Origin of the sequence: Kluyvera sichuanensis, assembly GCF_014218705.1 — a bacterium.
GTDB classification, from domain to species: domain Bacteria; phylum Pseudomonadota; class Gammaproteobacteria; order Enterobacterales; family Enterobacteriaceae; genus Kluyvera; species Kluyvera sichuanensis.
Window position 1 is genome coordinate 1 of record NZ_JABBJF010000010.1, and the last position, 57671, is coordinate 57671.

Here is a 57671-nt window from a genome sequence, read left to right on the forward strand (position 1 = left end):
GGCTGGGTGTGTAAGCGTAGCGATACGTTGAGCTAACCAGTACTAATGAACCGTGAGGCTTAACCTTACAACGCCGAAGATGTTTTGGCGAAAGAAAGACATCGATATTCAGCTTGATTACAGATTACATCAGAACGCAAAAGCGGTCTGATAACAGAATTTGCCTGGCGGCTGTAGCGCGGTGGTCCCACCTGACCCCATGCCGAACTCAGAAGTGAAACGCCGTAGCGCCGATGGTAGTGTGGGGTCTCCCCATGCGAGAGTAGGGAACTGCCAGGCATCAATTTAGTGAAAAAGCCCATCCTGACGGATGGGCTTTTTTGCGTCTGCGGAAAGTGAAAGAACGGTGAACATCCCGGGGTCACTGCGTTCGCCCAGGCTACAAATCTTACGCCATCTCCCCAATCGTCTTACGAAAACGCACCAGTGCAATACCAAAGAACGCTCCGCCAATGGCCAGCAGCGTCAGAAACTGCGGCCAGACGATAGCAAAATCGGCACCGCGATAAAGAATAGCCTGCGCCAGGCTCACGAAATGCGTGGTGGGCATGGTAAGCATGATGTCTTGCACCAGCTGCGGCATGCTCTCTCTCGGCGTTGAACCGCCGGACAGCATCTGCAACGGCAGCAGCACAAGGATCATCAATAGACCCAGCTGTGGCATAGATCGGGCGATGGTGCCCATAAAAATGCCGATCGACGTGGTCGCAAACAGGCTCAGCGCGACCCCCAACATAAATAGCGGGATTGACCCCTCTATCGGCACCTGCAGGATCCCCTGCACCATCAACATCAGCGACAGCCCCGACACCACCAGAACCACCAGTCCCATCGACCAGATCTTAGCGAGCATAATCTCAAACGGCGTTACCGGCATCACCAGCAGGTGCTCAACCGTACCGTGCTCACGCTCGCGGATCAACGCCGATCCGGTAAGCACGATCGCCAGCATCGTAATGTTGTTGATGATCGCCATCACCGCGCCAAAACGCGCCTGCTCGAGGTTCGGGTTAAAGCGCATCCTCACTGCCAGCTCCACCGGCAACGCACTGTTATCCCGATACCGCGCGACAAAACTGTTCACCTCGCCGGTTACGATATTCTGGATATAGCTGTTGCCGGTAAATGCCTGGCTCATACGGGTGGCATCGACGTTAACCTGCAAATCCGGCTGCCTTCCTGCCAGCACATCCCGTTGAAAATTAGGTGGAATATTGATGGCGAAGGTATAGCGCCCGGCATCCAGCCCTGCGTCCATCTCGTCGGCGGTAATCAGCTCGGGTTCAAGGAACCACGGCCGATAGAAGCCGTTGATAATCCGCGATGAGAGCTGTGATTTATCCATATCGGCAATAGCAATCGGCGCCAGGTGCAGAGAGCCTGGCATCACCGTTGCCGAAGAGTAGACCGACACGGTGAAGGCAAACACAATCAGCGTCAGCATCGCCTTATCGCCCAGCAGGCTGCGCAGTTCCTTCACGCCAAGGTTATAAATATTGCGTAATCCGCGCATCATCCCTCCTGTTTTTTCAGCAGCCACACGCTTAATCCCAGCACCAGCGGTACGGCAATCAGCAGCGGAATAAACGACGCCCACAGATCACCTAGCCCCAGCGCTTTTGAGAAAGTGCCGCGGGCGATGGTCAGGAAGTGGCTGGTTGGGTAGATCTGGCCAATCCAGCGGCCTGGCCCTTCAAGCGACGCGACCGGATCGATCATCCCGGAGAACTGGGTGGCGGGAATCAGCGTAATGATCGCCGTCCCGAAGATCGCCGCGATCTGGCTCTTCATAAAGGTGGAGATCAACAGCCCCAGCCCGGTGGCGATGGTGACATACAGCAGTGCCGCCAGCGTCAGCGTCAGGAAACTCCCCTTATGCTGCACGCCAAAAACGAATACCGACAGCGCGCAGAGCAGCAGAAAGTTGAACATCCCGAGCACGATGTAAGGCATCTGCTTACCGAGTAAAAACTCGGTGCGGGTGGTGGGCGTTACGTACAGGTTGATGATCGAACCCAGCTCTTTCTCCCGCACCACGCTCAGCGCGCTGAGCATCGCCGGGATCATCATCAGCAGCAGGGGGATCACCGCCGGAACGATTGCCGGCAGGCTTTTCACATCCGGGTTATAGCGATAACGTGTTTCAATAGAAATCAACGAGGTATCCCGGTTGGCGGAAGGCTGCCGCCCAGCCATCTCCTGTAACCACGAAAGGTGCATCGCCTGCACGTAGCCGCGCACCGTTTCCGCGCGGTTTGGCATCGCGCCATCGACCCACACGCCTATCTGCACCGGCGTGCCGCGGGCAATATCACGGCCAAAGTTTGGCGGAATTTCGATGGCGACCGCCAATTCGCCATCGCGCATTCGGCGGTCCAGTTCGTCGTAGCTATGTAACGGCGGCTGCTCGATAAAATAGCGCGAACCGGCAATGTTCTGCGACCAGCCCTGACTGCTGACGGTTTGATCGCGGTCGAGCACCGCAAAGCGCAGATCCTCCACGTCCATGCTGATCCCATAGCCCATGATAAACATCAGGATCACCGTTCCCAGCAGCGCCAGTGTCGATCGCACCGGATCGCGGCGCAGCTCCAGCGCTTCACGGCGGCTATAGCTGAACAGACGGCGCAGGCTAAAGGCCTGACGCGGTGGTTCGCTCTCGGTTTTCACGGGCGCTTCCGCCATCTCTGCAACAGGAATGGGATCGGAGGCCTCCTTCAGGTAAGCAATAAACGCCTCTTCCAGCGTGGCTGCGCCGCGCTTTTCGACCAGCGCCTGTGGGGTATCGCTGGCCAGCACCTTGCCCGCGTGCATCAGCGAAATACGGTCGCAGCGCTCCGCCTCGTTCATAAAGTGGGTGGAGATAAAAATGGTGACCTTATCCTGGCGTGCCAGGTCGACCATCAACTGCCAGAACATATCGCGGGCCACCGGGTCTACGCCGGAGGTCGGTTCGTCGAGGATCAGCATCTCCGGGCGATGGATAACCGCCACCGCCAGCGACAGACGCTGGCGAATACCGAGCGGCAGCGCGGTAGGCAGGGCATTCTCTACCTCGGTGAGCATAAAGCGCCGGCTCATCTCGGCAACCCGTGCAGGAATTTCGTCATCCGGGATATGGAACAGCTTGGCGTGTAGCTCCAGGTTCTGCCGTACGCTCAGCTCGCTGTAGAGCGAGAAAGCCTGCGACATGTAGCCTACCCGGCGGCGGGTCTCGATATCTTTTGGATCGACCGGCTGACCAAACAGCCAGGCTTCCCCTTCGCTGGCAGGCAGCAGCCCGGTCAGCATCTTCATGGTGGTGGACTTACCGCAGCCGTTAGAGCCGAGGAAGCCGAAAATCTCGCCGCGGGCGATACGAAAGTTCACGTGATCCACCGCGACAAAGTTGCCAAAGCGCATAGTCAGCCCGCGCGCTTCAATGGCGATCTCCTCTTCAGAGGTATCGCGCGGCGGGATGATAACCTGCTGGTGCGCGTTGCGCTGCGACTCTGGCAGTAGGGCGATAAACGCCTGCTCCAGCGTCTGGCTATGGGTGTGGTGACGCAGTTCTTCCGCGCTGCCGGTGGCCAGCACCTCCCCGGCGTTCATGGCCACCAGCCAGTCGAAGCGCTCGGCCTCTTCCATATAGGCGGTGGCGACCAGCACGCTCATCTCCGGTTGGCGCTCGCGGATGCTGTCGATAAGCTCCCAGAACTGCGCGCGTGAGAGCGGGTCCACACCGGTGGTGGGTTCATCAAGGATCAGTAACTCTGGATCGTGGATCAGCGCACAGCACAGGCCGAGCTTCTGCTTCATCCCACCGGAGAGTTTCCCCGCCGGGCGGTCGCGGAACGGCGCCAGCCCGGTGCTTTGCAGCAGCTCGTCAATACGGGCTTCACGCTCGCTTTTATCGTGACCAAACAGCCGCGCGAAGAAGTCGACGTTCTCGTAGACCGACAGGGTGTGATAGAGGTTTTTGCCCAGCCCCTGCGGCATCCAGGCGATTTTCGGGCAGACATCGCGGCGGTGCCGGGCATCGCGCATATCGCCGCCGAGCACCATCACGTTACCTTGCTCAATTACCCGCGCGCCGGCAATCAGCGACAGCAGGCTCGATTTCCCCACGCCGTCCGGGCCAATCAGCCCCACCATCCGTCGTGAGGGGAGGGTCAGCGTGATATCGCGCAGCGCGACGGTGGCACCGAAATGCTGGCCGACGTGCTCCAGCCGGGCGACGGCGGGGTGGATATCCTGTTTCATTGCGGAAACCTCACCATCAGCGTGGCAGGCCACGGCTGCTGGTTATCCAGGCGTACATAGGCCATTCCCGGCAGGCCGGTTTTCACATACTCAAGGTGTTCAGCCAACAGTTCCGGCGGAATGCGCGCTTTAACGCGGAACATCAGCTTAAGCCGTTCATCGCTGGTTTCGACAGTTTTCGGCGTGAACTGGGCGACGCTTGCCACAAAGCTGATATTGGCAGGGATCACCAGATCCGGCGCGGCATCCAGAATGATGCGCACCTCGCTGCCGATGGCTAACAGCCCGGCCTGCTCGGTGGGCAGGAAGAAGGTCATGTAGACGTCGGCGAGGTCGACCATATTCAGCACTCGCCCACCGGCAGCCAGCACTTCACCCGGCTCGGCCACGCGGTACTGAATGCGTCCATCGCGCGGGGCTTTCAGTTCGCTATCGTCGATATCGGCCATGATACGGCGTTCGGTTGCCTGAGCAGCTTCGACGCGGGTTTGTGCCTGAATGATGCTGGTGCGGGCGGCTTCTATCGCGGCACGGGCAGCAGAGACCTGCGCACGCGCGGACTCGAGTGCAGCCCTGCCGCTTTCGGCGGCGGCACGGTCATCGTCAAGCTGCTGGGCAGAAACGGCACCGCGCTGCGACAGCGTGCTGGAACGGGCGTGACGTTTGGAAGTGGAGTCCAGCTCTGCCTGGCGCTGTTTAACGATGGCTTCGCTGGCGCGCATTTCACTCTGACGCTGATCCAGCAAGGCTTTAGCGGCGGCAACGGCGCTTTGCGCCTCTTTGATTTGTGCGGCAGCTTCCAGGCGCTGCTCGTTCAGCACCCGGGTGTCCATGCGGGCCAGCACTTCACCCTGGCGGACAAACTGCCCCTCTTTGACGACAATCGATTCGATACGTCCGGCGGTTTTGGTGGCGATATCCACTTCCGTGGCTTCAATTCTGCCGTTACTGCTGGCGAACCCTGCCGGTAGCCCCGGCGGACGAAGCATCCACCACGCCACGGCGGCAATCACCACCGCGATACCGACGATATACCAGGCCCAATGTTGCTTGAATTTGTCCATACGCTACCCGCTCTGTTCCCTGTTGCTGAGTGCGCGCGTTTCGTCTTGAACGAAAGGAAAGGATGCTGTGAAGAGTGCTACTCATGTGGTCATCGTCAGCAATCCTGGCCGTAAATGAAACACGCATAAATATAGCTACTGTCAATGTCATACTAACACCGACATTTGTGATGTCCATGCTGTTAACATGGGTTTGAGAAAGCATTAACACAATTAATCAAAGTGGATGAGGACTCGGCAACGCCTGAGCCCTCATGGCGTTCAGAACAGCACCGGCAGCCCAAGCCCGCGTTTGACCGCATGTAGCGTCTTCTGAGTCACCTCATGCGCCCGTTCGCTGCCCTGACGCAGCAGTTCCAGCAGCATACCTTTATCCTGAATCACGGTTGCACGGCGTTCACGGATAGGGGCCAGCAGTTCCTGTAGGCACGCTTCCAGCACGTTTTTACACTGCCGGTCGCCCAGTCCGCCCTGCTGGTAGTGCGCCTTCATCTCTGCAACCAGCGCTTTATCGGGATGGAATGCATCGAGGTAGGTGAAGACCACGTTGCCGTCGACTTGCCCCGGGTCGGCTACGCGCAGGTGGTTAGGGTCGGTGTACATGGCACTGACAGCCTGGTGAATTTCTGTCTCGCTGGCACTAAGGGTCAGCGTATTGCCCAGCGATTTCGACATCTTCGCACCGCCATCAATGCCTGGCAGACGGCTCACGTCGCTCAGCAACGCTTTGCAGTGGCGCAGCACCGGTTCGGTGGTCAGGCTATTCATCTTGTGCACGATCTCGTTGGTTTGTTCGATCATTGGCAGCTGATCGTCGCCCACCGGTACGAGATCGGCGTGAAAGGCGGTAATGTCGGCGGCCTGGCTAATCGGATAGGCCATAAAGCCGACCGGCAGTGAACGGGAGAAGCCTTTCTGCGCAATCTCGTTTTTCACCGTCGGATTACGCTCCACGCGGGCTACGGTAACGATATTCATATACAGCGCGGTTAACTCCGCCAGCGCGGGCAGGGCGGATTGCAGACAGAGGGTGGTGCGGCTCGGGTCAATGCCCACCGCCAGGTAGTCGGCCATCACTTCCAGAATATTGTGGCTGATTTTTTGCGGGTTGCTGCCGTTGTCGGTCAGACCCTGCAGGTCGGCAATCAGAATAAACTGCTGATGTTCATGCTGTAATTGCACGCGCTGGCGCAGCGAACCGACGTAGTGGCCAAGATGCAGTTGGCCGGTAGGACGGTCGCCGGTCAGGATAGTATGGGTGGTGTTCATCAGTCGTTCCTTATGAGATATAAAGCCGAAAGACGAGACTGAGAAACAACAAAGCCGCCTTTCGGCGGCTTTGAAAAAAGATAACGTAACCCGAGCCGCCTGTTATGAAGGCAGCCACCAACGGTTGGAGCGAGTAACGGTCACGTTTGTGTTCATCTTTTTATCCTGCCACCAAACTGCCTGCGCTGTCTACCCTTTCACCATAAAACGATTTTATTTCTGGAAATGGGTCTCCAGAAATATATAAAAATAGGCGTTTTGTATTATTAGACTTAGTTATTTTGATGGTGTAAAAATAAATAGGAAGAGTAATTAAGGTAACGGTGTAAAACAATTAAAGGAGATTAACAACAATCAGTATGCATATATTATGGTAACTCATCTTTTTTACTGAGTTATTTATTCGATATTTACGCAACAATACCAACGGGTGGGTTTACATACCCCCTGATGTTTCTAGAATACCCCGATGTGATAATACGTTAACTCAACCTAACCTACCTTCAGCATGAAAAAGACATTATTAGTGACTGCACTATTTTGTGGCCTGCTGACTGCAGGCGTTTCGACGATTTGCGTTGTTCATGAAACCTTCCACGATACGACATCGGCCTGTCGTCCGGATTTCTCCCGTAAAGCGCTGCTGCGGGTGAAAGAGGACTATTTACGCGGCCGCTTCCCGCACTGGTATCAGGAAAAAAGTCAGCTCGGTACGATGACCCCCGAACTTCGTTTCGGCGAGGTGACCATTGAAGATGAAGAGTACCATGTCCCTTTCACCGCGCGGGGGCCCATCACCTCGCTGGCGCGCATCGGCCTTGTTAACTGCGTGTCCATGGACGTGGAGTACATCGCCGCCAGGTAGGCCCGTTTTACAATCCATGCGGTATAGCCTCTCCGTTCCTTGATACTTATCATGGTAAGTATTATCGTAGTGGTACGAAACGATCGGAGAGTGTGATGACCGAAGAAGAGCTGTTTGCCCGCCGCCCAATGGGCATGCGCATGGCGATGGTGGTACGTCAATGGCGTTCAATCATCGATCACGCGATTACCGATACCGGCCTGACGCAGTCTAGTTGGACGGTGCTGATGCAGCTTCATCAGCTGGGTGACAACGTTTCGGTCAGTGAGCTTGCGGAGACGCAGGGCATTGAACTGCCGCCGCTGATGCGCACGCTCACGTTACTGGAACAGCAGGGCTACCTGCAGCGCACCGTCTCACCGTACGACAAACGCATCCGCCTGCTGACGCTCACCGACGAAGGTCGGGCCGTGCTCCAGACGCTCAACCAGGTGATTGAAGCCTTCCAGACTCGCGTCGCTAACGGCATTCCCGCCGCCGACATCGCGAAGTTTAGCGACACCCTGAATCAAATAGCCTGCAATCTGCGGAATATCCGCGAAGAAAATAATAAAACCGACTAAACACCATGATGACGCCAGAACAGAAGTTTGCCCGCTGGGTAAGGGTCAGTATTGCCTCTTTCCTGCTGATGTTTCTCTACTTTATCGTTGCCGATATTTGGATCCCGCTGACGCCGGACTCCACGGTGATGCGCGTCGTGACGCCTATCTCTTCGCGCGTCTCCGGCTACGTTTCACAGGTCTACGTGCACAACAACAGCACGGTGAAAAAGGGCGACCTGCTGTATGAACTGGACCCAACCCCGTTTCAGAATAAGGTCGATTCCGCCGCGTTAGCGCTGGCGCAGGCCAGGCTGAGCAATCAACAGCTTGATGCCCAGATTACTGCCGCCGAAGCGAACCTCAAGACCGCGCAGCTCACGGCCCGCAACGACCGCGTGACCTACGATCGCTACCAGAGCCTGAGCCGGATGCAGAACGTCTCGCAGTCAGATCTCGACAAAGTTCGCACCACCTGGCAGACCAGCGAGCAGTCGGTCAGCGCGCTGCACGCCTCCATCCACAACCTGCAAATTCAGCGCGGCGAGCGTGACGACAGCCACAACGTCACGCTCCAGCAGTATCAGACGGCGCTGCGGGAAGCGCAGCTCAATCTCGATTGGACCAAAATCCGCGCCGAAGCGGACGGCACCGTCAGTAACCTCCAGCTTAGCCCCGGCCTGTATGCCTCGGCGGGCAGCGCGGTGATGGCGGTGGTGAATCAGAAAACCGATATCGTGGCCGACTTCCGCGAAAAGAGCCTGCGTCATACCAAACAGGGGACCGATGCCGCGGTGGTGTTTGATGCGCTACCGGGTCAGGTGTTTGCCGCGAAGGTGACCAGCAGCGATGCGGGGATCCTCGCCGGTCAGGAAGCGGTAAACGGCGAGCTGTCGCAGCCGGAGCAGTCCACCCGCTGGGTGCGTGACGCGCAGCGTATGCGCATTCACGTGGCGCTGAACGAACCACTGGATAAAACCCTGCCAACCGGCGCGCGCGCCACGGTGCAGTTGTATAACAGCGAAGGCGGCTTTGCCCGCTTCTTCTCAGGGCTGCAAATTCACCTGATTAGCTGGTTGCACTATGTCTATTAAAACCCTCGCGCAGGTCTTTACCCCTCACGGCAACATCGTCTACACGGCGAATGATTTCCGTCAGACCTTGCGCATTGCCTTTGCCGGTATGGTGGCGCTGAGTATCTCGACGTTTTACGATACTCACTACGGCGTGTTCTTCGTCGTTTACCCGCTGCTGTTAATGTCTTTAGTACCGGTATTTAACCGCCACGTCGCCAAGCAGTTTATCTTCAGTGCGTCGTTGAACTGCCTCGAAATGGTACTGATCATCGGCTATCTCAGCCAATGGCCGGTTATCATGACGGCGGTAGTGTTTGCGCTGTACGTGGTGCGTTTTCGTTTTATGAGCCAGGGGCCGCTGTTCCTGTTTGGCTCGATGGGCGTGGTCTGCCAGAGCGTGATGCTCAACTTTATGAGCTACCCTTCCGCCAACTGGCACACGCTGCTGTTTTCCAATATTGAGGCCAGCGTGATGGCGGTAGCATTGAGCGCGCTGATGCATTATCTGATCCCGGATGCCGAACCGCGTAAGCCGCCACCGCTGATTGAAAAAGATGCGGCACGGGTGCGCCATGAATCGCTGCTCTCGGGCACGGTGGCGACGATTATCTTTATCGTCTTCCAGGTGAGTGACCTGAGCGATTCGCTGTCGGCGCTGATGGCGGGGATCCTGATCCTCTTCCCGATGCACTATCGCGGCGCGGTGATCAGCTCCATCTGGCGCGTGGCGGGTGTGGTGCTGGCCTGCCTGTACATTCTGGTGATACAGCTGATCCTCTACGATCACAGCAGCCATATGTTGTTGATGATGCCGCTTATTGGCTTAGGGCTGGCGTTCAGCGCACGGCTGCACGTGATGGAGAAAGTGGGGGCGGGCGTCGGTTTTGCCAGTATCACCACCATCGGCATTATGTTTGGTCAGAACCTGCAGCCGGACGGCGATCTGGTGTTCAGCGACTTGTATCGCGCCACCTCGGTGACCATTTCGCTGCTGGCGACCCTGACAATGGTATTTATCCTGCATCGCCTGCTCAACTGTTTCGCCCCAACGCGCTTTATTGTGAAGTAGCGCACTTCAGGACGCTGATTCTTCTCCCCCATTTGTGCTAACAATAGCCGCTCGCCGCGGTGGCGTGAGGGAGAAGACGATGTGGAAAACGCGTGCGCTGGAACTGAATAATCAAGAGTTCTGGAACTGGGAGAAAGCCTGCGAGCTGGTGCAGTGGGCCGCTCGCCATGATTTTAATACCGTGATTGTCGGCCAGGTCGACCTGTTCGACAAGCTGGTCTCGCCGAAGGGCTACACGCCGCATCAGTACAACGATCGTCTCTCCAGCCAGCAGCGCGCCCGCTGCGTCTACCTCAACCGTCTTGCCGGTTATTGCCACAAACAGGGGCTGCGTTTTTACCTCCAGGCCAAAGAGCTCAGTTTCCCCGCCGACCTGCTGGCGGCGCATCCGCAGCTGATTGATAAAGACGGCAGCATCCGCTTTGATGTGGAATTCTGGTGTCAGTATCTGGCGGATAAACTCACGCTGCTGTGCCAGCAAATCCCCGCCATGAGCGGGCTGCTGGTGGCGCTCTCCAATACCGACGGCCTGCTGCCGGTCTCTCGCCCCAACTGGGAGTTGACCGGGCAGGACGACCCCTCGCCGCACATCGACCCGCGCAGCCTGTCGCGCTATACCCAGTGTTTTAGCGCCATGGCGCGGGCGATGATGCGTGAGAACAAACATCTGGTGCTGCGCGCCTTCCCGGCGGGCAACCACGACATCGCCAACGTGATGGAGGCGATTCGCACCCTGCCGGAATGCGTGTCGGTGTCGATAAAACTCACGCCGGAGCGTTTCTGGCCGACGTTCCCCAATAACCCGGCGCTGCTCGACGTGGAAAATCGTGACGTCTGGGTGGAGCTGGATCTGGTGGGCGAAGAGGTGGGCTGGGGCGTGTTTCCGTTCCCGCGCATCGACGAGCTACAGGGGCGCTTGCTGTGGTGCCGGGGCAATACCAGCATTAACGGCGCGGTGTGCAAAACCAGCTGGGAAGGGGTTGATAACCACTGGGTGATCGGCACGCTGAGCGAGTGCAACCTGGTGGCCTGTAGCCAGATCCTCTCGCGGGAAAATGAACATCTGACCCGCGCGGCACTGCTGACCCACTGGCTGGATGAATGCTACGGCTGGCGGCCCGATGAGGCGACGTTTGAGGAATTTCAGTCGCTGATGGCGCAGGCCGGGCAGGTGCTGTATCAGGCTATCTACGTGCGCGATCACGTCTTCCATCGCCACAGCCAGGTACCGGCAAGCTACGGCCAGGCGGTCTGGAGCCTGTACGGCCAGCTCAACCGCAACCATTGGCTGCCGGGCTCTGAGCGCGATATCTTCTTCAGCGCCAGCGACGTTGAGACCTCCGGGCGCAACCTGTCGCTGATTGCCGAAGAGAAAGACGGTGCCTGGCAGGCGGCGGTGACGCTGCGCGAACAGGCGCTGGCCTTTGCCGACCGCGCGGCGTTCCCGTATTCACTGCAAAAACGCTGGCAGGAGGAGTGGCAGGGCTTCGACCTCTACTGCCTGCTGTTCCGCCACGCCCAGAAAGCCTTTTTCACCCTCCACTTTGCGCGGCTGGTGGAAAACAGCTGGAGCATGCGCGAGATTTGCCAGGTCAATATCCAGGAGCTGTACCGCTGCGCGGCGGAAATGGATAGCTTCTGCGCCCAGCACACCGACGCGTCGCCGGGGCTGCACGTGATGTTCGACCCGACCCGCGTGCGCATGCTGGCCGACAGCCTGAGCCACGAGCTGACGCAGCTGAAAGGGTAAAGTGTGATGACGATCACCATGCTTTCAACCGCCGCGACCGGGAAACGTGAAATTCCCCGTTTCATTGCAGGTGACTGACTCTCCTCATGTGATATTCATCACGTTTTATCCCCGCGCCCGGTCAGGATTGTGAATGACCGGGCAGTTCCGCAAAACCCCGCCCTTATCCGCGTAGCCTGCGGCATACCGTTTCCAGAGAATAACGAGCAATTACTTAGCGGTTATTGAGGAAAGCATAATGAGGCTGGTTGCGGGCGAAGCGCTGACGCGTTTTACGGTGTCACTGCCGCACAATGAGCGGTTTGCGGAGTTTTTCACGGGCGAAGCGGTCGATGCGCCGATGGACTATCGGTTCGCCAACGGCAAAGGCCCGGCGGAGGAGTCATTTTGTCGACGTATTTTCCGCCGTGATTTTGCGCAGCGCGCCGTGTCGCCAGAGAAGGTGTTACCGGCAAGCGAGGTCACCTGGACCGGGCACAGCGATACCGTGACCTTTTCGGGCGTGCAGCCCGTCGCCACCCACAGCCAGCGCTGGCTGCGCGTCACCCTGCATGCGCCGCAAACCGGTCACTATCCTTTCGACATTGCCACCTGCGGCGGCGTGCGTATCTGGAGCGGCGACGAGCAGGCCGTCTGCTTCACGCCGTTTACCCGCAATACGCTGCAAACGCAGGCCGTGGATATCCCTCTGCAGCAGGGGGAGAACGCGCTGCTTATCCACCTCGACGAGCTGTTTGAACGCGACACCATTTTTGCCTTCCGCATGATCTATCTTGGCGAGCGTCCGCTTGAGGCAGGGCTGCCGACGGTGGATACAGCGTATGTGGAAGCGCTGGAGCAGTTTATGGACGCGCTGCCCGCCACCATCACCGTACGCGACCAGCGTCTGACGCTGACCTGCCCGGCCAATATGACCCTGACGCTGCGCGGTGCGGTGCACAGCCTCGGCAACGACTGCATTCCAACGATCCCGCTGGATTTCGGCCTGGTCGCCACCGGTAACGGCGAGCTCACGCTCCCGCTTCCAGCCTCTATCGGCATGGGCCACTACCGTCTGACGCTGACCGCCTCGCTGGGGGATGTCACCATGAGCCGCGCGCTTAGCGTCACCGTGCTGCCCCAGGAGGCGCTGCCCGGTGGTGAAGGTGTGCTGGAGACCCGCAAACGCGTGGCCCTGAGCTACATCGCCGAACACGGTGTGCCGCGCACCGGGCGTTTGCTCGCCATGCTGCATGTGGGCGATACCGGCTCGCTGGCGCAGAACCTGCTGATTCGCACCCTGCAACGTATCAGCGCCCGTCAGGACTGTTCGGATTTCTCGATGGTGCCGCTGCTGTGGATCTGGCATGACTTCCACGGCGAACACTTCCCGGCGGTGCTGTGGAAGCGCGTACGCTCCGCCATTGTCGGCTATCGCTACTGGTACGACGAACTGGGCAACGACGTGATGTGGTACTGGAGCGAAAACCATGCGCTCTGCTTCCACACCGCGCAGTACCTCGCCGGGCAGCTTTTCCCGGAGGAACGTTTTATTGCCTCTGGCCGCACGGGCCGCGAGCAGCAGGCGGTGGCCGCCCAGCGCCTGAACGCCTGGTTTGATGCCGTCGAGCAGCAGGGCTTTGTCGAGTGGAACTCTGCGCCGTACTACCCGGTAGACTACATCGGCCTGTTCGCGCTCTATCAACTGGCCGACGATGCCGCGCTGCGCCAGCGCGCTCAGCGTTTAATCGACCGCCTGATGCAGACCAGCGCGCTGCATTACCAGTCCGGCATTGCTGCGGGCACCATGGGCCGGGTGTATGAAAAAGAGCTGCTGGCAGGCCAGATGACCGAGCTTTCCGCTTTTGGTCACGTGGCCTGGGGCGGCGGGCACGTCAACCGCAAGTGCGCCTCGCTGCCGTTTTTCTGCCTGAGCGACTACGTGCCGCCAATGGAGTCGGCACGCTATGCGCGCTTAACCCACGGCATGCTCAGCGCCCACTACCAGTGCGGCGGCGGCAACATTGTGGCGTGGAAGCAGCCAGCAGTCAGTCTCTCCAGTTGCGTGGATCACCACAGCGGCGAGCGCGGGCATCAGCAGCACCTGGTGGATGTGCAGTTTGCCGAACGTCCCGAGGCGCGGCTGTGGGTAAACCATCCGGGCGACGTGGCGCCGGGCAGCGGAGCGCGTCCCTCTTTCTGGGCGGGCAACGGCGTACTGCCGTGCGTGATGCAGGTGGAGAATCAGACCATGCTGCTGTGGCAACTGGACGAGCGTGATGCGCTGGGCTGGACGCATCTGCATCTTCACGCCGAAGCTTTTGAGGAAGTGCTTCCGCTGGCGCAGGGCTTTGCCGTGCGGGCGGGTAACGCCTTTGCCGCCGTACTGTGCTCGCAGCCGCTCACCGTCAACGGTGATGAAGTATGCGCCGAAGGCCGCCGCGTGGCGTGGTGGCTGGAGGTGGGTGAGGGTGATTTTAATGCCTTCTGCCAGCGCGTTCAGGCGCTGCGCATTGAACATCAAGGCGACATCGCGCGGGTGATAGATAGCCAGCACACGCAGATGCAGCTCGACGGGCAGGGTAACTGCCAGCACCACGGCAAGGCCGCCGCGTTCCCGACGCTGGTGGGCAATGAAATTCAGGTCACGCTGTCAGGAGACGCGCAATGAACAACGCAGCATTAAACGGCCTGCTGGAGCAGGTGGTTCAGGGTTTCTGCCGCCTGAAAAATATGGGTGAAGTAGGTACCCGCGGCGGCGAAGGCTTTGCCATCCACTTCGAAGAGTGGGAATGGGAAGTCGGCGTCGGCCTGTACGGCTTCTGGCAGTATGCGCGCCAGCAAAATGATGCCCGCCTCCAGCAGTCGATCCTCACCTGGTATGAAGATCAGCTGACGAAAGGGCTGCCGGAAATTCAGATCAACACCACTGCGCCGATGATCACGCTCGCGCTGGTGGCCGGGCACACCGGGCGTCAGGATCTGCTGAAGGTGGTGAACGACTGGGCCGATGCGCTGTTGCGTACTCTGCCGAAAACCGAAGAGGGCGGCTTCCAGCACGTGGTGAAAGAACAGCCGAACACCGGGCATCTGTGGGACGACACGTTGTTTATGACCTGCTTGTTTCTCGGCACGGCGGGCGTGGTGCTCAAGCGCAAAGACCTGATCGACGAAACTGCGTACCAGTTCCTGCTGCACACCCGCTACCTGTGCGAACCGGCGAGCGGCCTGTGGTATCACGGCTGGACGTTCGTCGGCAAACACCATTTTTCGGCAGCGTTCTGGGGGCGCGGCAACGCGTGGATCACCGTGGCGATCCCGGAATTTATCGCCCTGCTCGGCGACAGCCTGGATGCCAGCGTGAAGCGCTACCTCTCGGTGGTGGTGGCGCGTCAGGTGAACACGCTCTGCGAGCTACAGGCCGACAACGGCATGTGGCACACGCTGCTCGACGATCCGTTATCGCCGCAGGAATCTTCCGCTACGGCGGGGATCGCCTACGGCATGCTGCGTGGCGTGCGGATGGGGATCCTCGACGAGAAGGTGTCCGATAATGCGATGCGCGCTTGGCATGCGCTGCGCGACAGGATCGACGATGGGATCTTACTGGAAGCATCGAAAGGGACGATGGTCGGGCCGGATCTGCAATATTACTGCGATATCGCCATGGCTCCGGTGCCGTATGCGCAGGCGCTGATGATGCTGTTATTACTGGAGTTACAGCAGGAGAAATGGTGCTGCTAATTGCCTGGCACAATGTATCCCCTCTCCCCTGCGGGGAGAGGGCTAGGGTGAGGGGGCTGGTTGGATGCCTAAATTCTGTCAGCTACCGTGAATTAACCCCCTTCCTTAAAAAGTCCTGTAGGCCGGGTAAGGCGTAGCCGCCACCCGGCAAAACACCAAACTACCCCGGGAACGTATGCAACAACACAAACCCTTCGCCGCAGCGATAAATACTCTCCGTTGCGCCGGGCATCACCCAGCGTAACTCGCTGCCTTCCTCGCAATGCAGATAAATACACAGCCCGCAGCCGCCGCGAAGCTGGCGCGGAATATCCGCCACCCGGAAGGATATCTCTTCGGCCTGGAGCGCTTTGCGGGTTTGCACCACGCCCAGCGTCGAGTGGAACAAAAACAGATACTCCGTCATTTTCTCATCCGTTGCCCAATCATCGCCGCGCCAATCGCCCCGGCAAACTGCGCGTCGGGATGCGTGTGCACCGGCATGTTCACGTGCTCTGAAAGCCTCCGCCCAAACGCCGCGCAGTGGCTAACGCCGCCGGTAAACAGCAGCGGCCCTTGCGCCGACAGTCGGCTAATAAAGTTGGCGCTACGTCGCGCCATCGCGTTAACCACCCCCGCCAGAATCGCCTCCGGCGGTACGCCCGCGGAGCGCAGGCTAATCACTTCGGATTCGGCAAACACCGTGCACATACTGGTAATGGCGTGCGGCTCAACCCCTTCCGTCAGCGCATCCAACTGCTCGACGCTGGCCCCCAACGTGCGGGAAATTACCTCCAGAAAGCGCCCGGTACCCGCCGCGCATTTGTCGTTCATCAGGAAATCGGTGAGGTTGCCGTCCTCATCCAACTGGATCACCTTGCTGTCCTGACCGCCGATATCAATCACCGTACGGGTTTCCGGCAGCAGCAGCCGCGCGCCGCGCCCGTGACAGGAGATTTCCGTCACCTGCTTGTCGGCAAAATCAACCAACTGGCGGCCGTAACCGGTAAGCGTCAAAAATGGCCGCACTTCGAGCCCGGCGCGCAGCGTCTCCCACGCCTCAACGATGGCGTCAGCGGGGCGAAACGGCGTAGGGGTGAGGAAACGACGGCGAATCACGCCGTCTTCCAGCAGGATGCCTTTGGTGGCGGTCGACCCTGAATCAATGCCTATTGATAACGTCACGCGCGCTCCTACAGCATTTCAATAAAGGCCGCTACGCGGGTGCTGAGCTGGCCGATATCGGCGGTGGAGTAATCGGTCTCAATGGCGATATAGGGAATATTATGTTGCTGGCGCACGTGGCGTTTAATCGCCATCGATTCAACGGCATAGGTATGGCAGGCTTGCAAAATCACGTCCACCACGCCGTCGGCCTGATACTCGTCGACCATCTGGCTGAGCAACGTTAAGCGCTGGTCGTTCGGCGAGATGCACGAGCAGCCGATGGCGAGGTACTTGTCGGTGAGCGCGTCGTACACGTCGCCGTCCTCGTCGACGCAGCGCTCGGTCGCCTTCGCGCCGGTGCAGTTTTCATAGCCCACTACCCAGCCGCCGTTGTCCTCAATGGCTTTGACCACTTTCTCCGCCGCACCGCCGATCGGGCAGCCGGTGATCAGAATGCGCGGGCGCGCGTCCAGCCGCTTGCCGCTTTCCCACTCCTGACGCACGCGCTCGGCCATGCCGTTCAGCTCATTAATCAGCGCCTCTTTATCGAAGCGGAAGGTTGCGCCATACACCACTTTCAGAATGTCGCTGCCGCTTAATGCCGGTGGATTGAGCTGCCCGACGCGGTAGAAGTTGGCCAGCGCCCGGCGCTCGCGGTTCTTGAGGGCGATCGCCTCGCGCAGCGATGCTTCGGAAATTTGCGTGCCAAAACGAGCTTCAACCGCCTGCTGAAGACGCAGGATTTCCGCCTTCCACAGCGCGCGGGAAGCCGCGTCGGCGGCGCTGTTCGGCAACTGCATGACGTGCACTGGCTTAAACTCGGCCATGTACTCGTACATCTTCTTTTTGCCGTCGCAGGTGGTTTCACCGACCACCAGATCGGAGAAATAAAAGTAGGGGCATTTGTCAGTTTTGCCAAAGCCGTAGCTGCTTTTAATTAGCGGGCACAGATTGCGTGGGAGGTCTTTCTCCGCTTCTTCGATGGTTTCATCCGACGTAGAGCAGAGCGACACAACGACCGCGCCCGCCGCCATCGGGATCTCCTGCGGCATAAAGGTGCAGTAGGTGCCGACCAGCGGCGTGCCTTGCTCTTTGAGATCCATGACGGTAAGAAAGCCTTTCTGCCGGGCTTCGGAGAACTGATCGAAAATGGCGGGTAGATCGGTGATAAGCGACATGATTTTCCTTCCCCGTAACACGGGAGACGATAAAATAAGTCGCCATTATACCCCTATTTAAAATAGGGTTTTGTTGATCATACCCCCAGCTCTCGGCTGTAGACCCGCGAAGATTCTCCCCAAGGATGGTAGCCTAACCCGTTAAATATGAACCCTGATTTCTCGTAAAACCCGTCGATGTCGGTGCACAGATGCAGCTGGCTAAACCCCAGCGTGTGGGCGTGCCGCGCGATATGCTCAATCAACCGCCGCGCCAACCCCTGCTGACGGTATTCCGGCTCAATATAGAGCGCACACAGCCACGGATACAGCTCGCCGCGGCTAATAAAATCGTTGGTAATCAACCCCGCACAGCCGATGATATGTTCGCCATCCTGCAGCCAGTACCACTGCGGCAGCGGGTTTTTCGCCCCCGGCGTGCGGCGCAGCGCGTCGTCGTAAACCATCATCGACGCTTCCGATGCCCACTGTTGCTGGAAATAGGCGATAACCGCCTCCATCTGCTCGGGATGGTCGCGTAAAGAACGAATAACGTACTGTGAACTCATAGAATTTTCTTCAGATCCATCTCTTCCTGAATGCGCTCGCTCCACGCAAAGTGGGTGCGAATCGCTTCATCAATCCCGGCGTTATAAAAGGCTGGCCCCAGTTTCTCGATAATAAAATCGATAAAGAACTCTGCGTCGAACTGCTCCAGCTCGAGGTCGAACTGTTTAGCGCAGTAATCCGTTAGCTGATCGCGCAGCTTCTCGCGCTCGGCGGGGGTGAGGTTGATTTCCGTGCTCATAAAGACTCCTGTGTCATTCCCGGCGGCGCTGCGCTTGGCCGGGCTACAAGTTGGTAGCCCGGGCGAAGCGTTTACGCCGACCCCGGGGCGGCTCGATGCCGAATAATGCAATCCCAAGTGGCAGCTATCAATATCACAAAGTCGACTTTGTGACCCGGCGGAATATTTCTATATTCGGGTTTCTGACGATTTTAAAGGGGCGCAATCATGACTGCTGTGAACACTGCTGATACCGATTTTCCTTTACTGAACGTACGCCGCGTGGCGGGCAATATCGGCGCGGAGATCCGCGATATTCGCCTTTCCGCAAGTCTTGATGCCGACACCTTCGCCCAGCTCGACGCGGCGCTGGTCAAATACAAAGTGCTGTTCTTCCGCCAGCAAGGTCACCTGACCGATGCCGAACATCAGGCTTTCGGCGCGCGCTTCGGCAAGATTGTTCCCCACCCTACGGTACCGTCCCCGGAAGGCACCAAACTGTTTGAGCTCGACGCCTCCAAAGGCGGCGGCCGCGCCGACTCGTGGCACACCGACGTCACCTTCGTTGACGCCTTCCCGAAAATCTCCATCCTGCGCGGCGTCACCATCCCGGAATACGGCGGCGACACCGTTTGGGCCAACACCGCCCGTGCCTACGAGCAGTTGCCGGAGACGCTCAAGCGCTTCGTCGACACCCTGCACGCGGTGCACAGCAACGATTATGACTACGGTGCCGAGCGCGTCGTCGTCGAAACGCACCGCCTGGCGCATCACCAGAAAGTGTTCGTCTCATCCCTGTGGGAAGCCGAGCACCCGGTGGTGCACGTCCACCCGGTCAGCGGTGAACGCGCGCTGCTGCTGGGGCATTTTGTCAAACGGCTGGTGGGTTTTAGCTCGCGGGAATCCGCGCAGCTGTTCGAACTGCTGCAAAACCGCATCACCCGCCTCGACAACACCGTGCGCTGGCAGTGGCAGCAGGACGATGTGGTGATTTGGGACAACCGCAGCACCCAGCACTACGCGGTCAACGACTACGGCACCCAGCCGCGCGTGGTGCGTCGGGTGACGGTGGAAGGGGAGATTGCGGTAGGGGTGGATGGCAGCAAAAGTCACACGGTTTCACGGCCGCAGGATGCGGCGAATGGGGAAGGTGCGGTTAGCGCTGTCTCCTGACATCAACGATGGGCGGTGGTTTCATCCCACTCCATCGCCACCTTCACCGCCATCCCCAACTGCACCATCACCTCCCGATGCTTGTCGATCGGCGGCAGCGCGCAGTTGATCCTCAAGCAGTTCCGATACTTCCCGGATGCCGAAAACAGCGATCCTGGTGCCACCTGGATCTTCATCCGGCATAGCTGCTGGGCGACGCAGACCATATCCACCTGCTCGGGCAGCTCCACCCACAGCATAAAACCGCCGGTTGGGCGGGTGACGCAGATCCCGCAGGGGAAGAACTCGCGCAGCCAGCAGGTGTAGATCTCCATGTTGCGCTGGTAGATCTGCCGCATCCGCCGCACGTGGCGGTGGTAGTGGCCTTCGCGGATAAAGTTAGAGGCGGCAAGCTGGGTCGAGGGTACGTTGGTGCCGCTGGCGGCGTATTTCATCTGCAACAGCTTGTCGTAATAGCGGCCCGGTGCAATCCAGCCAATGCGCAGGCCGGGGGCGATGGTTTTGGTAAATGAGCTGCACAGCATTACCCGGCCGTCGATATCCCATGAGTGGATAGTGCGCGGGCGCGGGTACTCGGTCGCCAGTTCGCCGTAAATATCATCTTCAAAAATCACAATGTCGTAGCGCTGGGCAAGGCTTAGCACCGCGCGCTTGCGGGCGTCGGGCATGATAAAACCCTGCGGGTTGTTGCAGTTGGGGACGAGGATCACCCCTTTGATCGGCCACTGATCCAGCGCCATCTCCAGCGCTTCGATGCTGATCCCGGTATTGGGATCGGTCGGGATCTCAATGGCCTTCAGCCCCAAACCGCGCAGTAGCTGCATGGTGCCGTAATAGGTGGGCGATTCAACGGCAATAATGTCGCCGGGCTGGCATACCGACAGCAGCGCCAGCGACAGCGCGCTGTGGCAGCCGCTGGTGATGATCAGATCGTCAGCGGTTACCACCGAACCGCCGTCAAGCATCAGACGGGCGATCTGCTCGCGCAGTTCACGGCGACCGGCCAGTTCGTCGTAGCTCAGCACATCAACGATGTTGTGCTGCACCACCCGGCTCATCTCGCGCCAGAGCGGCTTCAGGCTGGGCTGGGTGACGTCCGGCGAGCCGCCGCCGAAAGGGATAATCGATTTATCGCCGCGGGCTTCCAGCATATCCAGTACCTGATCCCACTGGGTGATCTCCACCGGGCGCTGTACCGGGCGCGACATCGGCGGTACCGGCGGCTGGGCTTTTTGTGGGGCGACGAAGTAACCGGAACGCGGCTGCGGGGTAATCAGCTGGCGCTGCTCCAGCGTCTGATACGCCTGCTGTACGGTGCTGATGCTGACGCCGTGCTCCTGACTCAGGCTGCGCACGGAAGGCAACTTCTCGCCATGACGATACAGCCCTTGTTCAATCCGCTCGGCCAGCAGGTTGGCCAGATGTTGGTAACGCGTCATCGCTGTATCCTCAGTTTTCGCCATACAGATGAAAAAACCAGTACAGTCAGGCGAGAAAAACCGCACGCAGATACCGTTTTAGCGAATCTGTATGTTAAATAAAAGTGTTTTTTGAATCTGTATTGCGGGGCCCGAAATCCGTGAAGATAAAGCCTCTGACAAGGTGAGGAGGTGGAGTATGGAATTTCACGAGAACAGGGCGAAACAGCCGTTTATCGGTTTTGTGCAGGTAGGGCATTTTATTAAAAAATGGTGGGTACAGCAGCAAACGCGCCGCATATTGCAGAAAATGAGCGATGAACAGCTCAAGGATATTGGGCTGCGACGTGATGAGCTGCGTTAAAATACGGGCGGCGTGTTAAGACACGTCGCCCGCCATCGTTTTAACTGGCGACAAATTGCCACAGGATCCAGCCGCCAAAACCGATCAGTATGCCACCGGCGGCCCGTTCAATTTTCCAGACAAGATTGCCCAAACGGCGCTGAACCTGAGGCAGCGCGATCAGCACGATCAACAGCAGATCCCATAGCAGCACAACGCTGGTCATCCAGACGCCGCATATCGCCTGTTGCGCCACGGTCACGTCCGGGCCCAGCAGCGCCGTCATCAGCGCCAGATAAAACAGCGCATTCTTTGGATTGAGTAGCGAAGAAGCTAAGCCTAATAGCAGCTGTTTCGTGAGCGACGGTCGTGCTGAGAGTGAGGCGTGCTGCCACTCCAGCTTCCCGGCGCGACTTTTCAGCAGCTGGCTGCCGACCCAGAGCAGATAGCCCGCACCCAACAGTTCGATAAGGGTGAAAAGCAGCGGCGCCTGGCGCAGCAGCCCCGAGCCAATCACCACCAGTAAAATATACAGCCCGTTCCCTGCCGCAATACCAAAGCACAGCCCGATGCTGCCGCGCAGCCGATAACGGATGGCGTAGCCAATCAGTAAAAAGAAGTCCGGCCCCGGGCTGAGCAGCGCCATAAAGTGCGCCAGCGCCAGTGCGGGAAACGCCGGAGGAAATAACGATGTGACCTGTTCCATAGCGACCTCAATGAAAAACGTGAGGTCAGCGTATGCCGGTGAACGCGTTAATTATTGTCAGATATTGACTGACCCAACGCGTATTGTCGCGGCGTGGCGGCCGTGTAGCTGACGAAGGTTTTGTGGAAATGACTCTGGTCGGCGAAGCCGGTCTGGTAGGCCACGTCGGCAATCTCGTCCCCGGCCCGCAGGTGTGCTTTCGCTAACTCCACCCGGGAATTGTTGAGAAAGCTGCCGGGGGTCAGGCCCGTATCCTGCTTGAACGTTCGGATTAAGGTCTCTTTGCGCAGCGAGAAGCGCGCGGCGAACTCATCAAGGGAGGGCGGAGAGACGGGGTCAGCCAGCAGCGCCTGCAGTAATTGTTGGCTGGTGGCGCGCAGCGTTTCTTCACCTTTAGCGCTCAGTGAGAGGGCAGATAACAGAGCGGTCAGCGCGCCGGCGGACATCTGCTCGACAACGTTGAGATACAGACGGAACAGCGCGTCATTGCGGATAACCTGCTGGGCTAATGGCTGTGGGGTATCGATATAGAGCATATGGTAGCTGCGCGGCTTCCCCTGTATCGGGTTGCAGCTGTGCGGCGCGTTAGCGGGGATCACGATGAGGTCACCGGGGGATAAAAGGTACTCCTGCCCATTGCAGACGCAGCGCGTTCCACCTTCCACAATCGCCCCGATTGAAAGCTGCGGGTGGCTGTGACGCTTATAGGCCTGCGTGCTCTGCCAGGTGCTGCGCCGTTCCAGTCCGGGCTGTCGGGTGAAGGTCTGATGAATATCGCGTGGTGTGGTCATTCGTTCGTCCCGGCGGTTTTTTATTTTTATATCACATCAGGGGAAAACGGTCAGGGATGAATGAAAATTAAACGATTCGCTTTAGATCACATTAAGCAATTTAATGTATCAAATAACTGATATAAGATTCACAGTTCATGCTGAAATCATTCGCAACGTATAGATAAATGCTGCTCCACAGCTAGTATCAATTCGCTAATCATACACCTGCAAGAGGATACAATGAAAAATACAAATCGTATGATCGTGAACTGTGTTGCTGCTTCCCTGATGTGTTCCTGGAGCCTTTCCGCGCTGGCGGCAGGCACCCAGACCGAGGTCAAGATTGTTCGCGATGAATACGGCATGCCGCATATTTACGCCGATGATACCTATCGACTGTTTTACGGCTATGGCTACGTGGTGGCGCAGGATCGTCTGTTCCAGATGGAGATGGCGCGACGCAGTACTCAGGGCACGGTCTCTGAAGTGCTCGGCAAGTCGTTTGTGCGCTTTGATAAGGACATTCGCCAGAACTACTGGCCGGACTCGATTCGGGCGCAAATCGCGGCGCTCTCGCCGGAGGATAAGTCTATCCTGCAAGGCTATGCCGACGGCATGAACGCCTGGATTGATAAGGTTAACGCCAACCCAGACAAACTGCAGCCAAAACAGTTTTCGACCTTCGGCTTTGCCCCACAGCACTGGCAGCCTTTTGATGTGGCGATGGTTTTTGTCGGCACCATGGCGAACCGTTTCTCTGACAGCACCAGCGAAATTGATAACCTGGCGCTGTTGACGGCGCTCAAAGATAAGTACGGTAAACAGCAGGGTATGGCGGTCTTTGACCAGTTGAAATGGCTGGTGAACCCGTCTGCACCCACCACCATTTCCCCTAAGGAGAGCCACTACCCGCTCACCTTCGACCTTAAGAGCGCACAAACGGCAGCGCTCCTGCCGCGCTACGATCGCCCGGCACCGATGCTCGACCGGCCAGCAAAAGGTGCCGACGGTGCGCTGCTGGCGCTGACGGCGGGGCAAAACCGCGAAACCATCGCCGCGCAGTTTGCGCAGAGCGGGGCCAACGGGCTGGCGGGCTACCCAACGACCAGCAACATGTGGGTGATTGGCAAAAGCAAAGCGCAGGATGCGAAGGCCATTATGGTCAACGGCCCGCAGTTTGGTTGGTACGCGCCGGCCTATACCTACGGCATTGGCCTACATGGCGCGGGCTATGACGTCACCGGGAATACGCCGTTCGCCTACCCTGGCCTGGTGTTTGGTCATAACGGCACTATTTCATGGGGTTCTACCGCTGGTTTCGGCGATGATGTCGACATCTTTGCCGAAAAATTGTCGAAGGATAAACCCGGCTATTACCAGCATAACGGGCAGTGGGTGAAAATGCTGAGCCGCGAAGAGACCATTAAGGTCAAAGACGGCCAGCCGGAGACCTTTACCGTCTGGCGTACCCTGCACGGCAACGTGATTCAAACCGATCCCGCGACCGAAACGGCCTATGCCAAAGCGCGCGCGTGGGACGGCAAAGAGGTGGCATCGCTGCTGGCGTGGACCCACCAGATGAAGGCGAAAAACTGGCAGGAGTGGACGCAACAGGCGGCGAAACAGGCGCTGACCATCAACTGGTACTACGCCGATGTGAACGGCAATATCGGCTATGTGCACACCGGCGCGTATCCCGACCGCCAACCGGGCCACGACCCGCGTCTGCCGGTACCTGGCACCGGGAAGTGGGACTGGAAAGGGCTGCTCTCCTTCGATTTGAACCCGAAGGTGTATAACCCGCAGTCGGGCTATATCGCCAACTGGAACAACTCGCCGCAAAAAGATTACCCGGCGTCCGATCTGTTTGCCTTCCTGTGGGGCGGTGCGGACCGCGTGACCGAGATTGACCGCATTCTTGATAAGCAGCCGCGCTTTACCGCTGACCAGGCCTGGGACGTGATCCGCAAAACCAGTCGTCAGGATCTGAACCTGCGGCTGTTCCTGCCTGCGCTGAAAGAGGCGACGGCGCACCTGCCGGTGAGCGACCCGCGTCGTCAGCTGGTGGATAAGCTGGTGGGCTGGGATGGCACCAATCTGCTGAGTGAAGGCGGTAAAACCTATCAGCAGCCGGGGTCGGCGATTCTCAACGCCTGGCTGACCAGCATGCTCAAGCGAACGGTTGTCGCGGCGGTGCCGAAGCCGTTTGGCGATTGGTACAGCGCCAGCGGCTATGAGACGACGCAGGATGGGCCAACCGGCTCGCTGAACATCAGCGTGGGGGCGAAGATCCTCTATGAAGCGCTGCAGGGCGAGAAGTCGCCGATTCCGCAGGCGGTCGATCTGTTTGGCGGAAAACCGCAGCAAGAGGTGGTGCTGGCGGCACTGGACGATGCCTGGCAGACGCTGTCAACGCGCTACGGTAATGACCTGAACGGCTGGAAAACCCCGGCGATGGCGCTGACCTTCCGGGCCAATAACTTCTTCGGCGTGCCGCAGGCGGCAGCGGAAGAAGCGCGTCATCAGGCGGAGTACCAGAACCGAGGTACGGAAAACGACATGATTGTGTTCTCACCGTCGGCCAGCAAAAGCCCGGTGCTTGCCTGGGATGTGGTCGCGCCGGGTCAAAGCGGGTTTATTGCCCCGGACGGTAAGGCGGATAAACACTATGACGATCAGCTGAAGATGTATGAAACCTTTGGGCGAAAATCGCTGTGGTTAACGCCGCAGGAAGTGGATGCGCATAAGGAATCACAGGAGGTTCTGCAGGTGAAACGGTAATCTTCCATCTGCCATCCCCCGTCTTATCCGGCGGGGGATGTCTATTCGGAAAGCTCCGTTTATACCCAACTTTACGCCCGCAACCAGCCAGAATGACTACCCTTAATACCCTAAGCGGTAAAAACAAGGAGATTCATGATGGCTTACCAGACAGTAAATCCTGCCACTAACCAGCTTATCAAAGCATACCCTTCTCATACAGATGCAGACGTTGAAGCGGCGCTGAAGGCGGCCGATGCGCTCTACCATTCCGACTGGGCAAAAGGGGATATCGACCAGCGTCTGCCGGTGCTGCACAAACTGGCTGATTTGATTGATGCCCGCGCTGAGGAACTGGCAAAAATTGCCAGTCAGGAGATGGGTAAACTCATTGCCCAGAGCCGCGGCGAAGTGAAACTGTGCGCGCAAATCGCTCGCTACTATGCCGACAATGCAAAGCAGTTTCTTGCGCCGGTGAAGTACAAATCTGAGCTGGGCGAGGCGTGGGTTGAGCATCACCCTATCGGTGTGCTGATGGCCGTGGAGCCATGGAATTTCCCTTATTACCAGCTGATGCGCGTGCTGGCTCCGAACCTGGCGGCGGGTAACCCGGTGCTGGCGAAGCACGCCAGCATTGTACCGCACTGCGCGGAGGCCTTTGCGCAGCTGGTACGTGAAGCGGGCGCGCCGGAAGGGGCGTGGGCGAACCTGTATATCTCGCAGGAGCAGGTGGCGAATATTATCGCCGACGACCGGGTGCAGGGCGCGGCGCTAACCGGTTCCGAAAAAGCGGGGAGCGTGGTCGCGGCGCAGGCGGCGAAGCACATCAAGAAATCGACCCTTGAACTGGGCGGTAACGACGTCTTCGTGGTGCTGGATGATGCCAACCTCGATAAAGCGGTGAAAATTGGCGTCAATGCGCGTTTGAACAACGCCGGGCAGGTCTGTACTGCGGCAAAACGCTTTGTGCTGCATGAGAAAATTGCCGACGCCTTCCTGAATAAATTTACCGAAGCCTTTAAGCAGGCAAAAATCGGCGACCCGCTGGATGAAAGCACCACGCTGGGGCCGCTGTCGTCAAAAGACGCGCTGGAGACGCTGACCAAACAGGTCAACGAGGCGGTGAAAAACGGTGCGAAGCTGCATCTCGGCGGCAAGCCGGTGCAGCGTGATGGCAGCTTCTTCGAACCCACTATCCTGACCCATATTTCTCGCGATAACCCGGCGTATTTTGAAGAGTTCTTCGGCCCGGTCGCGCAGATTTACGTCGTTAAAAACGATGATGAAGCGGTCGCCCTCGCCAATGATTCCCACTATGGGCTGGGGGGCGCGGTATTTAGCCAGGATATTGAGCGGGCGAAGAAAATGGCCTCGTGCATTGAGACCGGGATGGTATACATCAACTGGCTGACTGATACCGCGGCGGAACTGCCGTTTGGCGGCGTTAAACGTTCCGGCTATGGCCGCGAGCTGTCGGATCTGGGGATTAAAGAGTTTGTGAACCAGAAGCTGGTGGTGGTCCGTCGATAACGGCACTCATAAAAAAACCTGCCATCTGGCAGGTTTTTTTGTCGGTATAGCGCGCGTTTTCCGTTTTATTAGAAAGTCACGCCGCCGCCCACGTAGGCGCCATCAATCAGCGTGTGCCCTGGGCGACCGTCTTTACCGTCAACGCTCACGTGGCGGTAGCCCACTTTCAGCGTTACCGGTTTGATAGGGGTCCAGCTCACGCCGCCGTTGGCTTCAACGTAGTTTTTCACGCTGTTGTTCAGCCCTTCTGGTGCGACATAGCCTTCACCAAATACGTTAATGCTGTCGGTCAGCGCCACGTTCACGCCGCCGCCGATAGGGAAGGCCACGCCGTTATCGCCTTTTTTCGGCCCGAGGTAGATGGCTTTCGCGCCAGCGTTCAGCATGACCGGGCCAACTTCAACGTTATAGCCTGCACCCACGCCGCCGGTCTGCGTACCGTCATCGGTATTTTTCAGCCAGTTGCTTTCTGCATACAGGCCGGAAGAAGATTTGCCCATTTCCAGATTAAGGTTGGTGAAGTTCTTACCTTGCTCAATGCTGCCGCCCATTGCCAGCGCGGAACCGGATACAGCAGTCAGAGCGGAAAGGAGCAGGATATTAAGCTTTTTCATGGTTTATTCCTCGTCATAAAATTAATCTGAGGACACCTTAACAAGTGGGTTTTACTTCTGCAAATGTGACTCATGTCGATTTTTAATGCTGGAATTGTAATCACCACGGTCTTTTTTTGTTGCTTGAGTGTTTGTTTTTACCGGCGTCAATGATTAGCGTTTTGATGTTTAGCGCCCGTTTAGTTTTTGGCTAAACGTACCTTGAACAGAGCGGGGGATATTGGTTGGTAGTGAATTAATTGTCTTTCTAATAATTTCCGAAAATGCTCCAACTGTCATGAATAAAAATGAGAATTTACATTTCTACGCATTTAATTACCCCCTCCAGGCGGAGGGAGGGCGTGATTTAAGCTGCTGTTGTAGCCCGGCCAAGCGAAGCGCCGCCGGGAGCAGCTCGGTACTCATCCCGGCGGCGCTTCGCTTGGCCGGGCTACGGGGTACGGGCTACGGGTTATTTTTTCAGGCTGGCGAATGCTGCGCGGATTTCTGCTTCCGGCAGCTGAATACCGATAAACACCAGCGTGCTGTGCGGCGCTTCGTCGCCCCACGGCCTGTCCCAATCGGCGCTGTAGAGGCGCTGCACGCCCTGGAACAGCAGGCGATTCGGTTCGCCGTCAATCCACAGCATCCCTTTGTAGCGCAGCAGCTTGTCGGCGAAGTCCAGCAGCAGGTTCTCCATCACGCGGGAGACGTCGCTGATATCCACCGGGTAGTCCAGTTCGACCACGATAGACGACACGTCGTTTTGCTGGTCGGCCATAAAGTGGAAGCGCGGCTTCGAGGTGACGTTCTCTTCCAGCATAAAGCCATTGGTGTTGAACAGCAGGCCCAGGTCGATATCGCCGTGGGTGACGGTGTAAATCGGCGCGCGGGCGTTGATGCGGGTCAGGCGTTCACGCAGTTTTTCAGCCTCGCCAGCGACGTCGGTTTTGGTCAGCAGGATGCGGTCGGCGTAGCCCACCTGCGACTGGGCGATGGTGAACTGGTTCATCTGCTCGTTGGCGTGGACCGCGTCAACCAGCGCAATCACGCCGTCCAGCAGGTAGCGCTCGCACAGCACCTCGTGGGAGAAAAAGGTTTGAATAATGGGGCCGGGGTCGGCCATGCCGGTGCATTCAATCACCAGGCGGTCGAAACTGATGTTGCCCTGGTCGAGGTTATCGAGCAGATCTAACAGCGCGTCTTCCAGCTCGTTAGAGCGGGTGCAGCAGATACAGCCGTTGGTCAGGGTTTTGATCTGGGTGGCGCGGTCGCCAATCAGTTGGTCGTCGACGGAGACTTCGCCGAACTCGTTTTCAATCACGGCAATTTTAAAGCCGTGCTGTTCGTTGAGGATGTGGCGCAGCAGGGTTGTTTTGCCCGCGCCGAGGAAACCGGTAAGTAGGGTTACTGCAATCGGTGCCATGATGTCTCCTTTAACAGCAGCGTATGCCGCCTTTTCCATCGCCGCCGTAGCGTGCCTGCTGGCGCTCGCGGAAGAACTCTTCGTAGGTCATGTACGGTTTATCCGGATGGTTGGTCTGCATATGTTCGACGTAGTTGTCGTAATCCGGAATGCCAATCAGCATTTTTGCCGCCTGACCGAGATATTTTTTAGCTTGCCCTAAGTTACCAAACATAGACCATCCTGATAAGACAAAGCCCGACGAGGTTATCTCTATCGGGCTGGGGAACTCGTTTTCCCTCACCCCGACCCTCTCCCAGTGGGAGAGGGAGGGTTCGGTGGATTAGTGGTGTGAAGAGGTCTTCACGCCGCCTTCCGGTACCGGCACATATGGGGTTTCTTTGTCGGTACGTTTATCGCTATTGCGCACCTGCATCCAGGTTTTGAAACCGTAGAAGATGATGCTGTACACCACCACCAGGAACAGAATACTCAGGCCTGCGTTGGTGTAGTTGTTGATAACGATGTGGTTCATGTTGGCAATCTGCTGGGCGGTCAGTTCACCACCGGCAGCAATCTTCTCTTTGTACTGGTTCGCCATGAAGAAGAAGCCTTCCATCTGCGGGTTGGTGCTGAACAGTTTCAGGCCCAGCGCCCAGGTGGTGCAGATAAGCAGCCAGACCGCCGGGATGGTGGTCACCCAGATGTATTTGGTGCGCTTCATCTTAATCAGGATAACGGTACCCAGTACCAGCGCCACGGCGGCCAGCATCTGGTTAGAGATACCGAACAGCGGCCACAGGCTCTTCACGCCGCCCAGTGGGTCAACCACGCCTTGATACAGCAGGTAACCCCACAGGCCTACACAGCCCGCAGTGGCGACCACGCCAGCGACCAGAGAGTCAGTTTTCTTCAGGAACGGTACGAAGTTACCGAGCAAATCCTGCAGCATAAAGCGGCCCGCACGGGTACCAGCGTCCAGCGCGGTGAGGATGAACAGCGCTTCGAACAGAATACCGAAGTGGTACCAGAAGCCCATATCGGCCATCGGCAGCACTTTGTGGAACACGTGAGCAATACCGACCGCCAGGGTTGGCGCGCCGCCTGCGCGGTTCAGTACCGACGGTTCGCCGATATCTTTCGCCGTTTGCAGGATCTGCTCAGGAGTGATGACGAAGCCCCAGGAGCTGACGGTTGCCGCCGCGTGGACGGTCACATCTTTCAGCTGTGCCGCAATCAGCGCCGCGTTCTCGCCGCCCATCTCATGCAGGTTTGGCATGGTGATGCCAAGGCCTGCCGGAGGGGTGTTCATCGCGAAGTAGAGGCCCGGTTCGATGATGGAGGCTGCAACCAGCGCCATAATCGCTACGAAGGACTCCATCAGCATGGCGCCATAACCAATCAGACGGGCATCGTTTTCGTTCGCCAGCAGCTTCGGCGTGGTGCCGGAGGAGATCAGCGCGTGGAAGCCAGAAACGGCGCCACAGGCGATGGTGATAAACAGGAATGGGAACAGCGCGCCTTTCCACAGTGGGCCGGTGCCGTCGATGTACTGGGTCACGGCTGGAATTTTCAGATCCGGGTTGAGGATCACGATGCCGAGCGCCAGGCCAACGATAACGCCGATTTTCAGGAAGGTGGCGAGGTAGTCGCGCGGTGCCAGAATCAGCCATACCGGCAGCAGGGCAGAGATAAAGGCGTAACCAATCAGCGCGAAGGTGATGGTGGTGTCTTTAAAGGTCAGCGCCGGGCCCCAGTACGGGTCGTGGGCAATCACGCCGCCGAAGTAGATAGAGGCAACCAGCAGCACGATACCAATCACCGACACTTCGCCTACGCGGCCCGGACGGATAAAGCGCATGTAGATACCCATAAACAGCGCAATCGGCACGGTCGAGCAGACGGTGAACACGCCCCACGGGCTTTCTGCCAGGGCTTTCACCACGATCAGCGCCAGCACCGCCAGGATGATGATCATAATCAGGAAGCAGCCGAACAGGGCAATGGAGCCCGGCACGCGGCCCATCTCTTCTTTGACCATTTCACCCAGCGACGAACCGTTACGGCGCGTGGAGATAAACAGCACCATAAAGTCCTGCACCGCACCTGCCAGCACCACGCCCGCCAGCAGCCAGAGCGTACCCGGCAGGTAGCCCATCTGCGCGGCCAGTACCGGCCCTACCAGCGGGCCCGCACCGGCGATAGCGGCGAAGTGGTGGCCGAACAGCACGTAGCGGTTGGTCGGCACGTAGTTCAGGCCATCGTTGTTGATGACCGCCGGCGTTGCACGCGTAGGGTCGAGCTTCATCACCTTCTGGGCGATGTATAGGCTGTAGTAGCGATACGCCACCAGATACACAGAAACCGACGCGACGACGATCCACAGGGCACTGACGTGCTCACCGCGGCGCAGTGCGACGACCGAGAGGCAAAATGCACCGATGATTCCGAGAATCACCCAGGGTATGTGCTTGAATAGCTTTTTCGTATCCATAGTAAAACCTGGTTCTAATAGGATGAATAATCAGCCGAAGCTGCCGTTGTTTTGAGTTTGGGTTTGAGGAGGTATTGATCATTATGCTGATGACAAGCTTGCCAGAGATACGCGCGCGTAAAGTTGGGTAAATCGGTGAGCGGTTGAAAGCGATGGCTAAGCGGTTATGTGAGGGGGTAAGCGGTTGGCTACATGCTGAACGGTAGCTAAATATGTGATTGAGATCTCAAGTTTTTTCCTCGGCGTCGTTTCCCTACGACGGACTTCGTATGATTAAAAACCAATTAAAAACACTATTGTCACTTATTGATCACAACTCCGGGTCCTGGTCTGCTCCACATCGTCCATTTTTTCCGACTATTTGACTCATCTTCGGACGGTGAGCCACGTCGCTCATCGGCCTGTATCCTTAAAAAGGACGAAAACAATGAAAAATATGCGGCTAAAAGTGATGTGTTGCGTGCTGGGGGCGGGAATGTTGTGGCCGATGATGGGTCAGTCCGCCACCGAGTTACGCATGTCGTGGTGGGGTGGTAACCAGCGGCACCAGGCCACGACGGAAGCGATTAAAGCCTTCGAAGCACAAAACCCTGACGTCAAAATCAATACCGAACCCAGCGGCTGGGATGGCTACTTATCACGCCTGAGCACGCAACTGGCGGGAAATACCGAGCCGGACGTGATGCAAATAAACTGGAACTGGCTGGTGATGTTTTCCAAAAACGGTGACGGTTTTTATGACATTAACCGCCAGGCATCGCTTATCGACCTGACGCAGTTCTCGAGCCAGGGCAAACAGCTGGTGACGGTGAACGGCAAACTCAACGGTGTACCGGTGGCCATGACCGGGCGCTCGATGTACTACAACCCCGATCTGTGGAAAAAAGCGGGCGTGGCGTATCCACAAACCTGGGAGCAGATGATTGCGGCGGGCCCGGTGTTTAAAAGCAAACTGGGGGACGATTACTACCCGTTTATTCTCGCTAATCACGACACCACCATCATGACGTTCCTGAACTCGTATATGGTGCAGAAATACAATATTTCGATGATTAACCCGCAGACCAAAGCCTTTAACTACAGCCGTGAACAGTGGCTGGACTATTTCGGGCTGTATAAAAAGCTGGTGGATAATCACGTTATCCCGTCCATGAAATATCTGTCGTCGTTCGGCAAGGCCAACGCCTGGGAAATTAAACCGTGGCTGGAGGGCAAAATTGGCGGCGTACACACCTGGAGCACCGATGGCACCTTTGCAGGAAGCCTGCGCGCGCCCGCACATCTGGAAGTGGGCCCTTACCCTATGCTGCCCGGTGCCACCGATGCGGGGATCTTCTTCAAGCCAGCAATGATGTTCTCCATCGGCAAAAACAGCCGTCATCCCGAGCTGGCGGCCAAGCTTATCAATTTCCTGCTGAACGACCCGCAGGGCATCAAGGCGATGGGGCTACAGCGTGGCGTCCCGCTGAGCGCTGAAGCGGTGAAAGTGCTGCAACAGGACGGCGTGCTGGATAGCAGCCAGATTCAGGTTCAGGGGCTGGCGCAGGTCGATAAGTTAATGGGCAAAATCGAACCGTCGCCATGGTTTGAAAACCCGCAACTGCTGGCCTACTTCCTCGACGCGGTGCAGCGCTTTGATTACGGGCAGCTCACGGTTGAACAGCTGGCCGATGAATTCCCGCAACGCGCGCAGCGTGTGCTGAAAAAAATCATGTAAATGAGGTGGTTATGTCGCAATTATTGAAAGAGTCCATTCTAAGCAAACTGGATACGCTGTTTAATGAGCTGATTGTGGTACGCACCAACGATGCCGAGCTTAAAAAACAGAAGGTTATCGCCTCCGACTTGTCGATTGAAAACTGGGACTGGTCGCAGGGCGTTGGGATTTACGGCATCTGGCGGCTGTACCGCATCACCCGCGAGCCGCGCTACCTGGCCTACCTCAACGGCTGGTTCTCGCGTCGCATGGCGGAAGGTCTGCCGGAAAAGAACATCAACCGCATGGCGCCGATGTTGACGGCCACCTGTATGGCGATGGAATCAGGCGAAACGGCCTGGCAGGCAGACATTGCCGAGTATGCCGACTGGATTGATACGCGCCTGCTGCGCACCCAGGAAAATGGCTTTACCCACTGTACCAGCGACCACCTGAACGAAGAGCAGCTGTGGGTGGATACGCTGTTTATGAGCGGCTTATTCCATGCAAAAGCGTCGCTGCTGCTGGATAAGCCGCGCTATATGGACGATGTGGCGTACCAGTTTTTACTGCACATCAAGTACCTGATCGACCGCCGTAGCGGGTTGTGGATGCACGGCTGGAGCTTTATCGACCGCAACAACTACGGTGCGGCGCTGTGGGGGCGTGGCAACGGCTGGGCCGCTGCGGGCAGCGTGGATTTTCTGGAGATGGTGACGGAAGAGACGGCGAATACCCGTTTTATCCGCGAAGCATTTGTTCGACAGATGCTGGCGGCGGTGCACTATCAGCACAGCAACGGCATGTGGTCGACGCTTATCGATCACCCCGAAAGCTACGAGGAAGCATCGGGCACCGCTGGGCTGACCTATGCCTTGCTGAAAGGCGCGCGGCTTGGCCTGCTGGATAACCGCTGCCGCGATGCGGGCTGGGCGGGTGTGCAGGCGTTGATGGCACGGATTAATGAACACGGTGAAGTGGCGGATGTGTCAGCCGGAACGTCAGTCGGGCGCGATTTGCAGCATTATCTGGATATTCGCGTACGTCAGCGCGCCTACGGGCAGTCGCTGGCGATGCTGGCATTAGGGGAAGCGCTCGCCCATTTATAATCTGAACTTAAGGACAAGGTGATGACCATAAACCCCAGCGTAGTGCTGAGCGTGGAGGAAGAGAGAAAGATTCTGGCACGGATCCGCGATCCGCAGTTTCCCGCCAGAGAGATAAACGTACGCGACTGTGGTGCGGTCGGCGACGGGGCGACGCTGGATACCGATGCCCTTCAGCGGGCGATTTCCCAACTGCACGCGCTGGGCGGCGGCCGCGTGGTGGTGCCTGCCGGGCGCTACCTCACCGGTTCGCTAGAGCTGTTGAGCAACATTGATCTGCATCTGGAAAGCCGCCAAAGCGTGCTGCTGTTCACCACCGACACCACCGAAGCGCACTATCCGCTGGCCTATGGTCACTGGGAGTGCTCGCCCCTGTGGAACTACCGGGCGCTGATCTACGCGCGTCATGCGCACAACATCGCGTTGACCGGCAGCGGTACTCTGGACGGGCAGGCCAGCGAAAGCGTGTGGTGGCACTGGACCCATCAGATTGAACACGCCTGGTCGACTCACGCGCAAAATTTGCAGCGTCCCGCAAGCCTGCGGCTGCGCGAAATGAACCTCAACGGGGTACCGGTGGCGGAGCGCCGCTTTGGCGACGGCCACTATTTACGCCCGATGTTTATCCAGACGCTGCACTGCCAGAACGTGCTGCTGGCGGGAGTCACGCTACGCAACTCGCCGATGTGGCAGGTCAACCCGGTTATGTGCCGCAACGTGACGGTGCGCGGCATGACGCTACGCTCGCACGGCCACAACAACGACGGTGTGGATCCGGAAAGCTGCTGCGATGTGCTGATTGAAGACAATCTGTTTGATTCCGGTGATGACTGTATTGCCATTAAATCCGGGCGCGATCGCGACGGGCGTGAAGCCAATATTCCCTGCGAAAATATCATCATCCGTAATAACCGTTTCGCCGATGGCCACGGCGGCATTGCGCTGGGCAGTGAAATGAGCGGCGGCATCCGCAACGTTTTTGCCGCGGGTAACGAATTTGACAGCCCGGCGTTAACCTATCCTCTGCGCCTGAAGGCCAACGCGCTGCGCGGCGGGGTGATTGAAAATGTCTGGCTGCGTCACTCTAAGGTGAAGCGGGTGCGCGATGCCGTGGTCCACGCCACCATGAACTATGCCGAAGGGGTCTACGGGAGCCACTTACCGCGCTTTCGCAATATCGTGATTGAAGATCTGGAAGCGAGCGGCGGAGAGTACGGCCTGTTTATTGAAGGGTTGCCGCAGTCGCCGATTGACGGGCTGGTGCTGAAAGATATCCGCCTTCACGATGTCGAGAACCCGCTGCATGCCGCCCACTGGGGACGCGGCGTTAAAATGGAAAACGTGGTGATCAACGGGCTCGATTATCCGCGCCCGGTGCAGCTTTTTGTCCGCGGATTGCCGCAGGTCGGGGATTATCTGCGCGCGGTGGCGACGCTACCGGGGAACGATGACGCGGTGCTGCGCTACGACTGGTGGCTGGGTAAAACGGCGGACGGGCCAATGACGCCGCTCGGTGAAGGGGACATTCTGGCGCTAACGCCGACCATGAGCGGGCGTTTTGTTCGCTGCCAGGTACACCATGGGCAGATGAGTCTGCTCGGCAAGCCCTGGTTGATTGGGCCGGAGGGCAGCATTCAATTGGCAAGCGGCGAGTCGGTCAATGCGGGCATTCTGCGGGCGCGGGGCATTCTCGATAACGACAGCGGCGCGGAGTGCATCACCCGGTTTGAGCTGGCGCAAATGGTGATCCGGCTATGGGGGCTGCAGTATCAGCCATCCTGCGGCCTGGTGATTGACGATCTGGCAGCGGATTCCGTCTGGTATCCGGGCATCGAAGCGCTGATTCAGCGCGGCATGATGGCGCTTGATAAAGGGAAGTTTAACCCGGATAAACCGATTCGCCGCGAAGAGGCCGCCACGGTTGCCATGATGAGCTGCGGGGTGTCGTATCGCAACGCCTCAACGATGCTGCAATCGACCTTCACCGATGGCCGCCTTCTGCGGGATATTTACCTCACCAACGCCCAGCGCGCCGTGGCTTTTGGTTTTCTGCGCTGTAATCACGAAGGGCGCTTTCACCCTCGGCGCTATCTGCGCCGCCATGAAGCGCTGGAAATGCTGCTGGCGATGAGCCACTTTATCGGCGATCAGGACCGGCCTCAGCGGCAGGTACAGATGCTGCCGTAGCGGGGTTAACGGCGAGCGGTTTGATCGATCGAACGGATCATCGACTGCTTCGCCGTCATTAAATGGTTACGTAACGCCAGAGTGGCGTCGAGATCGTTCCGGCAGATCAGGGCGATCAGGATCATCATATGTTCATCAATGGCGATAATATTGCGCTGTTTCAGATCGCTTTCATCCCACTGGTAGTGGAAGTGAAAAATAACCGAGATAATTTCTAATGACTGATTGAAAAATATATTATCGGCTGCGGAGAGCAGCAGTGAATGAAAATCACGATCGAGCTGCGAGAATGTTTTGACATTATCGCCAATATTGTCGCGCAGCTGGCGATGATATTCCAGAAGGGTTTTTGCCCGTAGCCAGTGTGGGTCATTATCGGGCAGGCTTAAAAAACGCTGTAAAGCATGTAACTCTAACATTTCACGTAATTCAAATAGCTGCTCGGCGTAAGCGCGATCGAACTCTTTCATTCGCCACAGACCACGTTTTTCGCTCACGATAAGATTATAGCGGCCAAACTTCAGTAAATATTCCCGCGCGGCAACCGGACTCACTCCCGCCATTTTGGCCAACTGAATTTCACTCATCACTTCCCCGGCCTTTAACTGCCGCTGGTTGATCATGGAGAAAAACGCCTGCTCAAAAATCTGCGTCTGCTCCTCAAGCGGTGCCTGGGTGCACTCAAAGCCATCCAGAGCATCAGGCTTGCGTATCACGATGTAATCATTATTGATTTTTTCCAGTACGCCGCGCTGCTGTAGATGCGAAAGAATGTGGCGAACGGTGGTGCGGCTGATGCTGTACATGTCGCCCAGTGAGGACTGCGCCGGTAGCGGCGACGGAATATGGCCCTGGGCGATGCCATCAATAATTTGGTTGACGACGCTGCGGCGTAAATTTTGCGAACGGCTCATGGTTATCTCCCCCTGTGGTTTATTAAAGACGAATTTAAAACATATTTCTGCGCTGATATTCACAAGAATTTATTCCGCTGATGCTGAAACGCTCTGAAATCCACAATAACAACCATAACGAAAACAGGAGACGTCGTAATGGCAATGATGAAAACATGGGTTTGTCAGCAACCGGGTGAATTAACGTGGCAATCAAGAAATATTCCAAAACCACAACAACATGAGGTCTTAATAAAGGTAAAAACGGTTGGTATCTGCGGAACAGATATTCATGCATGGCGAGGGAAACAACCTTTTTTCAGCTACCCTCGCGTATTAGGACATGAAATTTGCGGGACGATCGTCGCGCTCGGCAGCCAGACTGACCATTGGCACGTTGGTCAGCAGATCGCGGTGATCCCTTATGTCTCCTGCCATGAATGCTCTGCGTGCCGGAGCGGGCGAGAGAACTGCTGTGAAAATATTGCGGTGATTGGCGTCCATCGTGATGGTGGGTTCAGCGAATATTTATGCGTACCTGAGCAAAACATCCTGCTGGCGGAAGGCATTGCACCCGAAGCGGTTGCGCTGATCGAGCCGTTTGCCATCAGCGCGCATGCGGTTCGCCGTGCGGCGGTGAAGCCCGGTGACGCGGTCCTGGTGGTGGGCGCTGGGCCAATTGGGCTGGGGACGGCAGCCATTGCGGCGGCGGAAGGCGCGCAGGTGGTGATGGTGGATACTAGCCCGGAGCGCCGCGCGCACGTGGCGCTCCAGCTGGCGTTACCGGCTCTCGATCCGCTGGCCGATGACTTCCTCACTCAGTTGCGCGATAGCTTTGGCGGCGACCTTGCACAGACGGTGATTGATGCCACCGGCAGCGCGCAGTCGATGAATCGCGCGGTGGAGTTGATTCGCCACGGCGGCAGCATTGTATTTGTCGGCCTGTTTAAAGGCGACCTGCAGTTCTCTGATCCGGAGTTCCATAAAAAAGAGACCACGCTGCTGGGCAGCCGAAACGCCACAAAAGCGGACTTTGCGCGGGTGGGGGAGCTGATGCAGCGCGGGCTGCTGCGCGCCGACATGCTGCTGACTCACCGGTTGCACTTTGATGAGTTGGGTAGCACCTATGAACGAGATGTCATCAATAATCCACGGCTGATTAAAGGCGTGATAGAGTTTAGCGAGAACATTGCTGGCGCTTAATAAAATAAATGTGATGTAAATCACTATGTTAACTAAGTAAAACCTGCGCCTCCGTCTACGCTAAAGCCTGTCCGACAATATGGAGAAAAACATGACAACGGTAAACATCGCGCTTAAGGAAGCCTATCAACTGGCCTTCGACGTCCTCAGCTCAAACGGATTTTCAGCCGCACACGCCGACGCTATCGCCCGCAACGTCACCGCGGGTGAACGCGACGGCTGTGCTTCACACGGCCTGTGGCGCCTGCTGGGGATTGTAGAAACTCTGCGCAAAGGCAAGGTGTCGCCGGATGCGGAACCGACGATTGTCGATCAGGCGCCCGCTATCGTTAAAGCGGATGCCAACGGGGCGTATTCGCTGTGTGCCTATGAAAAGGCGCTGCCGCTGCTGATTGAAAAAACTCGCCATTGTGGCATTGCGGCGCTGGCGATCAACCGTTGCGTGCACTTCTCGGCGCTGTTTGCCGACGTGGAACCGCTGACCGACGTGGGGTTGGTGGGTTACGCCTGTACGCCAAGCCACGCGTGGGTGGCCCCGGCGGGCGGCACCCAGCCGCTGTTCGGCACCAACCCGATTGCGTTCGGCTGGCCACGCGGTGCGAAGCCGCCGTTTATTTTTGATATGGCGACCAGCGCCGCAGCGCGCGGTGAAATTCAGCTGCATCAGCGAGCGGGTAAGCCAATTCCAGAAGGCTGGGGGATTGATAGCGATGGCCAGCCAACCACCGACCCGCAGGCGGTGCTGGACGGGGCGATGCTGACCTTCGGCGGCCATAAAGGCTCGGCGCTGGCGGCGATGGTGGAGCTGTTCGCCGGCCCGCTGATTGGCGATATGACCAGCGCCGAATCGCTGGCGTGGGATAACGGCGCGGGTGGCCTGCCGTACGGCGGCGAGCTGATTCTGGCGCTCGACCCTCAGCGTTTCCTGGGAGCAGAGGCCGGGACGCATCTGGCGCGCGAGCGAAGTGAGAAACAGGGGCTGGATGTTTCTCGTGGCCTGTACGACGAGATTTGTGCGCTGCGCGGGTAACGAGCATCCCCGGCGGCGCTCCGCTTGGCCGGGCTACGCGATCCGTCAATCTGCACTCATCGGTTCCCTCTCCCCTATGGGGAGAGGGCTAGGGTGAGGGGAACAGGCACGCTCGGTGATGCAAAATCGCGCCGCTACCCGTATTAATAGTCACAATTTCTATAAAGTTTTGTCTTTTCCCGCCGAAAACTCGTTATTCGTCCGGAGGAAAGAGAAACATGTTAAAACGTATAAAGATCGTCACCAGCCTCGTGCTGGTTTTGGTGTTGTTTGGCCTGTTACAGCTGGCGTCAGGGGGACTGTTCTTTAACTCTTTGAAGCATGACAAAGAGAACTTCACCATTCTGCAAACTGTGCGTCAGCAGCAGTCCGGGCTGAACGGGAGCTGGGTTGCTCTGCTGCAAACCCGCAATACTCTCAACCGTGCAGGGATCCGTTACATGATGGATCAGAACAATATCGGCAGCGGCGCTACCGTTGCCGAGTTGATGCAGATTGCCACCAAATCACTGTCAGATGCGGAAAAACGCTGGACCGAGTACGAAGCGATGCCGCGTGACCCGCGTCAGAGCGAAGCGGCGGCGCTGGAAATCAAACGTAACTACGATATCTACCACGGCGCGCTGTCCGAACTTATCCAACTGCTGGGCGCAGGCAAAATCAACGACTTCTTCGACCAACCGACTCAGGGTTATCAGGACGGCTTTGAGAAGGCGTACGTCAACTATCTGCAACAGAACGACAGCCTGTACGACCTGGCGGTCAACGACAGCAATGCCTCCTACACGCAGGCCATGTGGATCCTGTTTAGCGTGATGATCGCCGTACTGGCCGTGATCATCTCCGTCTGGCTGGGCGTGCGCAAGACGCTTATCGAACCACTGAATCGTTTAATCGACAGCATTCGCCACATTGCGGGCGGTGACCTGGTCAAACGCATCGACGTGGAAAGCGACAACGAAATGGGCGAGCTGGCACACTCTCTGCGCCATATGCAGGGTGAACTGGCGCGCACCGTGGGCGAAGTTCGTCAGGGGGCTCACGCGATTTACAGCGGCGCGAGTGAAATTGCGATGGGCAACAACGACCTCTCTTCACGTACCGAGCAGCAGGCGGCTTCTCTGGAAGAGACGGCGGCGAGTATGGAAGAGCTGACGGCGACCGTGAAACAGAACGCCGAAAACGCCCGTCAAGCGAGCCATCTGGCGCTGAGCGCATCGGAAACCGCGCAGAAGGGCGGTAAAGTCGTGGATAACGTGGTGCAGACCATGCGTGATATCACCGCCAGTTCGCAGAAAATTGCCGACATTATCAGCGTGATTGACGGTATTGCCTTCCAGACCAACATTCTGGCGCTGAACGCCGCGGTGGAAGCCGCACGTGCCGGTGAACAGGGGCGTGGTTTTGCGGTGGTCGCCGGTGAAGTTCGCAACCTGGCGCAGCGCAGCGCCCAGGCGGCACGGGAAATTAAGAGCCTGATTGAAGATTCGGTAAACCGTGTCGACCTCGGTTCCACGCTGGTAGAAAGCGCGGGCGAAACCATGGATGAAATCGTGAATGCGGTGACCCGCGTAACCGATATCATGGGCGAAATTGCTTCCGCATCTGACGAGCAGAGCCGGGGTATCGACCAGGTTGGCCTGGCGGTATCGGAGATGGACCGTGTCACCCAACAGAACGCCTCGCTGGTGGAAGAGTCCGCGGCAGCCGCCGCGGCGCTGGAAGAGCAGGCTAGCCGACTGACGCAGGCGGTGGCCGTGTTCCGCATCCAGCAGGGCCAGGCAAGTACCGCGCGCGAACCGGTCAGCGTGGCCGCTGCGCCAGCGCCGGGTACGCTGCGTAAAGCGGCGGCAACCGACACCGGGGAAAACTGGGAAACCTTCTGATATGACATGCGCCCCTGTCAGGGCGCATTAGCTCAGCATCAGGCGCATGGCGCAGCGTGATTCATACGCCATGCCGTGCGCCACTTCTTGTGCCAGCTTTTGCCGTAGCGCAGCGTTCAATGATGTTTCCGGTAGCATTTCGAATCCCATTCGGGCATACCACGGCGCGTTCCAGGGTACATCCCGAAAGGTGGTGAGCGTGAGCGACGTGAAGCTCCTTGCTTTGGCCTCTACCGCGACATCGCTAAGAAGGCGTCGACCTAACCCTATTCCCTGACTCGCCTGATGCACGGAGAGCTCGACAATAAACAGCGTCGAATCCTGTGCTTCTGCTAACAGAAAACCACGCGGTTGACCGCCGTGTTCTACCACCCAACTCATTTCCTGCTGCAGATAATGCTGATGGCAACGGGCAGAGATGACGGGGCCTTGAGCGAGCCAGCTCAATTCGGGTATCTGCCGAAAGCATTGCCCGGCGGCGCGTTCAATGTCTGGAAGTGCGGCGATATCCGCAGCAGTGGTCGGACGAACGAGAGTTATCATGGGGCAAGTATAGCCTGTCGTTAACCGGCGCAAACCAAAATTGGCGAATAAAAGTTACTGATAATCATCGCATTATCCGGCGTTTTGCGAATGCTCAACAGCCGTTTCTGACCAGGGGTAATACCCAGCGCATATTTTTCAAATACCCCTGCGGGCACGTTATCGTGACCAAACTTCTCGACCTGTTTGATGCGTAGCTCGTAAAACGTTTCATGCACGTAGTGCCAGTCAAAGCTCTCCTGGCGAGACACTTTAGTATGTTGCCCATCGTTAAGCACCTCGCCGTTCATATTGAAATAGCCGGTACCGTCAGGCGCAAAGTGCATCACCACCATTCCTTCAAATGAGAAGCGGTTGTCCTGATGGCTGTCCTTATAGGTCAGGCTGCCCTGACAGGTCATGGAGAGGCGCGTGGTGTTGTGTATCCAGAGCGAGGTGCCGAGGATAATCAGCAGGTTAACAAGAAGGACGACAATCAGCCGTTTATGCTTTTTCACTTTTGCCACTCGTAGTAATAGAGCGTCTGGCAGGCGCTGGCTTTGCCAAGAAACTGAGAGCATTGCGAGAGTACCAGTCGGCCGTCATCGCCGTACAGCAGGGGATCCTGAATGTGCGCGTAGAACACCGAATGGTTCAGGCAGGAGAATGCCCCGTCGTTTTTAATCTGTTTTATCAGCGTTTTAGCCCGTTCCCGGAAGACATCTGCCAGCGGAGCGAGGGTGTAGACCGGGCAGGTGTCGATATGATCCAGTAAATAGATCTCAGCCTGCTGCTGCTGGTTTTTCCAGGCGATTGCTGTGCCGCAGAGCGTGAGCACGATAACCGTGACCAGTGCGTAGAGGGCGGTAAAATTTCTGGCGCGGGAGATTTTTTCGGGTTTAGCCACCGTCGGGACACGTGGGGCAGAAAGCGGCACGATGGAGGTCTCTGCGCTGAACATAAACCCGACTTTTGGCACGGTGACAATAAACGGGCTGTCAGGCACCAGCGTGGCGAAAATTTTCCGCAGAATGCTGATGTACTGATTCAGTGAGTTACTGGAGCCGCGCAGGCCGCGCTCATCCCACACCTGTTCAAAGAACGTTTCTCGCTCGACCACCATGCCGTGATGGGCAATCAGCAGGTTGAGGATATGTTGCGCCGTGCAGGTGAGCACCTGACTGTCCGAGTCGGGATCGTTTTGTAGTGTCAGTGAACCGTCCTCGTTGTCATAAACAAGCACGTTCGCGAGCAGATATTTCATGTTTTTCAGCGATCCGGATCGGGGAAGCAAGGTGGTTTTCGCGTGTAGATGACCATGTTAACTCGAGTTGTTATCGGTAACATTGATCCGGCGCGCCCAAATCTGATTAATAAGTAAGCGTAATCACCACGTCGTCACTAAACAAGCCGGTACCGGTGAGCGTCTGCGGAGGTACGGTGCCGTAAACGGTGAAGTTCTGTACATTTCCGTCTTCGTGCGTGACCTCCAGCGTATTGCTGCCGATCTGTTCTCCCCAGGGAGTGGTTGCCGCCGCATCCTGCCACAGCGCGTATTGCAGACACTGATGCTTATCGTTACACAGCTGTCGCTGGCTTCCTGATGCGTTTTCACCGGTGCTGATGCCCAAGGAGTAATGCGTCCCCACCGGGCAACGAGAACGAATGGTGGCGGTCGAAGCGACCCGCGACATCAGCGATGTGCTGTTGACCGTACCAAAATCCAGCGGCGTGACGCTCTGGATAAAACAACTGTCGGATAGCGTAGCGCTGGCGCTGGAGGAGTTGTCGATGGCTTCCCCTTCGTTCTCACCATCCTGACAGTCGTGCAGGGATGCCGTGGACGTCGCGCTATTCCAGGTCAGCCTTAGCCCCATGGTGTAGTTAAAATAGCTGCGTACCGGCAGGTTACTCTGCCCGGCCGGTATGGAGGCCAGAAGGGGAAATGTCCCGCCAACAACCTGATTTCCCCCCGCAGTGAGTGACGTTTGCAGTGCGCGTCCCGATGCTTGTGAGGTCAGTTCCTGGCTGGTATCGAGGGCGTTATAGAGGCGAAACAGCATGGTGTATTGCTTACCTTCTTCATCGCCGTTTGAGGTCATTTTAAACGGTGAGGTATCCAGGCTGCTCAGGCAGACTTTGAAGTAACGGGTCTCGCCGTAGTCGGCGTAGCAGCTGAATTTTACGCTCGCGTGCGTCGAACTGCCGCTGCCGGTGACCAGCGTACCAAAGGCAGAGGTTTCCCCCTGGGTTATCCAGCAGTTTGAGGCGTGAGCCGGACGGCACAGGAGGCCCGCGCACAGCAGCAGGAGCAGAACGAGGGGGATTTTTAATGACACGGCAAGACTCCCAGATTGATGGTCGTTTCGCCCCTGGAAGCTGGCAGACTGACTTCGCAGCGTCCTGAGCGGCTCTGTATTGCAAGCGTGCCGGGCATCGGCGGGTTTTCCAGCCAGATGAAGCCTTCGCGGCCAACGATAGACTGCTTATCGCCAAAGGTGATAAGGCTGCCGATAGGCAACGGTCTGTTCTGCCGATCGATAAGCTGTGCGCTGACTAAGTGTGAACGGTGTACCTGGAAATCAACTTTGACGGCTTCGCTCCGCCCAGGAGTGGCGTGCATTTCCGTGAGCGGTGTGACCACCTCTGGCGGCAAATTCAGCGGGTCGAGTGAAACTTTGCTGTTCTGGTAGCGGGGCAGATCCGTCAGCAGCAGAAAGCCGTTAGCATCGGTTGTACCCGCGGGGCGGTTTTCCACCGCAATCGGAACGCCGCTAATGCCGTCGGTAGTGACCAGCGCAATGCCCTGGCGGTTGTAGCGCAGCGCGTAGGGGTGCGAGTCCAGCAGAATGAAAGATCCTTCTCCGCTGAGATAGTGGCTGTTGCTTTGGTTGTCGCGGTCTATCCCCGTATGCCATTCGCCGTACTGGCTCAGATACCCCAGATCGGCATGTTGTTGCCGGGTATTGCCGCTATTCTGGCTGAGCTGCCATGACCAGCCGCCGAGCTGATAATCCGGCTGATGGCGATAGTCTGCGCGCGTGGATTGATTACCCGTTTGCAGCGACACTGTGTCGTTATGGCCTAGCGGAACGGACAGCATCAGCTGAACGGTCTTATCACCCGTGTTGAGCGCATGGGTAAACGCGAAGGTGGTTGAGATGCGGTTGCTGAACGATTTTGACCAACTGGCATTAAGGTAGCGGGCGCTGTCCTGGCGTACCCATCCCGCGCCGAGGGTTCCCCAGCCCGATAGCGTCTGGCTGACCCACAGGTTGTCGGTGCGCCTGACCGGCAGGCTGCCGGAAAGCCGTGCGATATCCGTCCAGGCATCGCTGCTGCGGCTGGTACTGGCGGCGACGCCCAGACCCTGTCCGTTCCACTGATAGCCAAATCCCCACTTCACGCCATCCCCCACCGGGCTTTGGCTACCGGCGATATGGCTGCTGGCGATACCCAAAAGTGGTGAAACCAGCCAGTCGCCCGATACGCCGAGGTTATGCGCATCCCGGTGCTGCTCGGTGTGGGTGCTGAGGGTCAGGCTGTTGTTGAGGCCATAGCGCCAGCCGGCATCCAGCATCGGCGAGGCGGCGTAGTCGTTGGAGCGCTCGGCATAGCGCTGTCGCAGCCAGCCTATATCCAGCGAGCCGCTGCTGACGCCCTGCGCCAGCATATTGGGGGCGCCGTATAAATCGAGCGTCACTTCACGGCGCTGACCGTTGATATCGGTGATCACCACTTGCGCCTGACCGCTGCCGGAGAACGTTGTAAGGGTGTTGAGCACGTAGTTGCCCGGGGTGACCTGCTGGTGGCTCTGTTGAAGCCCGTCGATATATAAATCGACCGTTGACGGTAACACCACGCTGTCGCTGTAGGCCGTGCGGGGGGCGGTATTGAGCTGCGGGTCGAGCTGAAAATTCCGCGCCAGATGCAGGCCGCCAAAACGCACCTGGCGGCTCCAGTTCACGCCCATCGTCACGTTATCACCCAGTGAAATGCTGGTGAGCGAGGCGGGGAAATCCAGCTGCCAGGTGGTCATCAGACGCGTGTTGGCTTCTGGCGTGGCGTTATCTCCGCGCTGAAAACGGCTGTTCATGCTGTTGCTAAGCTGACCCGGCAACCAGCCGGAGGTTTGCAGCTGGCTTTGTAAGCTCGTCTGTTTGAGCGTTGGCGTTTCGCTGGAGTAGAGCGAGTAATCTAGCGTGAGATTGCCCATTTCATCGGCCTGAGGCAGGGCATCGGACGCAGGGTGAGGTGCAGTTTCCAGATGTTGCACGCTGGCCAGTTTCCCTTCAGGCAGCGTAAGGGCGAGCTGTTGCTGCAGGCCGTCATAGCTGGCCTGAATGCCCTGTACCGTCGCAAGGTTAACCCACGGAGCGGATGCTTCTGGCATGGCGATACCCAGCCGCGCCGCATCTTCCACGTTGATCCATAGCTCGCCGTTGTCGACGCGAACGGGCCAAAGCCCGTCGTGAAGAGAACGGTTAACGGTGAGGGAGAGATACTGCGTTGTTTCAGCGGGCGGCTCAGCGTGAAGGGGCATGGCTATTAACCACAGCAGCAGGATACACGCTGAGCTGACTGGCTTGGGTGTGTTCATTCAGATAAGCGCGTAAGGAGAAGAGTAAATCGCGGTGAGGGCGTTTAAACGGCAGCGAAAATTGCTTCCCCGCAAGCACATAGCCAGCCAGACCTGAGAGCGAATCGACCACCTGCCCATTACGAGCAATAGCCTGAACGTCGCTCAAGCGGATATGTGTACTACCGTGGTTCTGGCACCAGACTTCCCCATTTTCCTGTTGGCAGGAGAGCGGCGTGGTTTCATCTTTTTGCGCCACATCTTCAGGTGCGATAAACAGCGGAATGGAGTAGCGCAGCAGGAAATGGACGCCATTCTGTCCGTCGGTGCCGAGATGGGCACGGGGCAGTTCATCAACCAGCAGCCGGAAGCTCTGCTCTTGTGAATGGGGAGCGGGGTTGAGCACCACAATGCGTACCAGCTGGCGCTGGCCGGGCGCCAGAGACGTTACCGCCGGGCTGCTGACAACCTCGTTCGTCTGTGTCAGGACATCTTTACCCGAGGATTGCGTCCAGTCATAAACGCGGATCTGTGCGTGAATGGGCTGGTCTCCGGTATTGGTGAGGTACAGCGCACCGGCGCGCTGGGCGGTTGAAAGATTCAGCATCACCGGTGCTACCTGCAGGGTGGCACAGTGCGCGTAGTGGGTAAACGCGAACAAAATGGCCAGCCAGCAAAGGGCAAAGAGAGAGAAACGACGCATGCTTAGTACACCAGATTCAGGGTGACGTCATCGCTGTACAAACCGGCTTTGGCATTGGTTAAAGCACCTGCTTCGATAACACCAACGATGGTTTCCGATTGAGTCTGCCCGGTACCGGTCCCTTCAATCCCACCGCTGGCGTTGACCGGCGTTTTCTTGCTTTCATCGGCATACAGCTTATAGGCAATGTTCTGTGCCCCGAGGCTGCTGTCCTCTGGTTTGAGCCAAAACGTGCCGTCACTTTCGCTATCGCTGCTGGCCGCTGAGAGGTTAAACGGCGTACCGTTGGTACACAGCACGTTAAGCTGAGTGGTGGTATTAATTTCACGGGATTCGTCAGAGCCGTGGCTGGCGAAGTTCAGATCGTTGGTCTGAAGCGTGCAGGACTTCAGCACTTCCAGCGAAACGTGCATGGTTGCCGTGGCAGAACTGTCCGCCAGGGCAGAGTGGGACATCAAGTAAAACAGGCTGAAAATGACGATAGACATCCTTTTCATAGATAAGCTCCGGTAGATAAATTGACGCAGTCTTGGATTAAACGTGTTCCTGGACGGTATTTGCGCAAATAGTAGATTTGGCTACCTCTTAAAGGATACTTTTATTCGCCAAATCTCAGCCTATTCCTAACAATGTAATTAAAATGTTCACTCCGCGTTTCTGGACTATTTCTATCAGGCAGCGCGGAGGTAATATTTAAGAGGCAATGCTTATGATTTCTTTTGGTTATTAGTGATAAAGTGAACTGTTATTTACAGTGCGAATTTTTCGGTGTAATTCCGCCAGCGTATTGCAGTGAAACTTCGCCATGGCATTGCGACGATGGGTATAAATAGTCTTCGGTGACTTATGCAGCATATCGGCAATGGTCTTTGGTGAAAAACCCAATATTATCAATAGACAAACATGGATCTCTGACTGCGTTAGCGGTGATTCTTTGCGTAGGGTCCGGCGGAACTCAGGCTTATTAAGCTGCTGGCCCAGCGCTCTGAGCGAGAGTTTATCGCTGAAAACGCAGGCGCGTTCCGGCGGCAGAAATTGCTGTACTTCCTGTACCCGGTTATGCTCAGTAATGACCAGCCACTTTGCTTCTTTATCGTCGTGGAGAATTATTTCGCGTAATTGAAATACGCTCTCATCGTTATCTTTATTCAGCCATTGAATAGCAGGGTTTGGGCACACCATATAGGGAAGCGCGTGCTTTAGCCCCAACCATAGGAAATAGTTTGTGCTCAGGATAGCGACCTGATAAGGCGGATAGATCATGGCTATTTATTCCACAAAAAGCCCTGACCATAATTAGCGTGTGAATCACGGGCTAATTGGAAGTCAGCAAGCGTTTCAATACCTTCCACGAGAACCTCATCGGCAATCTTTTTGCACAGATGGGCAAGCTTGAGAAAGGCATCTTTGCATTCACGACCGGTCCAGAACGCATGCTTATCAATTTTTGCGCCAGAGAAACGGTAATCCTGCTCTACGAGGCAAGGCAGAATGTCGTCATGGACGTCATCGGCCCAGACCGCGATACCCATTTCCCGCAGCGCGGCAATACGCGCACGCAGCCGCTGGCTATCGTCGGCTGAGAGCAGCGGAAGCTGCTCCAGGTCAGTAAGTTCAATGGCGATGTTTTCAATCGTGCCGAACTCACTGCACAGGCGCTGCAAAAAATCAGCTGTGAGCAGGACCTCCGCATTGGCATTGAGGTAATACTTGCCGCAGGGAGGCGTGCTCAGCACATGTGATAGCTGAGCAAAGAAAAGAGACAATCTGGCTTCCAGCGCCATATTACTGAAAAAAAGCTCAAGGTTAATTTGCGCTGGTGCGGTGGAGAGAACTTCCCAGGCGACAATATTTTCATCATCTAAGAAGCGAATGGATTCGAATTTATACCCTGTGAGCATGATTACGCAGCAATATTTACCAATAGTTTTTGTGTTGGCAAATGCTAGCTAAACTCATTTTTGCGGTATATTTATAAATACAAATAGTATTTATATGGTTATTTGAGCTGGTTTTTAATGATTATAAAGCTTTATATGCTTTCATAAGGGGTGGTATACCCCCTATGAAAGCGCGCCGCTGTTACCCCTCGGCATCGATGACCTTGATTTCGACCATGCCAACCCCGAGTTGACGAGGCGAATGGCCGAGGATATTCCCTTCATTGGTTGACTGCGGGTCCGGCGGCACAATGACCAGCGTACTGGCGCTGGAGGGATTATCGAAGTGCAGCGTCGTGGTGGTGACCTCGTGGCCCAGCGTCAGCGTTTGCTCGCTGTTGCCGACGCGAACGGGAATGGGCTTATCGGCGTTCGGGCCAAAAGCTTTGGCGGTAATGACCAAATCAAAGCGCTTCGGCAGCGGGTGCTGATACTCAATCTTCACTTCCTGGCCGAGCTGGGCGTTGGACCAGCGTCCCCATGACTCCGGACGGGAGATGCCGCTGAAGGATTTCACCTCTTCCGGCGCGCCTGCGACGTTGAAGATAAAGCTGTCTGCCTTATAGCGAATATCGTTGTCGACGGTTTTGAGCGAATCCACGTTACCGTTGTAGCGCACCATGTCGATCACCGTATCTTTAAACTCGGTTTTGCCGCTCCATTGGGTTTTATCGACGTGCTGCACTTTTTGCTCACCGCCAAGCTGCCCCTGAGACACGCACCAGTCGGTGGAGAGTGACAGATTTTGCGACCATAGCTGGCCCATCTTGTAGCAGCGGTCGACCCAGACGAAGTTATCGCGCGGGGCGAAATCCGCCAGCTGATAGCGCAGCGGCGCGGAGTATTCGCTTTCCGGCAGCGGTTCAACACGGTTATCGGAGACGCGCAGCAGCAGCGGCAGGCGGAAGTGACTACCGGAGAAGGCGATCATGTTTTTCTGGGTATCGATAGAGAAACTTTTGATCTCTTTCGGGAAGTTCCACAGGCGAATAACGTCTGGCTTCCAGGCCAGCACCTTCTCCTTCATATTGAGGAACACTTCCGAGAGTGACTGGCCAGATAAGCTGCTACGGCCAAGGCCGATAAAGTTATCGCCGCCGAGCAGATCCAGCACCGTCGCGCCGTTATCCATCGTGTTACGTTTTACCGCCACCACGTCCTGCTCGTCCGGCTGGTCACCGCGGATCACAAAGAACAGGTTGCTGCGATCCTGTTTGTTGAGGTAGTCCCAGGCGGTGTTTTTCATTGCCAGATGGTCAGAAGAGACCACGATAATGGTGTTCTTAAAATACGGCGATGCTTTGATTTTATTGATAAATTCAGCGATATTTTCCTGGCTACAGGTCACGGCGCTAAACGACTGGTTCGTTTTCCCGCCGATCTCATACTTTTTGCGGTTGCAGGAGCGCGAGATAAAACCGTCCGGGTGGTGAGTATCTACGGTCAGAGTAAACAGCGAGAAGCGTTTGCCTTCCTGGGACAGCGACTCGAATTTCTTCCACGCTTCATCCAGCACGGTGTCGTCGTAGTAGCCCCAATCGTTCTTGTAGTTCGGGTCTGCGACGGTGGTTTTCAGCTCTTCAGCACCGTAGAGATAGTCGAAGCCGTGCGATTTCAGGAACACGTCTTTCCCGGCAAAGCGCAGGTTGGCGCCCTGTACGAAGTAGTTTTCATAGCCTGAGTTTTTCAGGATATCGCCGAGGCAGATGTTCTGCGGGAAAAAGCTCGACAGCGAGGCGGAAGCGTTACCTTCAAACGGCGCAAAGAGCGGAATACCGCACTGCGAAGCGACCATACCGGCGATAGTGTAGTCGGTACCGGGCAGCTGCATGGTGTGGCTAAAATCGATCCCCTCGTTTTTCAGCGAACCCAGCTCTGGCGTCAGGTCCGGGAAGGCCTGATCGTCAAAATAGGTGCGTTCCAGGCTTTCGCCATAGATATAAACGAGGTTCATTTTCGGGTTCGGGATCGTCTTCGACGGCTCTTTGTAGTAGGCCGCGAAGTCGGGATCGCCATCGCGGGACTGCGATTTTACCAGCTCGCTAATCTGGCGAAACGCCGGGCTGGCGTCCACGGAGCCCACGGCCAGCGCTAGCGCCACCAGGCTGTAGCCGAAGTGATGAGGATGGTGACGGCGGCGGCGCAGCACCCAGCCCAGCGCGCCAAAGACGGCTATCAGCCCGGCGATGAGGCCGATGCCCGGCAGAATATATTTGCCCACGCCGGCACCCGTCAGGCTGTTGGTCAGCGTGTAGAGCACGGCGTCGTTGATTCCATCACCGGTAAAGTAGTCGCTTGCGTACAGAGTGATATTCAGGACCACAAACAGGCCCAGTACCGTTAGGGTGGCAGCAAACCACCATTTGTTACGCCCCGCTTTCCAGGCATAGATGGCGATGGAAGCGAGAAAAAGCACGAGGGATAACAACTCTGACACTACACATCCTCAACAGCGCCAGGGTCTCTGGCTGAACAGAAGTTAACTTCACAATGTAATTGTGTCATCATCTGTCTGCAATTCTATCGTAGCGAAAGTGTGCTGTTATTCGGAATTGGTTTAGAAATGGATATTTTTTGAGCGGTAAATCTGCGGCGAGCAGGGCGCTCGCCGCAGGAAAAACATCAGGAAATGTAGTTAACGCCTTGTTTTAATACGAAATCACAGGCTTTTGCTTTCACTTTCTTGCCCAGTTCAGTATTGCCCAGGCTATCGAGATCGAGTTTTTGGCCATCTTTCGCGTTCAGCAGACCCTGAATACCTTCCATATAGCCGGTATCCTGTTTCTGTTCTGCCTGCGTGTTGAGACCCAGTTTATCCAGCACCTGGTTTTTCACGTTGTCGACGTTGGTGACGGAGGCCAGCTTCTCTTTCGCGCAGTAGCCCAGGATCCCCGCCGCATTGTTCATGCTGCTGGAGCTCAGAGACTGGCTGCCGCCGTTAAGCAGGCTGGTGAGCGAAGAGAGCGACGTGCCGCCAGACTGCGACGAGCTGCTACCGCCGGTAAGCTGGGTAGCCGCGCTGCTCAGATCATTTAACGATACGGCGCCCGCAGCGGTAGACACAAACGCGCTGGCAATAATAACTCGGCAAAGCATCGATTTTACTGATTTCATGGGTGTACTCGTGTGTGCTATTAAAAGTTGGCGTGATGAGTATACGCTTATCATTCACCGGATTTATCTTAATACTCTTTACCGGTGACGCGGCTGCGATAACTATCCCAGTTGAAGATCACCCATAGGCTATTACCGAGGCGCATACGATCCATCACGCGCTCGCCCAGCATCTTATTCATTTCATCAAGATTGCTGTTGGTGAGCATGCCGGTCGGGCGTTTAGACGAAGAACGGCGATCGACAATCTGATTGATGATCACTTTTTCATAGCGTGATTCGGTCTGCATGCCGATCTCATCGATCACCAACAGATCGACATTGCTGAGATCGCTCAACAGCTGCTCTTCACTGGTTTCCCGATTACCGAAGGTCTCTTTCATGGCGGACATAATATCGGCCACGGTAATGATCAGCACCGATTTGCCCCGCAGCAGCAACTCGTTGCAGATGGCGGCGGCGAGATGGTTTTTCCCGGTGCCCGGCTTGCCGGAGAAGATAAAGCTCGCGATGTTGCCATCGAACTCCTCCACGTACTGCCTCGCTTTCGCCAGCGCGTTCATCTGGCCTTCGTTTTCAACGCGGTAGTTTTCAAACGAACAGTTTTGATGCAGCGGGCGAATACCGGAGCGGTTAAAGGTGCGCTGCATTTTCATGGCGCGGTTCTCACGCGCCAGCGCGGCGGCGCGGATCTCGCCCTGTTCCTTCTGCCAGGCCAATAGCTCTTCGCCGGTTTTAAATGCCGGTTCGATATGCGCCGGCATCATTTTCTGCAGGCGCTTCATTAATTCACCAACGTCTTTCATGCTCAACCTCTGAAACCAGGTGGAATATGACTGTCAGGCTCGCTGACGGTGTTGATATCGCGACGCGTCTGGCCGTTATTGTTGGCCCGGCCCATCTGTACGCTGCGCGCCAGCTTTTGCTGCCACTGTACATGATGGAACACTTTCCCCTCCGCCTGCCAGTAAGCGACGAAAGCGGCCAGCTCTTCCGGCGTAACGGGCTCGCTTAAAGCGATACCCCACAGCGCGGAAAGGCGCAGGAACTCGGCGTCAGGCTGCCAGCCCGCGTACATGGCAAATTTGCCCATGGGGATGGCGATAGGTGCCGGGGTTGGATCCTCAAAAAATTGAGCATCCAGCGTCACGTCGCTGCCCGGTCGGGACAGCTTTTCTTCCAGCGCCAGGAGTTGCGCCAGACGTTCCTGCGTAATGGCATAGAACGCGGGCTGATTATTGGCAAACACGGCGAGCGCGCCGCCCTGAGTTTGCGCAAGAATCGCAGCAGGATCGGCGACAAAAGCGTCAATACCGATCACGTTAGGCGTTAAAATACGAGAAGACATAACACTATCTCAATACTGAAAAAACAACGGGAAGGGGGCGGAAGCACCGCCGTATATAGTGCACATAGTAGCACAAGCTATGGGGCGGGCGGCACTCCCCGTACCGCCGATGCCTCACACTCTTGGGCGTTTGCGATAGAGCCACAGGCCCGGAATCGACAGCCCGATAGAGAGCGCGCCGACGATAGACGACGCCTTCAGGAAATTGCTCAGCAGCATGATCATCAGCTCTTCGGAATAGCCGAAGTGGCTGATTTTGACCGCAGAAATCATCGCCGTGTACGCCGAAATACCGGGGAACATGGGAATGACGGCGGCTACGGTGAAGATCTTAGGGTGCGCCAGATACCAGCGCGACCACTGGATGCCGATACTGCCGACCAGCAGCGCCGCGAGGAAGGTGGCCCACTCGATATTGAACCCGGCGGTCATCATGGCGAATCGCGAGGTATGGCCGATCGCCCCCAGCAGTGCACACCAGGGCAGTGCACGCTGCGGGACGTTAAAGACCATGGCGAACCCAACGGCGGGAATCGCCGATAGTACGGCGTCCTGCGCCAGTAAAAACAGAAAATGCATCACACCCATCCGCGTAGCCCCCATAACGTCATCGCCATCACCACGCCGACGCAGGTCGCCAGCGTCAACAGGCTGGCAATTGCCCAGCGCGCCAGGCCGGTGTTGATATGGCCTTTGAACATGTCGGCAACCGCGTTAATCAACGGGAAGCCGGGCACCAGCAACAGCACGCTGGCCGCCATCGCCACCGTTGAGGTCTGATGAAAGGCGGGCAGTTGCAGCATCAGGCCGGAAACGGTAGTGGCGACAAAGGCGGTCAGGCCAAAGTTAATCTGAGGGTGCATTGAGCGGTGGGTCAGCACCTGGCGGATGTACATGGCGATAGCGCTGGCACAGAAGGTGATGAGCGCACCGTCCCAGCCGCCGTTGTTGAGCTTGCAGAAGCAGGCGCAGGAGAGGCCTACCATCAGCACAACCAGCCAGCGTGGGTAGCGCAGCGGTTTAATCTGCGTAAAGCGCTTGCCGACGTCTTTATAGTCCAGCAACTTGTGCTCGGCCATAATGACGATGTGCTGCACCTCTGTGACCACGTGCATGTTAATACCGCGATCGCTATTTTTACGCGTCGAAGTCAGGCACTGCCCGTCTTTAATGGTGGTTAGCACAATCGCGTTTGATGAGATCGCGCTTTCGACGCTGTCCATCCCCAGCGCGCGTCCCAGACGCGTTGATAGCTCCTCAACCAGGGCGCTCTCCGCCCCATGCTGGAGTAAAAAAAGACCGCACTGAATACAAAGCCGTGTGACGATGCGTTGTTCTGACTGATCTACTTCCATAATGATCCTGGTATCGAGAACGCCGATGTAATGACCTACTTTTACCCGAAGAGCATGGGGGAGCAATCCGGCCAGGATCAAACAATGTGCAAAAATTCGGCGGCCAGTCGCTTTTGTTGAAGAGTTGATGTTGCCCACACTTTTGCAAAACTGTTCGAAAGTGCAATTTTTGAACGGATTCTGACCTTCTTTTTCCCCTCTGACTTATCAAAAATGCATTCTGAAACTTTATTGATACATGAAATAAACAAATAATTAACCAGAGTGCGAGGTCACCCATGAACACGCAAGTTGCCATTATCGGTGCCGGGCCTTCCGGGCTGCTGTTAGGCCAGTTGTTGCATAATGCGGGCATTAAAACCGTGATCCTGGAACGTCAGACTCCCGAGTATGTACTGGGGCGTATTCGCGCCGGGATCCTCGAAAACGGTACCGTCGAACTGCTGCGTGAAGCGGGCGTCGCTCGCCGTATGGAGGCGGAAGGGCTGGTTCACCACGGCGTGGAGTTCCTGTTTGCCGACCGGCGTATTCCCGTGCCGCTGAGTGAATTGACCGGCGGGAAGAGCGTGATGGTTTATGGCCAGACCGAGGTGACACGTGATTTGATGGAAGCACGGCAGGCCAGCGGCGCGCAGACCATTTATGGTGTTGAGCAGGTTGAGCTGCACGACCTGAAAAGTGATAAGCCTTCCGTCACCTTTATGAAAAACGGTGAACGTTGCCGCCTGGAATGTGAGTTTGTCGCCGGCTGTGATGGCTTCCACGGCGTTTCTCGTCAGAGCATTCCTCGCGATATTCTGCGTGAATATGAAAGCATCTGGCCGTTCGGCTGGCTGGGGCTGCTCTCTGACACGCCGCCGGTCAACCCGGAACTGATTTACGCGCATCATGAGCGTGGGTTTGTATTGTGTAGTCAGCGCTCACTAACTAGAAGCCGCTACTATCTGCAGGTTCCGTTGACCGACAGCGTTGAACAATGGTCTGACGAACGCTTCTGGGGTGAGCTGAAGCGCCGTCTGCCGGACGAGCTGAGTCAAAAGTTAGTGACTGGTCACTCACTTGAGAAGAGCATCGCACCGTTGCGTAGCTATGTGGTGGAGCCGATGCAGTACGGGCGGATGTTCCTGGTTGGCGATGCCGCACACATTGTGCCGCCAACCGGGGCCAAAGGGCTGAACCTGGCCGTTTCGGATGTGAACTATTTGTGGCGTATCCTGCGGCAGTATTACCAGAATGGACGCGCCGACCTGCTGAGCCGTTATTCGCAGCTGGCGCTGAACCGGGTCTGGAAAGGTGAACGTTTTAGCTGGTTTATGACCCATCTGCTGCATGATTTTCAGGACCAGAGCCCGTTTGCCAGAAAGATGCAGGAGGCCGATCGCCAGTACTATCTCAGCTCGCAGGCGGGACTGACAACGATTGCTGAAAACTACGTGGGGCTGCCTTATGAAACGGTGGAGTAGAGAATGAAAAGAGCGGGTGTCGAAGCGAATATGACGGAGATGGTGCCGGTATTTAAGCTCTATGGCGAGCATATGGGTTGGCCGACACCCGACCTGCTGCACTGTGAATCGATCCATAAACGGAGCAGCCTCTATGAATGGCATATTCGGGTTCATCAGCATGCCGAACTGGTGCAACTGCTTTATTTGCACAAAGGGCAGGCTGAAATAGAAATAGAGGGACAACGCCTGGTGGTGAACGAATCTTCTATTCAGGTCGTTCCCGCGCTCTGCGTTCATGGCTTTCATTTTTCGCCGGGGACGCAAGGCTACGTGCTCTCGCTTGCGCTGCCGTTGTTAAGCCGTCTGGAGACGCAGTTTGGGCAACCGCTGGATATGCTGAACCAGCCCGGCTGTATTCCGGTCAAACGTTCCGGCCACCATATCCGTACTCTATTTGCTACGCTGCTGGAAGAGTACACCCAGGATCACGACGCGCGGGAGATGATGCTCTATTCGTTACTCAGCGCGCTGCTGGTCTGGCTCAATCGTCAGGGCAAGGCGGGAGGCGTGGTGAAGGATAACAGCGAGCGGAAACGCAGCGTGCTACGCCAGTTTAGCCGGCTGATTGAGAGCCACTACCGTGAGCATTTATCGTTGGCCGACTATGCGCAAAAGCTCCGGGTTTCCACCACCCATCTGAACTGCCTGTGCCGTGAATATCACGGTACCAGCGCATTGAACGTTTTACATCAGCGACTGCTGCTCGAAGCAAAGCGCAG

Annotated in this window: 51 protein-coding genes and 1 rRNA gene (1 of these 52 running past the window's edge); 20 read left to right on the forward strand and 32 right to left on the reverse strand. The window is 57.0% G+C overall.

Features of this window, described 5'->3' with window-relative positions:
* Positions 1 to 163 precede the first annotated feature (163 nt).
* Positions 164 to 279 (forward strand): 5S ribosomal RNA (rrf, locus tag HII27_RS12555).
* A 109-nt stretch (positions 280 to 388) separates the two neighbouring features.
* Here the strand turns inward: rrf and HII27_RS12560 are convergent.
* From HII27_RS12560 to trpS, 4 genes are all read right to left on the reverse strand, one after another.
* Positions 389 to 1513 carry an ABC transporter permease gene (locus HII27_RS12560; protein WP_185668303.1) on the reverse strand — a complete coding sequence of 375 codons (1125 nt, stop codon included), beginning with the start codon at positions 1511 to 1513 and terminating at the stop codon, positions 389 to 391.
* A complete protein-coding gene (gene rbbA / locus HII27_RS12565; protein ID WP_185668188.1) occupies positions 1513 to 4242 on the reverse strand; it encodes a ribosome-associated ATPase/putative transporter RbbA in 2730 nt (909 codons plus the stop codon). Before rbbA ends, HII27_RS12560 begins: the two co-directional genes overlap by 1 nt.
* Complete coding sequence (locus HII27_RS12570) at positions 4239 to 5306, reverse strand: HlyD family secretion protein (protein ID WP_185668189.1); 1068 nt, start codon at positions 5304 to 5306, stop codon at positions 4239 to 4241. Before HII27_RS12570 ends, rbbA begins: the two co-directional genes overlap by 4 nt.
* 261 nt (positions 5307 to 5567) lie before the next feature.
* The gene (trpS, locus tag HII27_RS12575; protein WP_185668190.1) at positions 5568 to 6575 is read right to left on the reverse strand and encodes a tryptophan--tRNA ligase; all 1008 of its coding nucleotides are present in this window, start codon (positions 6573 to 6575) and stop codon (positions 5568 to 5570) included.
* 526 nt (positions 6576 to 7101) lie between these two features.
* Between trpS and HII27_RS12580 the strand changes: the two genes are divergently transcribed.
* The 7 genes from HII27_RS12580 to bglB all read left to right on the forward strand — a co-directional run bounded on the left by HII27_RS12580 (position 7102) and on the right by bglB (position 15600).
* The gene (locus HII27_RS12580) at positions 7102 to 7440 is read left to right on the forward strand and encodes a YebF family protein (protein WP_185668191.1); all 339 of its coding nucleotides are present in this window, start codon (positions 7102 to 7104) and stop codon (positions 7438 to 7440) included.
* A gap of 95 nt (positions 7441 to 7535) precedes the next feature.
* On the forward strand, positions 7536 to 8003 hold the full coding sequence (locus HII27_RS12585; RefSeq protein ID WP_185668192.1) for a MarR family transcriptional regulator: 468 nt from the start codon (positions 7536 to 7538) through the stop codon (positions 8001 to 8003).
* 5 nt (positions 8004 to 8008) lie between these two features.
* The gene (locus HII27_RS12590) at positions 8009 to 9076 is read left to right on the forward strand and encodes an HlyD family secretion protein (protein WP_185668193.1); all 1068 of its coding nucleotides are present in this window, start codon (positions 8009 to 8011) and stop codon (positions 9074 to 9076) included.
* Positions 9066 to 10127: a DUF2955 domain-containing protein gene (locus tag HII27_RS12595; protein ID WP_185668194.1), complete on the forward strand. Its 1062-nt coding sequence runs from the start codon at positions 9066 to 9068 to the stop codon at positions 10125 to 10127. Before HII27_RS12590 ends, HII27_RS12595 begins: the two co-directional genes overlap by 11 nt.
* Before the next feature lie 79 nt (positions 10128 to 10206).
* Positions 10207 to 11877 (forward strand): hypothetical protein, encoded by a 1671-nt coding sequence (locus HII27_RS12600; protein WP_185668195.1) that lies wholly within the window; start codon positions 10207 to 10209, stop codon positions 11875 to 11877.
* A 238-nt stretch (positions 11878 to 12115) separates the two neighbouring features.
* Positions 12116 to 14527: a hypothetical protein gene (locus HII27_RS12605; protein WP_185668196.1), complete on the forward strand. Its 2412-nt coding sequence runs from the start codon at positions 12116 to 12118 to the stop codon at positions 14525 to 14527.
* The gene (gene bglB / locus HII27_RS12610) at positions 14524 to 15600 is read left to right on the forward strand and encodes a beta-galactosidase BglB (RefSeq protein WP_185668197.1); all 1077 of its coding nucleotides are present in this window, start codon (positions 14524 to 14526) and stop codon (positions 15598 to 15600) included. Before HII27_RS12605 ends, bglB begins: the two co-directional genes overlap by 4 nt.
* Positions 15601 to 15760: 160 nt before the next feature.
* Here the strand turns inward: bglB and HII27_RS12615 are convergent, their stop codons facing one another.
* The 5 genes from HII27_RS12615 to HII27_RS12635 all read right to left on the reverse strand — a co-directional run bounded on the left by HII27_RS12615 (position 15761) and on the right by HII27_RS12635 (position 18711).
* Positions 15761 to 16006: a DUF3343 domain-containing protein gene (locus HII27_RS12615; protein ID WP_185668198.1), complete on the reverse strand. Its 246-nt coding sequence runs from the start codon at positions 16004 to 16006 to the stop codon at positions 15761 to 15763.
* Entirely contained in the window at positions 16003 to 16764 is a 762-nt protein-coding gene (gene yjiL, locus HII27_RS12620; RefSeq protein WP_185668199.1) for a putative 2-hydroxyacyl-CoA dehydratase activator YjiL, read from the reverse strand. Before yjiL ends, HII27_RS12615 begins: the two co-directional genes overlap by 4 nt.
* A gap of 8 nt (positions 16765 to 16772) precedes the next feature.
* Complete coding sequence (locus HII27_RS12625; RefSeq protein WP_185668200.1) at positions 16773 to 17924, reverse strand: double-cubane-cluster-containing anaerobic reductase; 1152 nt, start codon at positions 17922 to 17924, stop codon at positions 16773 to 16775.
* Between the two features lie 77 nt (positions 17925 to 18001).
* Complete coding sequence (locus tag HII27_RS12630; RefSeq protein WP_185668201.1) at positions 18002 to 18472, reverse strand: GNAT family N-acetyltransferase; 471 nt, start codon at positions 18470 to 18472, stop codon at positions 18002 to 18004.
* On the reverse strand, positions 18469 to 18711 hold the full coding sequence (locus HII27_RS12635) for a DUF2164 domain-containing protein (protein ID WP_185668202.1): 243 nt from the start codon (positions 18709 to 18711) through the stop codon (positions 18469 to 18471). The genes HII27_RS12630 and HII27_RS12635 overlap by 4 nt, the downstream gene beginning before the upstream one ends.
* Before the next feature lie 207 nt (positions 18712 to 18918).
* Here HII27_RS12635 and HII27_RS12640 point away from each other — a divergent pair, with 207 nt between their 5' ends.
* Positions 18919 to 19863 carry a TauD/TfdA dioxygenase family protein gene (locus tag HII27_RS12640; RefSeq protein WP_185668203.1) on the forward strand — a complete coding sequence of 315 codons (945 nt, stop codon included), beginning with the start codon at positions 18919 to 18921 and terminating at the stop codon, positions 19861 to 19863.
* Positions 19864 to 19865: 2 nt separating this feature from the next.
* Here HII27_RS12640 and HII27_RS12645 read toward each other — a convergent pair whose 3' ends face one another.
* Positions 19866 to 21302, reverse strand: a complete 1437-nt coding sequence (locus tag HII27_RS12645; protein ID WP_185668204.1) for an aminotransferase-like domain-containing protein — start codon at positions 21300 to 21302, stop codon at positions 19866 to 19868.
* 178 nt (positions 21303 to 21480) lie between these two features.
* Between HII27_RS12645 and HII27_RS12650 the strand changes: the two genes are divergently transcribed.
* A complete protein-coding gene (locus HII27_RS12650; protein ID WP_185668205.1) occupies positions 21481 to 21645 on the forward strand; it encodes a DUF1127 domain-containing protein in 165 nt (54 codons plus the stop codon).
* Between the two features lie 40 nt (positions 21646 to 21685).
* On the opposite strand, the gene HII27_RS12655 is transcribed toward HII27_RS12650, so the two are convergent.
* Both HII27_RS12655 and HII27_RS12660 read right to left on the reverse strand, forming a co-directional pair.
* Positions 21686 to 22330 carry a LysE family translocator gene (locus HII27_RS12655; RefSeq protein ID WP_185668206.1) on the reverse strand — a complete coding sequence of 215 codons (645 nt, stop codon included), beginning with the start codon at positions 22328 to 22330 and terminating at the stop codon, positions 21686 to 21688.
* 47 nt (positions 22331 to 22377) lie between these two features.
* Complete coding sequence (locus HII27_RS12660; protein ID WP_185668207.1) at positions 22378 to 23121, reverse strand: helix-turn-helix transcriptional regulator; 744 nt, start codon at positions 23119 to 23121, stop codon at positions 22378 to 22380.
* Between the two features lie 222 nt (positions 23122 to 23343).
* On the opposite strand from HII27_RS12660, the gene HII27_RS12665 reads away from it, so the two are divergent.
* Together HII27_RS12665 and HII27_RS12670 are read left to right on the forward strand one after the other, a co-directional pair.
* The gene (locus HII27_RS12665; RefSeq protein ID WP_185668208.1) at positions 23344 to 25884 is read left to right on the forward strand and encodes a penicillin G acylase; all 2541 of its coding nucleotides are present in this window, start codon (positions 23344 to 23346) and stop codon (positions 25882 to 25884) included.
* A gap of 138 nt (positions 25885 to 26022) precedes the next feature.
* A complete protein-coding gene (locus HII27_RS12670) occupies positions 26023 to 27393 on the forward strand; it encodes an NAD-dependent succinate-semialdehyde dehydrogenase (protein WP_185668304.1) in 1371 nt (456 codons plus the stop codon).
* Between the two features lie 68 nt (positions 27394 to 27461).
* Here the strand turns inward: HII27_RS12670 and HII27_RS12675 are convergent, their stop codons facing one another.
* The 4 genes from HII27_RS12675 to btsT all read right to left on the reverse strand — a co-directional run bounded on the left by HII27_RS12675 (position 27462) and on the right by btsT (position 31885).
* Positions 27462 to 28007, reverse strand: a complete 546-nt coding sequence (locus tag HII27_RS12675; protein ID WP_185668209.1) for a YfaZ family outer membrane protein — start codon at positions 28005 to 28007, stop codon at positions 27462 to 27464.
* Positions 28008 to 28458: 451 nt separating this feature from the next.
* Positions 28459 to 29412 carry a GTPase gene (yjiA, locus tag HII27_RS12680; protein ID WP_185668210.1) on the reverse strand — a complete coding sequence of 318 codons (954 nt, stop codon included), beginning with the start codon at positions 29410 to 29412 and terminating at the stop codon, positions 28459 to 28461.
* Between the two features lie 10 nt (positions 29413 to 29422).
* On the reverse strand, positions 29423 to 29626 hold the full coding sequence (locus tag HII27_RS12685) for a YbdD/YjiX family protein (protein ID WP_185668211.1): 204 nt from the start codon (positions 29624 to 29626) through the stop codon (positions 29423 to 29425).
* Positions 29627 to 29734: 108 nt separating this feature from the next.
* Entirely contained in the window at positions 29735 to 31885 is a 2151-nt protein-coding gene (btsT, locus tag HII27_RS12690; RefSeq protein WP_185668212.1) for a pyruvate/proton symporter BtsT, read from the reverse strand.
* A gap of 427 nt (positions 31886 to 32312) precedes the next feature.
* Between btsT and HII27_RS12695 the strand changes: the two genes are divergently transcribed.
* From HII27_RS12695 to HII27_RS12705, 3 genes are read left to right on the forward strand one after another with little or no spacing between them, the layout of a single operon-like run.
* Entirely contained in the window at positions 32313 to 33602 is a 1290-nt protein-coding gene (locus HII27_RS12695) for an ABC transporter substrate-binding protein (RefSeq protein ID WP_223883214.1), read from the forward strand.
* 11 nt (positions 33603 to 33613) lie between these two features.
* A complete protein-coding gene (locus HII27_RS12700; RefSeq protein ID WP_185668213.1) occupies positions 33614 to 34690 on the forward strand; it encodes a glycoside hydrolase family 88/105 protein in 1077 nt (358 codons plus the stop codon).
* A 21-nt stretch (positions 34691 to 34711) separates the two neighbouring features.
* Positions 34712 to 36874 (forward strand): glycosyl hydrolase family 28 protein, encoded by a 2163-nt coding sequence (locus tag HII27_RS12705; RefSeq protein WP_185668214.1) that lies wholly within the window; start codon positions 34712 to 34714, stop codon positions 36872 to 36874.
* Between the two features lie 5 nt (positions 36875 to 36879).
* On the opposite strand, the gene HII27_RS12710 is transcribed toward HII27_RS12705, so the two are convergent.
* Positions 36880 to 37788 carry a GntR family transcriptional regulator gene (locus HII27_RS12710; protein ID WP_185668215.1) on the reverse strand — a complete coding sequence of 303 codons (909 nt, stop codon included), beginning with the start codon at positions 37786 to 37788 and terminating at the stop codon, positions 36880 to 36882.
* Between the two features lie 138 nt (positions 37789 to 37926).
* Between HII27_RS12710 and HII27_RS12715 the strand changes: the two genes are divergently transcribed.
* The 3 genes from HII27_RS12715 (at position 37927) to tsr (ending at position 41886) form a co-directional block, all read left to right on the forward strand.
* Entirely contained in the window at positions 37927 to 38970 is a 1044-nt protein-coding gene (locus tag HII27_RS12715; protein WP_185668216.1) for a zinc-binding alcohol dehydrogenase family protein, read from the forward strand.
* A gap of 91 nt (positions 38971 to 39061) precedes the next feature.
* Complete coding sequence (locus HII27_RS12720; RefSeq protein WP_185668217.1) at positions 39062 to 40000, forward strand: Ldh family oxidoreductase; 939 nt, start codon at positions 39062 to 39064, stop codon at positions 39998 to 40000.
* A 218-nt stretch (positions 40001 to 40218) separates the two neighbouring features.
* Positions 40219 to 41886 (forward strand): methyl-accepting chemotaxis protein, encoded by a 1668-nt coding sequence (gene tsr / locus HII27_RS12725; protein ID WP_185668218.1) that lies wholly within the window; start codon positions 40219 to 40221, stop codon positions 41884 to 41886.
* A 27-nt stretch (positions 41887 to 41913) separates the two neighbouring features.
* Here tsr and HII27_RS12730 read toward each other — a convergent pair whose 3' ends face one another.
* The 15 genes from HII27_RS12730 to HII27_RS12800 all read right to left on the reverse strand — a co-directional run bounded on the left by HII27_RS12730 (position 41914) and on the right by HII27_RS12800 (position 55447).
* Complete coding sequence (locus tag HII27_RS12730; RefSeq protein ID WP_185668219.1) at positions 41914 to 42429, reverse strand: GNAT family N-acetyltransferase; 516 nt, start codon at positions 42427 to 42429, stop codon at positions 41914 to 41916.
* A 20-nt stretch (positions 42430 to 42449) separates the two neighbouring features.
* Positions 42450 to 42926, reverse strand: coding sequence for a FidL-like protein (locus HII27_RS12735; protein WP_317983851.1), 477 nt, complete (start codon positions 42924 to 42926; stop codon positions 42450 to 42452).
* A complete protein-coding gene (locus HII27_RS12740) occupies positions 42923 to 43672 on the reverse strand; it encodes a winged helix-turn-helix domain-containing protein (RefSeq protein ID WP_185668221.1) in 750 nt (249 codons plus the stop codon). The genes HII27_RS12735 and HII27_RS12740 overlap by 4 nt, the downstream gene beginning before the upstream one ends.
* Positions 43673 to 43778: 106 nt before the next feature.
* Complete coding sequence (locus HII27_RS12745) at positions 43779 to 44747, reverse strand: Csu type fimbrial protein (protein ID WP_185668222.1); 969 nt, start codon at positions 44745 to 44747, stop codon at positions 43779 to 43781.
* Positions 44738 to 46951, reverse strand: a complete 2214-nt coding sequence (locus HII27_RS12750) for a fimbria/pilus outer membrane usher protein (protein ID WP_185668223.1) — start codon at positions 46949 to 46951, stop codon at positions 44738 to 44740. Before HII27_RS12750 ends, HII27_RS12745 begins: the two co-directional genes overlap by 10 nt.
* A complete protein-coding gene (locus tag HII27_RS12755) occupies positions 46935 to 47690 on the reverse strand; it encodes a fimbrial biogenesis chaperone (protein ID WP_185668224.1) in 756 nt (251 codons plus the stop codon). Before HII27_RS12755 ends, HII27_RS12750 begins: the two co-directional genes overlap by 17 nt.
* A gap of 2 nt (positions 47691 to 47692) precedes the next feature.
* Positions 47693 to 48187: a Csu type fimbrial protein gene (locus tag HII27_RS12760; protein ID WP_185668225.1), complete on the reverse strand. Its 495-nt coding sequence runs from the start codon at positions 48185 to 48187 to the stop codon at positions 47693 to 47695.
* 229 nt (positions 48188 to 48416) lie between these two features.
* Positions 48417 to 48953, reverse strand: coding sequence for a helix-turn-helix transcriptional regulator (locus HII27_RS12765; RefSeq protein ID WP_185668226.1), 537 nt, complete (start codon positions 48951 to 48953; stop codon positions 48417 to 48419).
* Between the two features lie 2 nt (positions 48954 to 48955).
* Positions 48956 to 49591 (reverse strand): EAL domain-containing protein, encoded by a 636-nt coding sequence (locus tag HII27_RS12770; protein WP_185668227.1) that lies wholly within the window; start codon positions 49589 to 49591, stop codon positions 48956 to 48958.
* 181 nt (positions 49592 to 49772) lie between these two features.
* Complete coding sequence (gene opgB, locus HII27_RS12775) at positions 49773 to 52067, reverse strand: phosphatidylglycerol--membrane-oligosaccharide glycerophosphotransferase (protein ID WP_185668228.1); 2295 nt, start codon at positions 52065 to 52067, stop codon at positions 49773 to 49775.
* 185 nt (positions 52068 to 52252) lie between these two features.
* Complete coding sequence (locus HII27_RS12780) at positions 52253 to 52744, reverse strand: DUF2501 domain-containing protein (RefSeq protein WP_185668229.1); 492 nt, start codon at positions 52742 to 52744, stop codon at positions 52253 to 52255.
* 68 nt (positions 52745 to 52812) lie between these two features.
* The gene (dnaC, locus tag HII27_RS12785; RefSeq protein ID WP_185668230.1) at positions 52813 to 53550 is read right to left on the reverse strand and encodes a DNA replication protein DnaC; all 738 of its coding nucleotides are present in this window, start codon (positions 53548 to 53550) and stop codon (positions 52813 to 52815) included.
* Positions 53551 to 53552: 2 nt separating this feature from the next.
* Positions 53553 to 54092, reverse strand: a complete 540-nt coding sequence (gene dnaT / locus HII27_RS12790; RefSeq protein ID WP_185668231.1) for a primosomal protein DnaT — start codon at positions 54090 to 54092, stop codon at positions 53553 to 53555.
* 114 nt (positions 54093 to 54206) lie between these two features.
* A complete protein-coding gene (locus HII27_RS12795; RefSeq protein ID WP_185668232.1) occupies positions 54207 to 54680 on the reverse strand; it encodes a threonine/serine exporter in 474 nt (157 codons plus the stop codon).
* A complete protein-coding gene (locus tag HII27_RS12800) occupies positions 54671 to 55447 on the reverse strand; it encodes a threonine/serine exporter family protein (protein ID WP_185668233.1) in 777 nt (258 codons plus the stop codon). Before HII27_RS12800 ends, HII27_RS12795 begins: the two co-directional genes overlap by 10 nt.
* 278 nt (positions 55448 to 55725) lie before the next feature.
* On the opposite strand from HII27_RS12800, the gene pobA reads away from it, so the two are divergent.
* Together pobA and HII27_RS12810 are read left to right on the forward strand one after the other, a co-directional pair.
* The gene (pobA, locus tag HII27_RS12805) at positions 55726 to 56910 is read left to right on the forward strand and encodes a 4-hydroxybenzoate 3-monooxygenase (RefSeq protein WP_185668234.1); all 1185 of its coding nucleotides are present in this window, start codon (positions 55726 to 55728) and stop codon (positions 56908 to 56910) included.
* 3 nt (positions 56911 to 56913) lie between these two features.
* Positions 56914 to 57671: the 5' portion of a helix-turn-helix domain-containing protein gene (locus HII27_RS12810; protein WP_223883215.1), read on the forward strand. Its footprint extends 142 nt past the window's final position; 758 of the gene's 900 nt are visible here — the first part of the coding sequence; its start codon is at positions 56914 to 56916; its stop codon lies beyond the right edge, outside the window.

What these genes read in the sequence shown, in the direction of transcription:
- HII27_RS12560 (WP_185668303.1), bottom strand. Translation starts at nt 1,513, where the DNA reads ATGCGCGGATTACGCAATATTTATAACCTTGGCGTGAAGGAACTGCGC.
- rbbA (WP_185668188.1), bottom strand. Translation starts at nt 4,242, where the DNA reads ATGAAACAGGATATCCACCCCGCCGTCGCCCGGCTGGAGCACGTCGGC.
- HII27_RS12570 (WP_185668189.1), bottom strand. Translation starts at nt 5,306, where the DNA reads ATGGACAAATTCAAGCAACATTGGGCCTGGTATATCGTCGGTATCGCG.
- trpS (WP_185668190.1), bottom strand. Translation starts at nt 6,575, where the DNA reads ATGAACACCACCCATACTATCCTGACCGGCGACCGTCCTACCGGCCAA.
- HII27_RS12585 (WP_185668192.1), top strand. Translation starts at nt 7,536, where the DNA reads ATGACCGAAGAAGAGCTGTTTGCCCGCCGCCCAATGGGCATGCGCATG.
- HII27_RS12590 (WP_185668193.1), top strand. Translation starts at nt 8,009, where the DNA reads ATGATGACGCCAGAACAGAAGTTTGCCCGCTGGGTAAGGGTCAGTATT.
- HII27_RS12595 (WP_185668194.1), top strand. Translation starts at nt 9,066, where the DNA reads ATGTCTATTAAAACCCTCGCGCAGGTCTTTACCCCTCACGGCAACATC.
- HII27_RS12600 (WP_185668195.1), top strand. Translation starts at nt 10,207, where the DNA reads ATGTGGAAAACGCGTGCGCTGGAACTGAATAATCAAGAGTTCTGGAAC.
- HII27_RS12605 (WP_185668196.1), top strand. Translation starts at nt 12,116, where the DNA reads ATGAGGCTGGTTGCGGGCGAAGCGCTGACGCGTTTTACGGTGTCACTG.
- bglB (WP_185668197.1), top strand. Translation starts at nt 14,524, where the DNA reads ATGAACAACGCAGCATTAAACGGCCTGCTGGAGCAGGTGGTTCAGGGT.
- HII27_RS12615 (WP_185668198.1), bottom strand. Translation starts at nt 16,006, where the DNA reads ATGACGGAGTATCTGTTTTTGTTCCACTCGACGCTGGGCGTGGTGCAA.
- HII27_RS12625 (WP_185668200.1), bottom strand. Translation starts at nt 17,924, where the DNA reads ATGTCGCTTATCACCGATCTACCCGCCATTTTCGATCAGTTCTCCGAA.
- HII27_RS12630 (WP_185668201.1), bottom strand. Translation starts at nt 18,472, where the DNA reads ATGAGTTCACAGTACGTTATTCGTTCTTTACGCGACCATCCCGAGCAG.
- HII27_RS12635 (WP_185668202.1), bottom strand. Translation starts at nt 18,711, where the DNA reads ATGAGCACGGAAATCAACCTCACCCCCGCCGAGCGCGAGAAGCTGCGC.
- HII27_RS12640 (WP_185668203.1), top strand. Translation starts at nt 18,919, where the DNA reads ATGACTGCTGTGAACACTGCTGATACCGATTTTCCTTTACTGAACGTA.
- HII27_RS12645 (WP_185668204.1), bottom strand. Translation starts at nt 21,302, where the DNA reads ATGACGCGTTACCAACATCTGGCCAACCTGCTGGCCGAGCGGATTGAA.
- HII27_RS12650 (WP_185668205.1), top strand. Translation starts at nt 21,481, where the DNA reads ATGGAATTTCACGAGAACAGGGCGAAACAGCCGTTTATCGGTTTTGTG.
- HII27_RS12655 (WP_185668206.1), bottom strand. Translation starts at nt 22,330, where the DNA reads ATGGAACAGGTCACATCGTTATTTCCTCCGGCGTTTCCCGCACTGGCG.
- HII27_RS12660 (WP_185668207.1), bottom strand. Translation starts at nt 23,121, where the DNA reads ATGACCACACCACGCGATATTCATCAGACCTTCACCCGACAGCCCGGA.
- HII27_RS12665 (WP_185668208.1), top strand. Translation starts at nt 23,344, where the DNA reads ATGAAAAATACAAATCGTATGATCGTGAACTGTGTTGCTGCTTCCCTG.
- HII27_RS12670 (WP_185668304.1), top strand. Translation starts at nt 26,023, where the DNA reads ATGGCTTACCAGACAGTAAATCCTGCCACTAACCAGCTTATCAAAGCA.
- HII27_RS12675 (WP_185668209.1), bottom strand. Translation starts at nt 28,007, where the DNA reads ATGAAAAAGCTTAATATCCTGCTCCTTTCCGCTCTGACTGCTGTATCC.
- yjiA (WP_185668210.1), bottom strand. Translation starts at nt 29,412, where the DNA reads ATGGCACCGATTGCAGTAACCCTACTTACCGGTTTCCTCGGCGCGGGC.
- HII27_RS12685 (WP_185668211.1), bottom strand. Translation starts at nt 29,626, where the DNA reads ATGTTTGGTAACTTAGGGCAAGCTAAAAAATATCTCGGTCAGGCGGCA.
- btsT (WP_185668212.1), bottom strand. Translation starts at nt 31,885, where the DNA reads ATGGATACGAAAAAGCTATTCAAGCACATACCCTGGGTGATTCTCGGA.
- HII27_RS12695 (WP_223883214.1), top strand. Translation starts at nt 32,313, where the DNA reads ATGAAAAATATGCGGCTAAAAGTGATGTGTTGCGTGCTGGGGGCGGGA.
- HII27_RS12700 (WP_185668213.1), top strand. Translation starts at nt 33,614, where the DNA reads ATGTCGCAATTATTGAAAGAGTCCATTCTAAGCAAACTGGATACGCTG.
- HII27_RS12705 (WP_185668214.1), top strand. Translation starts at nt 34,712, where the DNA reads ATGACCATAAACCCCAGCGTAGTGCTGAGCGTGGAGGAAGAGAGAAAG.
- HII27_RS12710 (WP_185668215.1), bottom strand. Translation starts at nt 37,788, where the DNA reads ATGAGCCGTTCGCAAAATTTACGCCGCAGCGTCGTCAACCAAATTATT.
- HII27_RS12715 (WP_185668216.1), top strand. Translation starts at nt 37,927, where the DNA reads ATGGCAATGATGAAAACATGGGTTTGTCAGCAACCGGGTGAATTAACG.
- HII27_RS12720 (WP_185668217.1), top strand. Translation starts at nt 39,062, where the DNA reads ATGACAACGGTAAACATCGCGCTTAAGGAAGCCTATCAACTGGCCTTC.
- tsr (WP_185668218.1), top strand. Translation starts at nt 40,219, where the DNA reads ATGTTAAAACGTATAAAGATCGTCACCAGCCTCGTGCTGGTTTTGGTG.
- HII27_RS12730 (WP_185668219.1), bottom strand. Translation starts at nt 42,429, where the DNA reads ATGATAACTCTCGTTCGTCCGACCACTGCTGCGGATATCGCCGCACTT.
- HII27_RS12740 (WP_185668221.1), bottom strand. Translation starts at nt 43,672, where the DNA reads ATGAAATATCTGCTCGCGAACGTGCTTGTTTATGACAACGAGGACGGT.
- HII27_RS12750 (WP_185668223.1), bottom strand. Translation starts at nt 46,951, where the DNA reads ATGCCCCTTCACGCTGAGCCGCCCGCTGAAACAACGCAGTATCTCTCC.
- HII27_RS12755 (WP_185668224.1), bottom strand. Translation starts at nt 47,690, where the DNA reads ATGCGTCGTTTCTCTCTCTTTGCCCTTTGCTGGCTGGCCATTTTGTTC.
- HII27_RS12760 (WP_185668225.1), bottom strand. Translation starts at nt 48,187, where the DNA reads ATGAAAAGGATGTCTATCGTCATTTTCAGCCTGTTTTACTTGATGTCC.
- HII27_RS12765 (WP_185668226.1), bottom strand. Translation starts at nt 48,953, where the DNA reads ATGATCTATCCGCCTTATCAGGTCGCTATCCTGAGCACAAACTATTTC.
- HII27_RS12770 (WP_185668227.1), bottom strand. Translation starts at nt 49,591, where the DNA reads ATGCTCACAGGGTATAAATTCGAATCCATTCGCTTCTTAGATGATGAA.
- HII27_RS12780 (WP_185668229.1), bottom strand. Translation starts at nt 52,744, where the DNA reads ATGAAATCAGTAAAATCGATGCTTTGCCGAGTTATTATTGCCAGCGCG.
- dnaC (WP_185668230.1), bottom strand. Translation starts at nt 53,550, where the DNA reads ATGAAAGACGTTGGTGAATTAATGAAGCGCCTGCAGAAAATGATGCCG.
- dnaT (WP_185668231.1), bottom strand. Translation starts at nt 54,092, where the DNA reads ATGTCTTCTCGTATTTTAACGCCTAACGTGATCGGTATTGACGCTTTT.
- HII27_RS12795 (WP_185668232.1), bottom strand. Translation starts at nt 54,680, where the DNA reads ATGGGTGTGATGCATTTTCTGTTTTTACTGGCGCAGGACGCCGTACTA.
- HII27_RS12800 (WP_185668233.1), bottom strand. Translation starts at nt 55,447, where the DNA reads ATGGAAGTAGATCAGTCAGAACAACGCATCGTCACACGGCTTTGTATT.
- pobA (WP_185668234.1), top strand. Translation starts at nt 55,726, where the DNA reads ATGAACACGCAAGTTGCCATTATCGGTGCCGGGCCTTCCGGGCTGCTG.